Origin of the sequence: Duganella levis (assembly GCF_009857605.1) — a bacterium.
GTDB classification, from domain to species: Bacteria; Pseudomonadota; Gammaproteobacteria; order Burkholderiales; family Burkholderiaceae_D; genus Rugamonas; species Rugamonas levis.
This window is the reverse complement of the sequence record NZ_WWCT01000001.1, coordinates 458,376-514,114: the sequence shown is the minus strand read 5'-3', so window position 1 is coordinate 514,114 and position 55,739 is coordinate 458,376. Positions and strand designations below refer to the sequence as shown.

Genomic DNA, 55,739 nt, shown 5'->3' with positions numbered 1-55,739 from the left:
CGCCGAGAAGTTCGGCTTTGCCATGGGCCCGTTCCGCATGGGCGACCTGGCCGGCAACGATATCGGCTGGGCTATCCGCAAGCGCCGCTACGTCGAGAAGCCGGAAATCAGCTACTCCAAGACCGCCGACCTGCTATGCGAAATGGGCCGCTACGGCCAGAAAACCGGCGCCGGCTGGTACGACTACAAGGCCGGCGACCGCAAGGCCTATCCGAACGAGCAGGTCAACGCCATGATCGTCCAGCACTCGGCCGACCTCGGTATTACGCGCCGCAAGATCAGCGATCAGGAAATCGTTGAACGCCTGGTCTACGCGCTGGTCAACGAAGGCGCGCTGATCCTGGAAGAGGGCATTGCCTTGCGTGCGTCCGACATCGACATGGTCTACCTGACCGGCTACGGCTTCCCGCTGTACCGCGGCGGCCCGATGTTCTACGCCGACACGGTTGGCCTGCCGAATGTGCTGGCGGCGATCCGCAAATATGCCCAGGGTCATCAGGGCCAGGCATGGCAGCCGGCGCCGCTGTTGCAAAAACTGGCGGCGGAAGGAAATCACTTTAATAGCTAATTGCTATTGTATTTAGGATATTTTCATTGCAAATATGATCATGCAATACGGCCGGGATCGATATACTTGATCCCGGCCGTATTGTTTTCCGTTGCCGGAAAGCGGCCGCACTCAGTGGTATTCCAAACTTATACTAATAACGGGAGTTCACATGAAGCACGCGATCCTCGCAGCAGCGCTGGCAGTGGCTGGCATTACCTCCGCCTATGCCGACCCTATCAGCGGTCTCTACAATACAGGCCTGGGCGCCAGCGGCACCCAGGACTTCAACTACGCGCTGCTGGCCGCCAGCAGCGACACGGTCATCAGCAACACAGCGCCGTACATCACTACGGCCAGCAGTTGGCCGGTCGGCAGCGCCTGGCTGGAAAACACCTCGGTGTCCAAGTGGATCACGCCCACCCGGCTTCAGGACCAGACCTTCGACGCCAACGCCAACGGTACCTATACCTATACGCTGACGTTCGACCTGACCGGCTATAACGCCTCCACCGCAATGTTCAGCGGCCGGATGGCGGCCGACAACGGCGTCGCCATCATGCTGAATACCAGCAGTCTCGGTGGCCCGGGCGGCTATTCCAGCTGGACCAGCTTTGGCGCCAGCAGCGGTTTTGTCTCCGGCGTCAACACGCTGAAGTTTATTGTGACCAACGACGCCCAGGCTGGCGGCAATCCAACCGGGCTGCGGGTGGAGTTCCTCGAGTCGCAAGTGGCCGCCGTACCTGAGCCGGAAACCTATGCCATGTTGCTGGGCGGGCTGGCGATGCTGGCTGCGGTAGCGCGCCGGCGTAAAAACAAATAAAGTATGGTTTATGCTTACATGCCTTAAAGAAATTTAAGTAGCATGTGAGCATTTTCTGCAAAACTCGGCTATAATTTTTCACAACAGCAGTTCCTTCCTTCGACGCCCTAAAAAACGGTTCGATGATGAAAACCCGGCACCCCTATCGATGCTGGCAACTTCACCAACTTACTTTTTAGAGGCTCCCATGAAACGCATCGTCATCACCGCCGCCCTGGCCATCGCAGCATTCGCAGGCTCGGCGCAAGCCGCTACCACCACCATCACCGGCCTGAAAAACACCGGCGTTGGCACCAGCGGCAGCACCGACAACAATTACAAGCTGACCGCCGCCAGCAGCGACACCACGATCACCAACACCAAGCCGTTCATCACCTATGACACCCAGTGGCCGGTGAGCCCATGGCTGGCCAACAGCGGCGATTCGAAATGGATCACGCCGACCAGCACCCAGGGCCAGACCTTTGACGCCTGGAATGCCGGCACCTACACCTACACGCTGTCGTTCAACCTGACCGGCTACAACGCTACCACCGCCTCGTTCGCCGGCCGTCTGGCGGCTGACAACGCCGTCACCGTCAAGCTGAACAACCAGGTCATCGGCAGCGCCGCCGGCTTTACCGACTGGACCTCGTTCAACGCGACCAGCGGCTTTGTCTCCGGCGTCAACAAGCTGGACTTCGTGGTCACCAACTGGCAGCAGAACGGCGGCAATCCGACCGGCCTGCGCGTGGAATTCGGCACGTCGAGCATCGCTGCTGCGGTGCCGGAACCGGAAACCTACGCCATGATGCTGGGCGGCCTGGCGTTGATGGGCGTAGTTGCCCGTCGCCGCAAAAATAACGCTGTCTGAACCGAGTACGTTACCGCAAGTTCAACCGCCCTCCGGGGCGGTTTTTTTATTCGTGACCGGAAAACAGGGCTTGATGACATCCCCGAGCGGATTGGTCGCATATTGTTGCGCGCAACTTGCCGTTTGGCTAAGGTAGAGCTTCCTTCAATTCCGGAAAGCGCAACAGCATGAAGACCTTCCTCGGCGGCCTGTCCGCCATCGTGGCCATGGGCCTGGTTGTGCCGGCCAACGCGGAAGACGCGCAAGGACAGTGGAGCGGCGTGATCGCCGGCCAGTTGACCGTGGTGCTGGACGTCAGCAAGAGTGCCGACGGCCAATGGCAAGCCACGCTGGCCAGCCCGAGCCAGTCGTTCTCGTCCAAGGTCGAGCAGCTGAACACCGACGCCACGCATCTCAGCTTTGCGCTGCCCAAATTACAAGCCAGCTATCAGGCCGCGTGGGACGATCAGGCCAAGGCCTGGACCGGCACCTGGACCCAGGGCCAGAAAGCGCCGCTGACGCTCAAGCGCGTGCAACCCGGCGCGGCAGCTGTGACGGCGCCGTCACGGCCGCAGGAAAAAGCCATTGCCGCCGCTGCGGCGACCTACACCAGCGAGGAGGTCAAGTTCGCCAGCTCGGCCGCCGGCGTGCAACTGGCCGGCAGCCTGTCCTTGCCGAAAGGCGCCGGGCCATGGCCGGCCGTGGTGCTGGTGCACGGCTCCGGACCGAATACGCGTGACGAAGAAGTCTTTGGCCACAAGATTTTCCTGGTGCTGGCCGACCATCTGGTGCGCCAGGGCATTGCCGTGCTGCGTTACGACAAGCGCGGCATCGGCGCTTCCAGCGGCGACTACAAGATCGCGACTACACACGACTTTGCCGACGACGCGCAAGCGGCCGTCAACTTTCTGCGCACCCGGCCGGAAATCAACACCCGCCACCTCGGCATCATCGGCCACTCCGAAGGCGGCCTGATCGCGCCGATGGTCGCCGCGCGCGCCCCGCAACTGGGCTTCGTGGTGCTGATGGCCGGCCCCGGCGTGCGCGGCGAATTGTTGATGGTGGAACAGCTGGCGTACCACAGCGAGGGCGACAAAGCCGCCAGGCAGCGCGCCATGAATCAGGCCATGCTGGCCGCCATCGTCGCCGAGCGCGATCCGGAGCAGGCGCGTATCAAAGCCCAGGCCATCCTCGAACAGGGTGAACGTGACGATCTGGTGGTGCAGGGCGCGGCGGCGCTGGAGGCGAAAACCTTCACCACGCCGTGGTTCCGCACCTTCCTCAGCCTGGAGCCGGGGCCGGCCCTGCGCGCTATGCGCCAGCCTGTCCTGGCCTTGAATGGCGAGCTGGACCGTCAGGTGCCGGCCAAGCTCGACCTCGACGCGATGCGCATCGCACTGGCCAACAACCCGCGCGCCGTGGTAAAAGAGCTGCCCAAACTAAACCACCTGTTCCAGACCGCGACCACCGGCGCGCCTGCCGAATACGGGCAGATCGAGGAAACGCTGGCGCCATCGGCGCTGGCCGTAATGTCCGACTGGATTCGCAGTCAGGTGCAGTAACCGCTTTATTGAATGCATGTGATGAACCGACCCACCGTACCAGACGCCGCCAATGAACAGCCGATTCCCGCTCGCCTGGCCGGCCAACTGGCGGGCTGGTCGGCCAAGGCGCGCCAGTATCCGGTGTTCAGCCGCACCTGGTTTGCTTATCGCGCGCGCTCGTTCCTGTTGCCGGTGCTGAGTTTTACGCTGTTCCTGCTGGTGCTGGCCAGTCTGATGCCGTCATCGCTCTCCAAACCGGCCGAGTTGGTGACGCTGTTTGCCGTCTGGCCGCTGGTGGTGGTGGCGCTGTTTCTGGGGCGGTGGCTAGCAGTGCTGGTATGCCAGCGCGGTTGGCCGCCGCGCCGCGAACTGGCCGGCGTGCTGGCGGCGCTGCTGATCGGCGTGCTGGTGGCTGGCTATATCTCCCAGTTTACCCGCGTGCAGAACTCGCCGTCGGAGCGCCTGATCAATGGCATCGTCTGGGCCTTTGTGTTGCTGTGGCTGGGCGGCGTGGGCGACCTGATCGCCTACCTGCGGCAGCGCCGCCGCCTGCAAGATGCCCATCTGTTCGAGCAAATGGAGCGCTACAAGGACGAGCGTAATCAGGTGGCGATGCGGCTGTCGTTGCTGGCCAGCCAGGTTGAGCCGCATTTTTTGTTCAATACGCTGTCGGGCGTGCGGGCGGCGATCATCAGCGACCCGGCGCGTGGCGTCGCCATCATCGATCATCTGGTCGACTACCTGAGGGCGACGATTCCGCAGATCCGCGACGATGGCGCGCAACTGCTGGTGCCGCTGGCGTCGCAGCTGGACGCGGTCAGCGCCTATCTCGGCGTGATCCACACCCGCTTGCCACGGCTGGCCTTCCGCGTCGACTGCCCGGACGAACTGCGGCACTGCGCGGTGCCGCCGCTGATGCTGATCTCGCTGGTGGAAAACGCGGTCAAGCACGGCATCGAACCGAAGAAAGGGCCGGTGGAAATTGTCGTCAGGGTCAGCCGGCGCGACCAGCAACTGGTGTTGGCGGTGGCCGACGATGGCATCGGCTTCGGCGGCGGTGCCAGCGGTAGCGGGATCGGCCTCAGCAACATCCGCGAACGGCTACAACATCTGTACCAAGGCCAAGCGGCGTTGACGCTGACCGCGCGCGAGCAGGGCGGACTGCAAGCCAGCATCAACCTGCCTGTGCAAGCTTTGCCAACCAAGGAGTCCTGAATGCCGACCGCCCTGATCGCCGATGATGAAGACTTGCAACGCGGCGACTTGCGCCGGCTGCTGGCCCAAGTCTGGCCGGAACTGGACATCGTGGCCGAATGCGAAGACGGCGACGAAGCGCTGGCCGCCATCGCCGCGCACCGGCCCGACATCGCCTTCCTCGACATCCGCATGCCCGAGCTGAGCGGGCTGGACGTGGCGCGCGCCAGCGAAGGCCGCTGCCGCGTGGTGTTCACCACGGCCTATGACGCCCACGCCGTCGAAGCGTTTGGCGTCGGCGCGCAGGACTACCTGCTCAAGCCGATCGCGCTGGACCGCTTGACGCAGACAGTGGAGCGCTTGCGCAAGCAACTCGCCGCCGGCGCCGCCATGCCCGATCTGCTGCGCATGATGGGCGAGGTGGACCGGCAATTGCGCGTGAGTGCGCAGGCCGAGCGTATCCGCTGGATCAGCACGAATAGCGGCAACACCATCAAGATATTCCCGATCGAAGAAGTGCTATTTTTTGAATCGGACAGCCGCTACACGCGCGTGGTCAGCGCCACCGATGAGGGATTGGTGCGCACGCCGATCAAGCAGCTGCAACAAGGACTCGATCCTGGCCAGTTCTGGCAGATACACCGTGGCACGCTGGTCGCAGTCCGCGCCATCGCCCGCGCCCGCCGCGACGAAGCGGGCGCCATCACCGTCGAGCTACGCGACCATCCGGAACAACTCAAGGTCAGCCAGACCTACGCCTGGCGCTTCAAGAGCGACGTCTACGTCGGGTAGATCCTTTGGACGTTGAAGCCTTCGTCGTTCGTTGGCGGTGTAAAGAATTGAGTAATCTGGTCGAACTCCGCTTCGCTGGTACGGAATTGATGCGTCGCTTCTTCGTTGCGCCGATTCAATCTTCTTTTGCATTCCTCATCGCTCACATCCAGGAAATGCAGGCAATGTGAAGCGGACGTGTTCGTAATGATTGTTTTCATCCAGCTTCGACTGGCGAGCGTATTGGCCGGAAAATCCAGCACGACCGAACTGCCTGCGGCCAGGATATCTTCGACCAGTGGCTGGATAGCGCTTCTCAGTTTCGTTGTGCAGCGAACATAATCCGCCACTGATTGAATTTCGCCGGGGTAGACGGTCGCGAGCAATTTATCCTCGCTGATGAGTACCGTGTTTGGCGCTCGTGCCAACTGATTCGTCAGGGTAGATTTTCCGGCGGCGATTTTTCCGCATACAAGATGCAGCGTCGGACCACATGAGGGAGCAGCGGGGGTGGCGGCGTGAACTTCAGTTTTCATGGAACTCTCCTTTTTTTTAAAAATCCTAAAGGCGACGTCCCAAAAAAAGAAACCGCCTCCAGGGCGGGCTTCTTCGGTAGTAAAGAAAGCTAACCCGCCATAAAAATAATGGCGATAATAATCGACAGCTTGTGGAGGCGTTGGGTAGGCTGCATGCCCCGAGCATTGCATAGCTGAAGATATGTGTCAACAAAAGAGCGTTCGCCTACCTGTCGTTGGGGTCAGTTCTGCCAAATGCACACGACCTCAGCGCTACAGTCGTTGGGGTCAGTTCTGCCAAATGCACACGACCTCAGCGCGACATCGAGGAAATACGGTATCAACTGTGCTAGGTCATGGTGATAATTAATCGTCGGCGTAATTTGCGTTGATGAGCCGACCTCTAAGATTGGAATTTGCTGGCGCCCTTTATCATGTGTATTCACGGGGCGACCGACGACAAGCAATTTACCACGACGATAGTGATCGACTCGTGTGGTTATCAGTGCTTGAACGAATCTGTGCTCGGTTCAACTTTACTGTGCACAGCTTTTGCCAGATGACGAACCATTACCATTTGCTTGTCGAGACTGGGGAGGCAAATCTGTCTGCCGGAATGCGGCAACTTAATGGCAACTACTCCCAATACTTCAATCGCCGTCATGACTTCGTGGGGCATGTTTTCCAAGGCCGTTATCATGCAGTTTTAGTGCAAAAGGAAACCTATTTGCTTGAGTTGGCACGGTATATCGTGTTGAATCCGTTGAGAGCAGGGATTGTGGCGACTTTGGACGATTGGCAGTGGAGCAGTTATCCGCTAACGGTTCAGCATCAGCCTGCACCGCCCTGGTTGCAGGTCGACTGGTTACTAAGCCAGTTTGGCGCTACAAGGTTGGAAGCGATCCAGGAATATCGGCAGTTCCTGGCGGCTGGCGTAGGCAAGGCGAATCCGCTTAACAGCACGCGGCATCAGTTATTGTTGGGGGATGACAGCTTTCTCGCTCAGCACTATGCTGAACCATCCGAAAATCGATTGAGCGAGGTGGCCCGGGTCCATCGCCGAGCGTTAGCGCTGTCCCTCGCGGACTACCAGTCAAAATTTCCTGACCGCGAACAAGCAATATTGCACGCATATCTTTCTACTGCTTATACGATGAAACAGATCGGTGAGTATTTCAACGTGTCCAACCGTACCGTCAGCAGGATAGTGCGAAAGCTGGAATGCCTACCCTCCAGTCCGTGTGCATTTGGCAGAACTGACCCCGAATAAAAAGCCGCCCAAAGGCGGCTTTTTATTGCGGCGGCTCAGGCTCAGTCAGCCGCGTAGATGTTGTTGTCCTTGGTCTCTCCAACGAATACCGCGCCGATGACGACGGTGATCAGGGCGATGATGATCGGATACCACAGGCCGTAGTAGATGTCGCCCTTGAACGCCACCAGCGCGAACGAGATGGTCGGCAGCAGGCCGCCGAACCAGCCGTTACCGATGTGGTACGGCAGGGACATCGAGGTGTAGCGGATGCGGGTCGGGAACATCTCCACCAGCATGGCGGCGATTGGGCCGTACACCATGGTCACGTACAGCACCAGGATGAACAGGATCAGCACCACCATCGGCTTGTTCATTTGCGCGTCATCCGCCTTGGCTGGATAGCCGGCTGCCTTGATGGCGCCGCCGACTTCTTTCTTCAGCGCGGCTTCCGTATCCTTCGATGGTTTGTCGAAGTTCAGGCCATCCGGCGTCATGACGGCGTTGAACGACGAGATTTCCTTTTCGCCGACCTTGATCTTGGCCACGCTGCCAGCTGGCGCGTCTTGCGTGGTGTAGTTCACCGAGGCGTTGGACAACATGCCGGTGGCGATGTCGCACGACGATGGGAATTTCTTGGTGTTGGTCGGGTTGAACTGGAAGTGGCACGAAGCCGGATCGGCAATCACCACCACCGGCGAATTTTTCAGCGCGGTCTCCAGCTGCGGATTGCCGTAGTGGGTCAGGGCGCCGAACAGCGGGAAGTAGGTCGCTGCCGCCAGGATGCAGCCGCCCAGAATGATCCACTTGCGGCCAATCTTATCCGACAGCATGCCGAAGAAGATGAAGAACGGCGTGGCCAGGGCCAGCGACAGGGCGGTCATGATGTTGGCGCTGGCGCCGTCGATCTTCAGCACTTGCGTCATGAAGAACAGCGCATAGAACTGGCCGGTGTACCACACCACTGCCTGGCCCATGGTCAGGCCGATCAGCGCCAGGATCACCACTTTAAGGTTGCGCCATTGACCGAAGGCTTCGCTCAGCGGCGCTTTCGATGTCTTGCCCTCGGCTTTCATCTTGGCGAAGGCCGGCGACTCATTCATCGACATGCGGATCCACACCGACACGCCCAGCAGCAGTACCGACACCAGGAACGGCACGCGCCAGCCCCAGGCATTGAAGGCTTCTTCGCCGACGGCGGTACGGGTGCCCAGGATCACCAGCAGCGACAGGAACAGGCCCAGCGTCGCTGTGGTCTGAATCCAGGCGGTGAACGAGCCGCGCTTGCCAGCCGGCGCATGCTCGGCTACATAGGTCGCTGCGCCGCCGTATTCGCCGCCCAGCGCCAGCCCTTGCAGAATCCGCAGCCCGACCAGCACAATTGGCGCGGCGATGCCGATCGCCGCATAGCCCGGCAACAGGCCGACAATAAAGGTGGAAGCGCCCATGATCAGGATGGTGATCAGGAAGGTATATTTACGGCCGACCATGTCGCCCAGGCGGCCGAACACGATGGCGCCGAACGGACGGACAATGAAGCCGGCGGCAAACGCCAGCAGCGCGAAGATGAAGGTAGTGGTCGGTTCGCCGATGAAGAATTGCTTGGCGATGATAGGCGCCAGCGAGCCGTACAGATAAAAGTCGTACCACTCGAATACGGTGCCGAGCGAGGAGGCGAAAATCACCTTGCGCTCTTCGGCCGTCATCGGCGTGGCCTGCTTGGTTAGGTTGCGGGTATCCGCGGTACCGCTATTTGCCATGATGTGTCTCCTTTGATTTTATAGGATGTTTTGTCCCCAGCTGAGATAGTTAGCACTTCGTCAGCTTGATCCGAGTTTGGGCGCTGAACCTTACGCGATGCTTTCACGAGGCTTACGCGAAACTTACAATAAATTTTGCGAACGACCGTACTAAAACTATGCTATTCTGGATTGATAACACCTTCACTATAGGAGACTTCTCATGATCGATGCCGTCATTGTTTCTACCGCCCGCACGGGCCTGGCCAAATCCTGGAAAGGCGCGTTTAACATGACGCACGGCGCCACCTTGGGTGGCCATGTGTTGCAAGCTGCAATCCAGCGCGCCAACCTGGAAGCCGGCGAAGTGGAAGACGTATTGGCCGGCTGCGCCAATCCGGAAGGCGCCACCGGCGGCAATATCGCGCGCCAGATCGCCCTGCGCGGCGGCTGCCCGGTGACCACCGCCGGCATGACCATCAACCGTTTCTGCTCGTCCGGCCTGCAAACCATTGCCACTGCCGCCCAGCGCATCATCGCCGGCGAAGGCGAGATTTATGCGGCCGGCGGCGTCGAGTCGATTTCCTGCGTGCAGCAGGAGATGAATATGCATATGTACAAGGAAGTCTGGCTGTCGAAAAACAAGCCGGAAATCTATTGGCCGATGCTGCAAACCGCCGAAACCGTCGCCAAGCGCTACAACATCAGCCGCGAGCGTCAGGATGAGTACGGCGTGCAAAGCCAGCAGCGCGCCGCCGCCGCCCAGGCCGCCGGCCTGTTCAATGCCGAAATCGTGCCGATGACTACGGTAATGGGCGTGGCCGATAAAGCCACCGGCCAGCTGCTGTCGCGTGAAGTGACCATTTCGGCCGACGAAGGCATCCGCGCCGATACCACGTACGAAGCCGTATCCAAGATCCGCAGTGCGGTGCTGGGCGGCGTCATCAGCGCCGGCAACGCCAGCCAGTTTTCGGATGGCGCCTCGATGGCCATCGTGATGAACGCGCAGACCGCCGCCGCCAAGGGCTTACAGCCGCTGGGCGTGTTCCGCGGCTTCGCCGTGGCCGGCTGCGAACCGGATGAGATGGGCATCGGTCCTGTATTCGCCGTGCCCAAGCTGCTGAAGAAAGCCGGCCTGAAAGTCGAGGACATCGGCCTGTGGGAACTGAACGAGGCGTTTGCGGTGCAGGTGCTGTATTGCGCCGACACGCTGGGCATCCCGATGGACCGTCTCAACGTCAACGGCGGCGCGATTGCGGTCGGTCACCCGTATGGCGTGTCGGGCGCGCGCCTGGTCGGCCATGCGCTGATCGAAGGCAAGCGCCGCGGCGTGAAATATGTGGTGGTCACCATGTGTATCGGTGGCGGCCAGGGAGCGGCAGGCCTGTTCGAAGTGGTGTAAGCACCATGCGCTCGACCATTCTGTCGCGCCGCGACCTGTCCTTCATGTTGTACGAGTGGCTGGACGCGGAGGCGTTGACACGCCGCGCCCGGTTTGAGGACCATAACCGCGAGACCTTCGACGCCGCGCTCGATACGGCTGAGCGTCTCGCCACCGATCTGTTCGCCAACCACAACAAGAAGGCCGACGCCAACGAGCCGCATGTGGTGGACGGCAAGGTGCAGATCATCCCCGAGGTGAAGACGGCGCTGGAAGCGTTTTCGCTGGCCGGCCTGATGGCGGCCGGCCAGGACTACGAGCGCGGCGGCATGCAGCTGCCGGTGGTGGTCGAGAAGGCGCTGGCGGCGTATTTCACCGCCGCCAACGTCAGCACCTCGGCCTACACCTTCCTGACCATGAGCAACGCCAACACCTTGCTCAAATGCGCGACGCCGGCGCAGATTGAAACCTACGTCAATCCGATGCTGGCCGGCCGCTTCTTCGGCACCATGTGCTTGTCCGAGCCGCAAGCCGGCTCCAGCCTGTCGGACATCACCACCCGTGCCGTGCCCGACGGCGAGAGCCAGTACCGGATCACCGGCAACAAGATGTGGATCTCGGCCGGCGAACACGAGCTGGCGGAAAACATCGTCCACCTGGTGCTGGCCAAGATCCCCGGCGAAGACGGCAAGCTGATCCCCGGCGTCAAAGGCATCTCGCTGTTCATCGTGCCGAAGTACCTGGTCAACGACGACGGCAGCTTGGGCGCGCGCAACGATATCTCGCTGGCCGGCCTCAACCACAAGATGGGCAATCGCGGCACCACTAACTGCCTGCTCAACTTCGGTGAGAACGGCGGCGCCATCGGCTATCTGGTCGGCGAGCCGCACCACGGCCTGGCGAATATGTTCCACATGATGAACGAGGCGCGCATCGGCGTCGGCCTCGGCGCGGCTGTGCTGGGCTACACCGGCTACCTGCACGCGCTGGAATACGCGCGCAACCGGCCGCAAGGTCGCCACCCGGCGCAGAAAGACGCAGCGCAACCGCAGTTGCCGATCATTCAGCACACCGATGTGCGGCGCATGTTGCTGGCGCAGAAAGCCTACGTTGAAGGCGGCCTCAGCCTGGTGCTGTACAGCGCCCGCCTGGTCGACGAGCAGAACACGGCCGAAACGCCGGAAGCCCGCGAACATGCCGGACGCCTGCTGGATTTTCTGACGCCGATCACCAAGTCGTGGCCATCGCAATGGTGCGTCGAGGCCAACAGCCTGGCGATCCAGGTACACGGCGGTTATGGCTACACGCGCGAATACAACGTCGAACAGTTCTACCGTGACAACCGCCTGAACGCCATCCACGAAGGCACGCACGGCATCCACGGCCTGGACCTGCTGGGCCGCAAGGTGAGCTTGCAGGATGGCGCGCTGTTCCGTGCCTTTGGCGCCGAGCTGCGCAAGACGATACGCAAGGTGCGCGGCAGTGTTGGCGCGCCGGATGCGGTCGGTCCGGGGCTGGCCACCATCAGCGTCGAACTGCTGGCGCACGCCGACGCGCTGGAGCAGGCCTGGCAAGGCGTGGAAGAAGTCACTCAGAAGTTGTATGCTGTCGGCGATTTGAACAAGACGCTGGCCAACGCCAGCATTTATCTGGAAGCGGTCGGGCACGTGGTGGTGGCGTGGATCTGGTTGCAGCAGGCCTTGCTGGCGGCGGCGTCGCTGGCCAGCGGCGATACTGATTTCTATCGCGGCAAGCTGCAGGCGTGCCTGTATTTCTTCCAGTGGGAGCTGCCCAAGGTGGGGCCGCAGCTGGAACTGCTGGCCAGCATAGACACCACCACGCTCGATATGCAGGATGCCTGGTTCTAATCAGGAATAATCAAAAAAACCAACGAGGAGACACGATGCGTACTACCCAAGAACTGTTTTCACTGGCAGGCAAGACCGCGCTGATCACCGGCGGCTCGCGCGGCCTCGGCCTGCAAATGGCGCTGGCGCTGGGCGAGCAGGGCGCCAAGGTCGTCATCTCGGCGCGCAAGCAAGCCGAACTGGATGAAGCCGTCAGCTTCCTGACGCAGCGCGGCATCAGCGCGCACGCGGTCGCCGCCGACCTGGCGCAGGACGCCCAGGCCGAAGCATTGGTCGACGCCGCCATCGGCCACCTCGGCCATATCGATATCTTGATCAACAACGCCGGCGCCAGCTGGGGGGCGCCGGCCGAAGACCATCCGGTCGAAGCCTGGGACAAGGTGATGGACCTGAACATTCGCAGCATCTTCGTGGTGTCGCAGCTGGTCGGCAAGCGTTCGATGATTCCGCGCCAGTCCGGCCGCATCATCAACATTGCCTCGATTGCAGGTCTGGCCGGCAACCCGCCGGGCACCATGCAGACCATCGCCTACAACACCTCGAAAGGCGCGCTGGTCAACTTCACCCGCACGCTGGCTGGCGAATGGGGCCGCTACGGCATCACCGTCAACGCGCTGGCGCCGGGCTTCTTCCCATCCAAGATGACCAAGGGTTTGCTGACCGCCATGGGCGACCAGCTGATCGGCCATGCGCCGCTCAACCGTCTGGGCGATGACGAAGATTTGAAAGGCGCCGCCGTGCTGTTCGCGTCCGACGCGGGCAAGCACATCACCGGCCAGATCCTGGCGGTGGACGGAGGCGTGTCGGCGGTATGAGCATTCCCGAAACATACCAGCGCATCGTGCTGGCCGAACGTCCGCGCGGCCCGGTCAAACCGGAGAATTTCCGGCTGGAGACCGTGCCGGTGCCGTCGCTGGCCGCCGGTGAGCTGCTGATCCGCAATCACTACCTGTCGCTGGACCCGTATATGCGCGGCCGCATGAGCGCGGCCAAGAGCTACGCCAACTCGCAGCAGCTGGACGACACCATGATCGGCGGCACCGTCGGCCAGGTGATCGCCTCGCGCAACGACTTCTACCAGGTCGGCGACTACGTCAACGGCATGCTGGGCTGGGCCGAGATGGGCGTGTCGGACGGCCTGCTGCTGCGCAAGCTCGACACCACGCGCATTCCGCTGTCGGCGTTTCTTGGCGTGGTCGGTATGCCGGGCATGGCGGCGTGGTACGGCTTCAACCAGATCATGGAAGCGGCGGCTGGCGAAACCGTGGTGGTATCGGCCGCCAGCGGCGCGGTCGGTAGCGTCGTTGGCCAATTGGCGCGGCTGCGCGGCTGCCGCGTGGTCGGCATCGCCGGCGGCCCGGAGAAATGCGGCTACGTGGTGGACGAACTGGGCTTCGACGCCTGCGTCGACTACAAGGCCGGCAACCTGGAGGCCGACCTGGCCGCCGCCACGCCGGACGGCGTCGACGCCATCTTTGAAAACGTCGGCGGCGCCTGCCTCGACGTGGCGCTGGCCCGCACCAACGCCTTCGCCCGCATCGCGCTGTGCGGCCTGATCGCCGGCTACAACGGCGCCGACATGCCGATCAAGAATGCGCGTGTGCTGTTGATCAATCGCCTGACCGTGCGCGGTTTTATCGTGACCGAGCACATGGAGTTTTGGCAGCAGGGCTTGCAGGAACTGGCCGTGCTGGTTGCAAATCGTCAAATCAAATACCGCGAATCGGTGGCGGACGGCCTGGCTGCCGCGCCGGAAGCGTTCATGGGCCTGCTGCAAGGGCGTAATTTTGGCAAACAACTGGTGAAGCTCATTTAAAAATGAAAACATTCCGAGACAAAGTCGCCGTCATCACCGGCGGTGCAAGTGGTTTGGGCCGTCAATTCGCAAACATCGCCGCGCGCGAGGGCATGAAGCTGGTGCTGGCCGACGTGCAGGCCGATGCGCTGGAGCAGGCCACCGCCGAGCTGCGCGGGCAGGGCGCCAGCGTCATCTCCCAGCTGTGCGACGTGCGCAAGGGTGAGCAGGTGCAGGCGCTGGCCGACGCGGCGGTGGCCGAGTTTGGCGCTGTGCATCTGCTGTTCAACAACGCCGGTGTCGGCTCGGCCGGGCTGATCTGGGAAAACACCGAGGCGGACTGGGAATGGGTGATGGGCGTCAACGTCTGGGGCGTGATCCATGGCGTGCGCATCTTCACCAAGCTGATGCTGGAAGCGGCCGCGAAAGATGCTGCGTTTGAAGGGCATATCGTCAACACGGCGTCGATGGCCGGCCTGCTGAATGCGCCGGCGATGGGCGTCTACAACGTCTCCAAGCATGCGGTGGTGTCGCTGTCGGAAACGCTGTATCACGACTTGCAACTGGTCGGTGCACCGATCGGCACCTCGGTGCTGTGCCCGTATTTTGTGCCGACCGGCATCAGTCAGTCGCATCGCAACCGTCCCGAGGATGTGCGCATGACCGCCGGCCCGACCGCCAGCCAGATCGCCGCGCAGGTAATGACAGACAAGGCGGTTTCGTCGGGCAAGGTATCGGCCGAGGAAGTGGCGGAGATTACCTTCAAAGCGATTGCCGACGGCCAGTTCTACATTTACTCGCATCCGGATGCGCTGGCTGGCGTGCGGCTGAACCTGGAAAGCGTCGTGGCCGGCACCAATCCGCCGGACCCGTATGCTGCGACGCCGCAAATCCGTGAGCTGCTGAAGGCCAAAATTCAGGGTGCTTCCAAACCGCTGGGCTGACGTACTACAATCGTGCTTTTGCTGAACAGGATCACAACGATGAGCAAGCACGAAATCAAACTGGGCGACTGGGGCACGCTGAGCGCCGACGCCAAGGCCATCCGCACCGAAGTCTTCGTTGAGGAGCAGGGCGTTCCTGCCGAGCTGGAAATGGACAGCATGGACGCGCTGTGTCTGCACGCGGTGGCCTACGAGGCTGATGGCACGCCGGTTGGTACCGGTCGCCTGCTGCCGGACGGTCACATCGGTCGCATGGCGGTGCGCAAGTCGGCGCGCGGCAGCGGTGTCGGCGGCGAGTTGTTGCAAGCTTTGATGGTGCAGGCCAAGGCACGCGGCGACCTGCTGGTGGCGCTGAGTGCGCAAACGCACGCGGCGCCGTTCTACCAGCGTCACGGCTTCGCCATCGAAGGCGAGGAGTTCTACGAAGCGGGCATCGCCCACATCAACATGCAGCGCAGCTTCTAAGCAAGCATTTGGGCGATGCGGGCTAGCGGCGCGGCGACGTCGATGTCTGACGCCACGCCCTCGTGCAGGTCGGCGATCATGCGGGCGCTGAGACATAAGCGCAGCGCTCCGGCCGCCGCCGGCTGACCCAGCTGGTAACGGCGCGTGCCAATGGCCGGCAGTTGCAGTTGAAGATATACACGGCGCGCCTCGGCGGCATCCAGGAGGTGGCCGTCAGCGCCACGCAGCGTGAACGGGAAGATGGTTTGCACGCTGTCCCAGCCGGGCGACACGCCAAGCGCCGAACGGTCGATGGCGGCGACGGGCAGCGGTGTGAACGCCGCATTCTGCATCAATCCACGCGTCACCGCATCCTCAAAGTGCTTCACCCAGTGCAAGCGCACCGTCTGCGGCACAGCAGCAAAACGCTCCATTTCCGTCAGCGCCGCCTCCCAACGCAGCAGCATGCCGAAATTGCTGTGGCTGGTAACTGCCTCCACCGCATTGGCCGCCATCGCGCGTGGCAGCAGCAGGGCGCCGCTGAAAGTCGGCCCGGTCAGGAACTTGGAGCCAGTCAGCGCCAGCATGAAACCCTGCGCCAGATACGCCCGCACCGTCACCGGGTCCAGCCGGAACTGGCAAGCATCAACCAGTACGTCCAGATGATCCGGCCAGCGTGCCCGCAGCGCCTGCACCGAGGCGATCGACGGCGCAATCAGCCCAGTCTTGCTGACGTCGGTAAGCACTAGCAGTACCCGCTGCCCGCGCGAAGCCGCCTTATCAACGATGGCGGCGTACTCGGCATCGACCTCGCCGGCGTCGCGCAAACTGCCATCCGCATGCCGCACCGCCACCATATGCGGCGCACCTTGACGCGGCCCGAGCAAGGCCAGTGGCACGCCGCTGCCGGTCTCGGCGCCGTCGATCAGCACCGTGCACTGCGGCTGCCGCAAATTGGCTACCAGCATGAACAAATCGGTGCCGGACGGCGCCAGCAGCGTCATCGGGCTGTCTTCCGGCGCGCAGCCGCAGTAGGCCAGCAAGCGCTGCCGCACGGCGGCCAAGGCCCGCCGGTACACCACCAGTTCCGGCTCCCCCCGCATGGCTTGCACGCAGCGCTGCCGCAACGCATCGGCGGCCTGGTAAGCATAAGGGGAAATATGTGAGGCGGTGGACGAACCCAGCGACACCAGGTCGGTGTCCGGCGTCGGCCGGCAGCCATAGCGGGAGCGGCCTGTGCCGGCATCCAGTGTCAATCTGTCATCGCCGCCGGCAAGCAGCAGATCGTTCGTCGGGGGAAGTTGGTGCAGATCGGCGGCGTGCTTGATCAAGTTGGAGTACTATGCCTTGCTATTAATCAGCAGGCCTTTCATGCTATTGAGGTTCTTGGCAATTTCCAGCGATTCTACGGACGGAAGCTGACGCAAGACCTGCTTGGTTTCAGTATCGATCACCTTGACCACCGACAGGCCACTGTGGTCATCTATACTGAACTCTACCTCACTATTGTTTTCGAGGAAACGATTTATCGCGTCAACTGATTTTTTTAACTCAGATTTACTAGGAGTTTTCAACGCAGGATCGTCTTTACCGGCGACAATAGATTGTGCGGATGCTGTATCCGTATTTTTGTCCAGGGCAGGCAGGGGCAACACCGCCCACGTGGCGGTGGTGGTGGGTAGCGAATCTAATCGGTTGATGCTGCTCGTGTCCATGCTGGTTGGGTTCCTTCGTTCGCGCGGGAGATTTGCTTTGGATAAAATGCCCCGCTACTGGCATTAACGGCAGGTCTGAAGAAAAATTGAGTCACATGGCAAAAAAAACGCAAGAAAATTTCGCTGGCCCACTGGAGCCGGCAGATTGGCAGCAATTCCGCACGCAGGGCCACCGCATGCTGGACGATATGTTCGACTACTTGCAGGGCATCCGCCAGCGGCCGGTGTGGCAGCCGGTGCCGGACCAGGCCCGCGCCGCCTTCCGCAGCCCGCTGCCGGCGCAGGGAAGCGATCTGGCCGATGTCCACCAGCAATTCATGGACAACATCCTGCCGTATGCGGTCGGCAATACGCATCCCGGCTTCTTTGGCTGGGTGCACGGCGGCGGCACGGCGGCCGGCATGCTGGCCGAGATGCTGGCGGCCGGTCTCAACGCCAACTGCGGCGGCCGCGACCATATCCCGATAGAAGTCGAACGCCAGGTGGTGCGCTGGATGGCTGAGCTGTTCGGCTTCCCATCCTCGTCTTCGGGCCTGTTCGTCACCGGCAGTTCGATGGCCAATATGATTGCCGTGCTGGTGGCGCGTTACCGCGCGCTGGGCCGCGAGGTGCGAAGCCACGGCATTCCACCCAAGCGCCAGCTGGTGGCGTACGCCTCGGCCGGCGCCCATGGCTGCATCGCCCAAGCCATGGATTTGGCCGGCCTCGGCAGCGCCAACCTGCGCAAGATCCCGATGAATGCGCGTTTCCAGATGGATATCACGGCGTTGGAAACCGCGATTACCGCCGACCGCCAGGCCGGTTTGCAGCCGTTCTTTGTGGCGGGCACGGCGGGCACGGTCGATGTCGGCGCGATTGACGAGCTGCCGCTGTTGGCCGCTATCGCCGAGCGTAACGGCCTGTGGTTCCACGTCGATGGCGCGTATGGCGCGCTGGCGGCACTGTCGCCGGAATTGCGGCCGCTGCTGGACGGCATTGAACTGGCCGATTCCATCGCCTGCGACTTTCACAAGTGGGGCCAGGTGCCGTACGACGCCGGCTTTATCCTGGTGCGCGATGGCGAGATTCATCTGGATACCTTCGCCAGCCGCGACACCTATCTGCGCCGCGACGCGCGCGGCATGGCGGCCAACTCGCCGTGGCCGTGCGATTTCGGCCCCGACCTGTCGCGCGGCTTCCGCGCCTTGAAGACCTGGTTCACCTTCCAGGTTTTCGGCGCCCAGCGCATCGGCCAGGTGATTTACGAAACCTGCTTGCTGGCACGCTATCTGGAAGAACGCATCCAGGCGCAGCCGGAGCTGGAATTGCTGGCGCCGGTGGCGCTGAACATCGTCTGCTTCCGCCACCGAGCGGCTGGCCATGCCGATATCGACGCCTTCAACGCTGCGCTGATCGCCGACGTGCAGGAGTCCGGCATTGCGGCTCCCTCCGCTACGACGGTACGCGGCAATTTGGCGATCCGCGCCGCCATCGTCAACCACCGCACCGGCCAATCAGACATCGACGCGCTGCTGGATGCAGTGCTGCAATTGGGCGCCACGCGCCTGTCCCTTACCAACACGGAGTCCGCATGACATTTGACGCAAGCACTATCGGCCAGCACAACGCCCCGCTGATCGGCGTCGCCCCCCTGATGCGCCGCGCGTTTGCCGGCGAGGATCTGTCGCCCATCGGCCAGGTGTTGCTGGAGCGCGCCCAGACCTATCCCAACGATGCGCACGCCTACATGGATTTCTCGACCGTGCTGCAACTGACCGGCAATCGTGACGATGCGCTGGCAGTGCAGGCGGAAGCCATCATGCTGCAACCGCATTACACCATTCCCGCCGCATCGCCGGGCCTGACGCTGCTGGTGCTGATGGGGCCGGGCGATTTGATGGCCAACACGCCGGTCGAATTCCTGGTCGAAGACAGCGACGTCACGCTGGAGTTGCTGTATCTGCGCGCCGACGAAGACTTCCCGGAGCAGGTGCCGGACCACGACGTGATGCTGGTGGCTGTGGCCGAATCGGAAGCCAACCAGCCACTGCTGGAACGGCTGATCGACTACACCAGCGACTGGCCGCGGCCGGTCATCAATCGCCCAGCCCAGTTGCGAGCGACTTCACGTGACGGCCTGAGTGCGGCCCTGCGCGGCCTGCCGGGCGTGGAAATGCCGGTCGCCGTGCGTACCGGCCTGAGCACGCTGAATGCCATCGCGGCAGGCACCCAGACCATCGACAGCTTGCTGCCGGATGGCGGCTTCCCGATCATCGTTCGGCCGTTGGGATCGCATGCCGGTACCAACCTTCAGAAGATCGACACACCTGCCGCCCTGGGCCAGTATCTGCTGGAAGTGGAGGGGCCGCAGTTCTACGTGTCGCGCTTTGTCGACTATCGCGGTGCAGATGGCCTGTTCCGTAAATACCGTATTGTGCTGATCGAAGGCAAGCCGTACATCTGCCACTACGCGATTTCGCAGAACTGGATGATTCACTACCTGAACGCCGGCATGACCGAAAGTGCCGAAAAGCGCGCCGAGGAAGCGGCGGAAATGGCGCGCTTCGACCAGGGCTTCGCCTTGCGCCACCAGGCCGCGCTGCAAGCCATCGACCAGCGCATGGGCTTGCCTTACCTCGGCATCGACTGCGCCGAAATGCCGAACGGCGACCTGCTGATCTTCGAGGCCGATAACGCCATGATCGTCCACTCGATGGACCCGGAAGACATGTTCCCCTACAAAGCGCCGGCCATGCGCAAGGTGTTCAAAGCCTTCCGTGAACTGCTGGCCAAATCAGTGGGTTGATTTCGAAAAAACGTTCATGACGACCACGCCCGCCACAATCAGGGTCATCCCGATGAGGGCGGGCGTGTCGAGCTTTTGACCGAACAGAATCCAGCTAGCCAGCGAGACCAGCACAATCCCCACGCCTGACCAGATCGCGTAGGCAATCCCGACCGGGATCGATTTCAAGGTAATCGACAAGAAGTAAAACGCCACCATGTAGCCGACGATGACGATAATCGACGGCACCAGCCTGGTGAATCCCTCACTGGACTTCATGGCCGACGTTGCAATCGTCTCCGAGACAATGGCGATCCCCAGCGCTACCCATTTATTCATTGCTGCCTCCGTTTAATGAATCAGCACTTCATGCAGCGTGGCGGGGGCGTCGGTGTAGAGTTTGACGACGGTGGAGGTGCGGGTGCCGTAGCTCGGGCTTTCGATGCGGACGGCAGACAGAACGCGTTCCAGGTCCAGCGAGACGCCGGTTTCCGGCAGGCGCTGGTCAGACGCTGGCGTGGTGTCGGACAGCATCTCGAAGAAGGCTTCTTCCGGCGCGCCGAGGCACAGCAGGCTGGCGAACTGGGCTTTGGTCTTCAGCACCTTCGGCCACGGCGCATCCAGCAGGGCGTTGGACAGGCCGTAGATGCCGGCTTCCAGCGGCTGGCCGTTGCGCGGGTCGTGGTCGCCTTTGTTGGAGTACCAGATCAGCGTGTCGCGGTCGCCCAGCACCAGGTTGAAGCCGTTGTACTGGTCGGCCGTGGAGCGGATGGCGGCGACGTATTCCTGTGGCGTCATGCTGCCGGCCAGGTAGTCAGCCACCAGCCGGCCGCGCGACGGTGCATCATCCCTGTGCTCGGACGGCGCGCGGATGTTGGTGATGGCGGCAAAGCGCGATGGCCCGCCGTCCGCACCCGGCTGGGTGATGCCCATCCAGCTGCCGCCGGCCTGCAAGTCGCGGCCGGCGTAGATTTGCGGATGTTCGGGCCACGGACCGGCCGGTGCGGTGGCGCGCTGGTAGTATTCATCGCGGTTGGCGGCAGCGATCAGCGGCACCGCCGGCACCACCTGCCAGGCAAAGACAATCAGGCACATGGGGCGACATCCATAAAAACTTCCGTGTGGCGCAGGCCGGTGGTGAACTGGTCCACGCCCGCCTGGGCGACAGCTTCTTGCAGCGCCGCCGCGAAGCCTTCCGGCACGGATGGATAAACTTCCATCCACGTCTGCACGTCTTCCTTGGTGTTCGGACGGCGCTTGAGTTGCCCCGTCACGCCGTGGTACTGCGCCAGTCCAGCTTGCATCGGCACGACTGCCGCCAGCAAGGACGCCGCGTCGCTGTCCTTGACCTTGTAGTAGATGTAGAGATCCATGCTAGAGATCGAGTGGTTCCAGCACATACGGCATGGCCAGGAAACTCAAGGCCGTGCCTTGCGCCGAACCCAGTCGCACGGAAGCCGCCTCGATGGCTGCCAGCTTCATTTCCACCAGCGCATCGACGCCGCCCTGGCCGTTAGGCGCTGCGTTGACGATCATGCCGCATGGCTGCTCCGGATCGGCTGTGGCAAACACTTCCATGCCGGCGGCCGCCGTCGCGTCAGGAATGCTGACCAGCGTGGTGCGGCGCTTGAGCTTGCCCAGATACTGGCTGCGGGCGACGATTTCCTGGCCCGGATAGCAGCCTTTCTTAAAATTGACGCCGCCCAGCAGCTCGTAGTTGATCATCTGCGGCACGAACTGTTCCTGCGTCGCCTTGCTGATGTGCGCCACGCCGGAGTGGATTTCCGACAGGTGCCACGCATCATTGCTGCCGACGCTGAGCTTGTCCGCCAGTTCCGGTACCACGGTTTCGGCAGTCTCGGCCGACATCAGCCACTGGTAGCGCGGCGCGCCGAAAACGTCGGATACGCGGATCAGCGTGCCAAGCGGATGATCGAGCTTGGCGAACGGTTTGGCCGGCAGCGTGTCGAACCAGGTTTGCAGCGTGGTTTCGGCCAGTCCGCCGCCCAGGCCCAATACAACGTGATTGGCCGGCAGTTCGGACGCGTCGCTGAGCTTGGTCTTGGCGCGCAGCACGAACATCGACAACCGCTTCTGGATCGCCGGCTGGATGTCGCGCGCCAGTTGCAGGAAGATAGTCGTGTCGTTGCGCCACATCAGGAACGAGGCCAGCAAGCGGCCTTTCGGCGAACAGTAACCGGCCAGGCGCGCTTCGCCCTGGCCGAGGTGTTCGACGTCGTTGGTCAGTTGCGTGTGCAGGAAGTTGGCGGATTCCTCGCCATCCAGCGCGATCAGGCCGAGGTCGGTGATCGGGGCGACAAAACCGACTGCCAGCTGCGTTGTGGTCAGCGGGACGGCCTGCTGCGTTAAAAGTTCATTCCAGGAAGGCATAATTTTCAATCTTTTGACGGTGAAAGCATTATCATTACGGGCTCATTATAGTGATGTCGCGCCGATCGCGTCGGACGCGGCACAAAACATCGCACTGGCGCACTGGGTCAGGAACTGGCAAGCTGTGCGACTTGATCCAATCAGATGGCTTTAATAATGGCTTTTATCAAAAAAATAATTAGTCTGTGTGTTGTGCTGGCCATCGTTGGCGGCGGGTATTTCATGTACTGGTCGCAGAATCCGATTATTCCGGCCGACGCCGAAGCGATTGACTTCACCATTACTCCCGGCAGCGGCGCGCATGCGGCCGGCCAGCAGATCGCCGAAGCGGGCGTGCCGATCCAGCCCTTGCTGTTCAACCTGCTGGCGCGCGCCACTGGCAAGAGCAGCAAGCTGAAAGCCGGTTCCTACGAACTCAAGCCCGGCTCGACGCCGCTGCGCCTGATCGACCAGCTGGCGCGCGGCGAGTTCGCGCAGGAACAGCTGACCATCATCGAAGGCTGGAACTTCCGCCAGATGCGGGCTGCCATCGCCGCCCACAAGGGGCTCAAGCATGACACCGTGGCGCTGTCTGACACCGAGCTGATGACCGCGATCGACGCAGACTACAAGCAGGCCGAAGGGCTGTTCTTCCCGGATACCTATCTGTTCGCCAAGGGTTCCAGCGACCTGCAAATCTACAAGCAGGCGCACGCCATCATGCTGACCCGCCTGGCCGACGCCTGGGCCAAGCGCGATCCGGCGCTGCCGTACAAGAATCCGTATGAGGCGCTGACCATGGCCTCCATCGTCGAAAAGGAAACCGGCCAGAAGTCGGAGCGCGCCATGATTGCCGGCGTATTCGTCAACCGCCTCAAGCTGGGCATGCTGCTGCAGACCGATCCGACCGTGATCTACGGCATGGGCCTGAAATACGATGGCAAGATCCGCAAAAAGGATCTGGAGACCGACACCCCGTACAATACCTACACGCGCGCCGGCTTGCCGCCGACCCCGATCGCGCTGCCGGGCGTGCAGTCGCTGATGGCGGCGCTGTCGCCGGCCAAGACCGCCGCACTGTATTTCGTCTCCAAGGGCAACGGCACCAGCCAGTTCTCGGACAACCTGAACGACCACAATCGGGCAGTCAACCAGTATCAACGATAAGAGTAAATGGGTAAATTCATCACCTTCGAAGGCATCGATGGCGCCGGCAAGTCCACGCACATTGCCTTCGTCAGCGATTACATCAAGCAGCGCGGCATCGAGCTGGTCAGCTCCCGCGAACCGGGCGGCACGCCGCTGGGCGAAAAACTGCGCGAGATCGTGCTGCACGAAAAAATGCATCTGGAAACCGAAGCGCTGCTGGTGTTTGCCAGCCGCCGCGAACACCTGGCGCAAGTCATCGAACCGGCCTTGGCGCGTGGCGCCTGGGTCATTTCCGACCGTTTCACCGATTCCACCTTCGCCTACCAAGGCGGTGGCCGCGGCATGAGCCTGGCCAAGCTGGACGCGCTGGAGCAGTGGGTGCATCCTGAATTGCAGCCGGACCTGACGCTGTTGTTCGACGTGCCGCTGGACGTGGCGCGTGCGCGCCTGGACGCTACCCGCGAGCTGGACAAGTTCGAGCAGGAACAGAGCGACTTCTTCGCCGCCACCCGTACTGAGTACCTGCGCCGCGCGGCCGAGTTTCCGCAGCGCTTCCGCGTGATCGACTCGACCCAGAGCATCGCCGAGATCCAGCAGCAAATTGCCGCCATCCTCGACGCGTTCTTTTGAAATAGAATACTGAATAATGAGTCATTCCATCTACCCGTGGCAGGAATCGTCGTGGCAGCAGCTGCAAACGCTGCGCCCGCGCATGCCGCACGCCATCCTGTTCCATGGCGCCGCCGGGATAGGCAAAGCCGATTTCATCGAGCAATTCGCGCAAGGTCTGCTGTGCGAGAACGTGCAGCCGGACGGCCACGCCTGCGGTACGTGCGCATCGTGCGGCTGGTTCTCGCAGCACAACCATCCGGATTACCGCCGCGTGCGGCCCGAGTCCATGGAGGACGAGCCGGCCGCCGACGAGGAGGGCGAGGGCGAGAGCAAGAAGGCCGCCAAGTCGAAGACGCCGTCCAAGGAAATCAAGATTGAGCAGATCCGCGCACTGGCGGATTTCATGAATATTTCCACTCACCGCCAGGGTTTGCGGGTGGTGGTGCTGTATCCGGCCGAAGCGTTGAACACGCCAGCCTCCAATGCCTTGCTGAAAACGCTGGAAGAACCGCCGCCGGGCACCGTGTTCCTGCTGGCGTCCAACAGCCTGGACCGGTTGCTGCCGACCATTTTGTCGCGCTGCCGCAAGTTTGCCTTGCCGATGCCGAACCATGCCGAGGCGCTGGCCTGGCTCAAGGAACAAGGCGTCCCGGACGCCGATAGCTGGCTGCGCGAGCAGGGCGGCGCACCGCTGGCCGCCATGGCGCAAGCTGAAGCCGGCAGCCGCGAGGATCTGGAAACGCTGCTGCAATTGCTGGCCCATCCGAGTGTGGAAGGCGCCTTGAAAGTCGCCGACAAGTTGCAGAAAGTGCCACTGAGCGGCCCTGCGTCCTGGTTGCAGCGCTGGCTTTACGATGTGTTTTCGTACAAACTGGCAGGTAACATCCGGTATTATCCGCGCTACCAGAAAGAGCTGGCCAGCCTGGCCGACAAGATCCACGTCAGCCGCCTGCTGGCCGCGATCAAGAGTGCGAACGAACGCCGCGCGACGGCCGATCACCCGCTGTCGCCCAAGCTGTTTTTGGAAGAGATGCTGCTGGATTACGCCAGCTGCTGCGCCTGAAAGGTAAGGAATGTCCGCTGCCAGCCCACTCGACCCGAACACCGTGCCAATGACGCCACGGCCGACGGTGCTATCGCTGGCAATCAAGGAAAAGGCCGCGTTGTACGCGGCCTATATGCCGTTCCTTAAAAACGGCGGCATGTTCGTGCCGACCCAGAAGCCGTACAAGCTGGGCGACGAGATCTATCTGATCCTGGCGCTGATGGACGATCCCAACAAATACCCGATTGCCGGCAAGGTCGCCTGGATCACGCCGCCCGGCGCGCACAACAACAAGGCGCAGGGCATCGGCGTGCATTTCCCGGACGACGAGAGCGGCCAGCGCGCCAGGCTGAGAATTGAAGAAATCCTCGGCGCCGCGCTGCGCTCGTCACGCGCCACTCACACCTTGTAGTGGATCGGCCGGCTGTCGACGTCAAACACCGACGCGCGGCCGCCCGACAGCACCATGCTGAACGCAGTGCTGTCGTTCAAGCCGCCACGCGAACTGGCGTACAGGTGGCTGAAGTCGCCGAAGCCGTGGTCGTGCGGCTGGCTGGCGTAGGCGTCGATTTCCAGCTCGTCCACGCGTAATTTCAGCCGCTCCACCGTTTCACGCAGCGCGGCCAGCTCCTGCTCTTTGTCTTCCATGGCCTGCTGGTGCTCGGCGTACAGCGCGCGGTAGCGGCGTTCGGCGTCGTCGTGCAGCTGGCCAGCCAATTGTTCCACCATCACTTGCAGGCTGCGCGCCGTGTCATCCCGTTTGATGCCGGGCTGGCCGTCTTCGTCGCTCAGTTCCTTCAGGTGGCGGTGGATGGTCGACTTGGAGCCGGTGCCCAGCGCGGCCCGCACCGCATCGACGGACGGGTAGCGTCCCTCGGCCAGCAGCTGGTCGCGGCTGGCCTTGACTTCCGATTTGCTTAATCCTATGCGTGCCATGTTCTTGTCTCCTAACTTGCCTGGCCCACCAGCCCGCGATTCTGTGCGCGGTGCAGCTTGGGGTGGACCAGCGGGATGGTCAGCATGGTGCTGCCGACCGCCATCAACAGCAGCGCGGTGAACGTCTCGCTGGTGATGATCTGTTTGTCCAACAGGATATTGGCGAACACGATTTCGATCAAGCCCTTCGATTGCAGCAGCCAGCCGATGATTGAGGCTTCGCCTTCTTTCCATTTAAGGATTTTGCCGGCCATGTGCGCCGCCGCCAGCTTGCCCCCCACCGAGGCCAGCAACAGCAGGCCAGCGACGAAGAACACCGAGTAGCCGCCCATGTCCCATTTGGTGCGCAGCCCGGTGCTGAGGAAGAATACCGGCATCAGGATCAGCAACACGTTCTTGAACATGGCGTCCAGCGCTTCCTGGCCGAACCAGTCCGCATCCATCACCACGCCGGCCAGGAAGGCGCCAACCATGAAGTGCAGGCCGGCCCAGTCGGCGCCGAACGAGCAGGCGATCAGCCAGATCAGGGCCACGGCCCAGCGGTCGTTTTTGTTCAGGCGAACCATCAGGCGACGGTAAGCGAATGTCAGGATGGCAAACGCGGCCAGGAAGCCGGCTTGACGGCCGACGCGTTCCCAATCCAGCATCAGCAGCGCCAGCACGCCCCAGATGGCGACGTCGTCCAGGCTGGCGTAGCGCAGCAGGCGCTGGCCCATCGGCTGGCGCAGGATTTCCAGTTTTTCCAGCAGCATGACCAAGACCGGCAGCGCGGTCACGGCGCAGGCCATGCCGGTGCCGATCAGGAATTGCCAGGGGGCGGCTTTGGCGCCGATCCAGCCTTGGTAGTTCAGCAGCAGCAGGGCGGCGCCGCAGCCGAACAGCAGCGGCATGCCCAGCGACAGGCCGGCGGTGGTCATGCTTTCGCGGCGATATTGCCAGGTTTTCTTCAGGTCCAGCTCGACGCCGGCCAGCATCACAAACAGGATTACGCCCCACATCGAGACGCCGTTGAGGGTTTTGACGACGTCCGGATTGAAGACGAATTTATGGTAATCGGGGAACAGGTTGCCCATCACGCCAGGACCAAGGATCACGCCCATGATGATCTGGACCACCACCAACGGCGCAAAATAGTCGGTTTTGAGCAGTCGCCAGAACAGATAAGGCACGGCGAAGATGAGCAGCATCGCCAGCAGGAAGATTTCGCTAGTGTTCATAAAGTCTCCGTATTTTTTATTTTGTGTAACGTAATTACATACCGCTGAGCGATACTAACTTGCCAATATTAAAAATGAAAGCGTTTTCTTGAGACGCAGTGGTATCGATTCCACAAAAGGAGTGGCGGACGCTATCGGTTACAATCGCAGCATGTATATCGACTCCCATTGCCACATCAACTTCCCTGAGCTGGCCGCTCGCATGCCTGAGATTCTTGCCAAGATGGCGGAGAACCAGGTGACCCACGCGCTGTGCGTGTCGGTCGACCTGCCGGATTTCCCGCAGGTGCTGGCGCTGGCCCATCAGCATCCGCATATCTACGCCTCGGTCGGCGTGCATCCGGACTATGAAGACACGCCGGAACCGTCCGTCGAACAGCTGGTGCAACTGGCGGACGATCCGAAAATTATCGCCATCGGCGAGACCGGGCTGGATTACTTCCGTCTGGAGGGTGATCTGGAATGGCAGCGCGAGCGCTTCCGCACGCATATCAAGGCGTCGCGGATTACCCGCAAGCCGCTGATCATTCACACCCGCAGCGCTAGCGAGGACACCATCCGCATCATGCGCGAAGAGGGCGCCGGCACGGAGGCGGGCGGCGTGGCGGGTGTGATGCACTGCTTTACCGAGTCGCTGGAAGTGGCGCGCGCGGCCATCGAGATGGGCTTTTATATTTCGTTCTCGGGCATCGTGACGTTCAAGAGCGCCAAGGATTTGCAGGCGGTGGCGCTGGAGTTGCCGCTGGAGCGCATTCTGATCGAGACCGATTCGCCGTATCTGGCGCCGGTGCCGTTCCGTGGCCGCATGAATGAGCCGGGCTTTGTGGCGCATGTGGGCGAGTACATCGCCAAGCTGAAGGGCGTGTCGGTGGAGCAGGTGGCCGAGCAGACGACGGCCAATTTCCGCACGCTGTTTAACGTGCCGGCATGATGCGCCGCAGGTTCGCGTTGCTGGCTGTGGCCGCGTTGGCGGTCAGTCCAGTGTTTGCCGTCGAGCAGAGCGACGATGAGGTCGAGTTCTTCCGCGCGGCGCAGCTGGATGGCGCGGAGCGGGTGAAGAAGATGCTGGCGCGTGGCGTCAATCCGAACGCGCGCGATTCCAATGGCGAGACTGGCCTGATTGTGGCTATGCGTTATGAATCGCTGGAGGTGGCGCGGGTGCTGATGGCCCAGAAAGGCATCGACCTAGAAGCCAAGGCGCCTAACGGCAACACGGCGCTGATGATGGCTGCCTTCCGCAAGAATAAGACGGCGCTGCTGGAGCTGCTTCAGCGCGGCGCGCAGGTGAACCAGAAGGGCTGGACGGCGCTGCATTACGCGGCAGCGTCCGGCAGCGTGGAGATCACTACCATCCTGCTCGACAAGTACGCCTACATTGACGCCGAAACGCCGTCAGGCATGACGCCGCTGATGATTGCCGCCCGCGAGGGGCAGGAAGAGGTCGTTGAGCTGCTGCTAAATCAAGGCGCCGACGCGACGCTGAAGGATGGCGGCTTCCACCTGACCGCCGCCGGATTTGCCGACAAGGCCGATAAGCCTTGGATCGCCAAGACCATCAACACCTTCCTGGCTAACAAGAAGCCGCGCTAGCCTCACCACGCCAGCAGCCAGCAGCCCGCGCTAGCTGCTGGTCGTGTTCGCTAGCCGTGATGCTCGCGCTTGTCATGCTGCTCGTGATGGGCGGCTTGCTCGTGATGCTCCTCGCGCCGCGGTTCGGCGTGGGGCTGCTGGGCGCGAGGCTGCGCCGCAGGACGCTGAGCCATCGCTGCCATTTCCGGACGAGCACGCGCCGCCATTTCCTGATGCCTTGCCTGCGCTTGAGCCTGCGCCTGCGCGCGTTCAGGCGCGTTGAACTCGCGGCGTGGCTCCGGCGCGCGTGGCATGCCAGCGTCCGCCCGCATGCGATTGTCCGCACGCACACCAGCGTCCTCATGCTGAACCGGCGCCTGATGTTGCTGAGCCGGCTGCTGGTGCTGCGCCATCTGTGGCTCGCGCTGCTGGGCCAACGCTTGATGCTCTTGCGTTGGGGGCTGCTGCTGCTGTCCAGGCTGGCGCTGTTGTTGCGCCGGCTGGTGCTGGCCCGGCTGCTGTTGCGCCATCGGCAGATGCTGTTGTCCCGCCTGCATGTGCATCGCCGGCGCGCCATGTTCCTGCATCTGCTGCGCCATATGCGGCTGCTGGCCCGGCTGCTGGCGGAAATCATGCGGCGCTGTGCCTTGCGGCAGCGGACCATGTGACCCCGCCATCATCGGCGGACGCGAACCCGGCACTGCGTCATGCGCGGTAAAGTGCGGCATGGTCATCGGCCCGGTGGGCCGCATCGGCTGCATGTGCTGCATCTGCTGGGTTGGCGGCATCGGCCGCATTGGCTGCGGGTTGCCGGCCAGGGCCGGGCCACGCGGCGCGCCGTGGTAATTGTTGATCACGGTAACCGATTTGGTCACGTAGGTATTATTGTTGTACACCACCGCAGGACGATGCCAGCCACCGCCTCCATATCCCGGCCCGCCCCAGTTGACGCCCCAGGCATTCCAGCCCCAGTCATGATAATGATGGCTGACCGCCGCGCCGACCAGAATGCCAATCCCGAAGGTAATCGCACCGGTAGTCACCAGATCATTGCTGGCGTACACCGGCTCACGATAGGTCCAGCCGGGATACACGTCCACCGGCGCACCATAGACGATGGTCGGGTTGTAGCGCGGCACATAGACTACATCCGGCTCGGCCGGCTCAATGATGATGGTTTGCGGTGGCGGCGGAATCACCTCCGGCCCGGCGTATACCACCTGGTCCGGCGACGGCTGATCGATGTAGTTCGGCGGCGGCGCGGCCCGCACCGTGGTCGATACCCGCAAATGCGGCGAACTCTTCAGATTGCCGGCCTGCTGCGCGCGCAGACGCATCACCTGAATGGCATTCATCACGTCGTTCGGATCGTTGGCGTAAGCCTGGCCGAGCGAGGTGGTCCACTGGATATTGCCGGCCATCTGATCCAGCACGCTAGGGAAGGCGGTCAGCGATTTGACGCTGACGTCCCACGGCTGGGCGGCCTCGGCCGATTGCAGCGCGTCGCCCTTCAGGGAGGGATTCTGGGCCAGCCACTGGTCGGCGGCGGTCACTTGCGCAGGATAGGTGGCGCCCGCCAGTACCTCGCCTACCAGCTTATCCGGGAACAAGGCAATCGGCGCGACCATCTGAGACAGCTGCTCCGCAGTAGGCGGCGTGTACGGTGGCGCCGCTTGCGCCGGGGCGACGGCAGCGCCGACTTTGGGCTGCTGCGGCTCAACCGGCTTGTTGCAACCAGCCAGCGTCAACAAGCTCAGCAACAGCGTTGACGACATCACATATTTTGCTTGAGCGGCCATGATGACTTCCTTCCTCACTAATAGTTGAGGCTAGGTTATCAGGCGTCCGCTGGCGAAGCTGTTACCTGTTGTAACGTGCGTGCCTCATCGCACTAAACTCCAAGATGCAGCAGGTAATCCTCGATGATGTCCGAACTGGCCGATGGCGAACTCATATGCGGGCAATGGCCGATATTGTCGATCACCGCCAACTGGCTGTTGGCCAGGTGCTGGTGCAGATAATCGCCCACCTCGCGCGGCGCGATCATGTCGTCGCTGCATTGCAGGATCAGCGCCGGCACGGTTGACTTTGCCACTTCCGCGCGATGGTCGGCGGTAAAGGTCACGCGGGCGAAGTGGCGGGTGATCTCCGGATCGTTCTTGGCAAAACGGGTCAGCAGCTCTTCTTGCAGGATAGGCTGGCGCGGCGCCCCCATGATTACCGGCGCCATGCGCTTGATCCAGCTGTCGTAATCGATTTCCATCAGTTTCAGCAGGCCGTCGATGTCTTCCGCATTGAAACCGCCCACATAGTCACCGTCATTGATGAAGCAGGGCGACGGTCCCACCATGATCTGCGCGGTAAATTTTTCCGGCGACATAATGGACGCCAGCATGCCGATCATGGCGCTGACCGAATGGCCGATAAACACCACCGGCGCCTTGGCGTACAGGTCGATCACGTCCAGGATGTCTTCCGCATGGCCATACAGCGTGCTGTACTTGTTGCGGTCGTAGGCGCTCAGGTCCGAACCTCCGCTGCCGGTCAGGTCCATCAGCACTACCCGGTAACGCCCCACGAAGGATGGATAGATGAAGCGCCACATCTGCTGGTCGCAGCCATAGCCATGGACGAACATCAGGGTAATCGGGCCGTCGCCGTGACAGTGGACATTATTGCGAAACTGGATAGACATGGTATCTCCGAAGCGAATCGCCGCTAGTATAAGCGCAATAATGCTTATTGGTTAACCGCTGAGCGTCGCAAGCCGATTGAATTGGCGGGTATTTGCCTTGCAGTTCCCGGCATAGGACATCAACAATCTTAACGATAATGTCCTCAGCGCATCTACCAAGGACCACCATGCTCAACGAACGCGAAATCGAAAGCTGCTATCTGGGGCAGTTCATTCCTCTCCACTACCATCACAATATGCTGATGGACCAGAACCGCATGCATCCCTTCAAGTCGGCGATCGCGTATGCGGTCAAACCCGGCGCCAAGGTGCTGGAGCTGGGTGGCGGCACCGGTGTGCTGTCGTGGTTCGCGGCGTCGCAGGCGTCCAAGGTGTATTGCGTCGAGTTCAATCCTGACATGGTGAAGGAAGCGCGCAAGTTCCTGGCGCTGAATCCGAACGGCGACAAGGTTGAGGTGATCCACGCCGACGCCTTCGAATACCTGCCGCCGGAGCCGGTCGATGTGGTCATCTGCGAAATGCTGCATGTCGGCATGCTGCGCGAAAAGCAGGTCGAGGTGATCGAATCGTTCAAGCGCCGCTATCTGGAGCGTTTTGGCGGCCCGCTGCCGATCTTCCTGCCGGAAGCGGTTATCATGGCGGTGCAGCCTCTGCAGCAGGAGTACGACTTCGAAGGCTTCTACGCGCCGATCGTGCAATTCCAGGAAACCACGGTGATTTATCCGGGCACGGTGGAAATGGCGCCGCCGGCCGTCTACAGCATCATCGATTTCAACCAGCCGAACGAACTGGTCTATTCGTGGCAGGGCAAGTTTGTGGTTGAGCGTAATGGCGAGATCAACGCCATGCGCTTTGTCACCAAGAACATCCTGCAGGTGGTGCAGGAGCGTTCCAGCACCATCGACTGGCTGATGGGCTACATGACGCTGCCGCTGGCGACGCCGATCAAGGCGCGTGAAGGCGACGTGCTGCAAGTCAGCTTCCAGTACCGTGCCGGCGGCGCCATTCCTTCGCTGCAAGCGTCACTGCAAGCGGAAGTGCTGTACGAAGCCGCGCTGCAACCGCAGCGTGTCGCCGCCTACGCCTGATCAGCGCCTGCCGCCAAACGTTGGCTGCAAGGCGTTGTCCGGATTGGCCGGATTGACGCCTTGCTGGTTGATATGGATGCGGGCCTTCTGCAAGCCCGCGTTACGCTCGATATCCTGCATCACCGTCGCCGTGGCGATGGTCCACTCCCTGAACGCCGTGCCGGCCGCTGGCTGCACGCGCATCTCGGCCAGCAGCTCGTCCTTGCCGACGCCGGCTGCCAGCTTGCCCAGCCAGACCTTCGCCCACGCCGACAGTTCCGGCTCCCGGATGTTATGCGCCATCAGCTTGAGGGCGTTGCGGGCGCGCGCCTTGTCGCCCGCATAGGCATAAGCCAGTGCGGCCGAACGGGCCAGCGTGTTGACTTCATGGCCGTTGTTGAAGGCGACGATGGCGGCGGCCAACGTGTCGTCGTCCGGCGGCTGGCCCGATTGCAGGCCGGCCTGATAAAGCGCGTAGGCGGCTTCAGCCGATTTCGGGTCCAGATTCAGCGACTGCCCCAGACTGTTGCGGGCGGCGTCGAGTTGCGACAAACGCAGTTGGGCCTGGCCGAGCAGATATAACACTTCGGCGCTGACGCCCGGCTTTTTGGCTGCCGCGCTCAGATAAGGCAGCGCGTCCTGCGGATTACCCCAGTCGATCTGCGCTCGGCTCAGCACCAGCTGGGCATAATCGTTGGATGGATAATTGGCGGCCGCGCGCGCGGTCTGGCGCAGCAGCGCTTCGCCCGCCTGGCGGGTAGGGCAGGACTTGAGCGCCGACTCGGCTAGCACGAATTCGCCCGACGATTGCGGCAGAGTTTTGAAATCCATGACGGCGGCCGGCAGGTCCGGCACATCCACCTGCAACACCTTGATCGAGGTATTCCGGTAGCGCCACATCTCCTTGCCGAGATCCCCGGTCTTGATGCCATAGGCTTGCTCGAACGCCTGCGGAATCGGCGTGTCGCGGTACACGGCCGCCAGATAGTTGACCAGCTTGTTGCGGTTGTCGTCGGACGACAGCATGTAATGCGTCAGCAGCCACGAGCGGGCGGCGAACTCCAGCTTGATGCCGGCTTTCGAGATATTGCCGATGGCGCGTGTGTCGTTCTGCTCAAGGATGTCCTTGTAGTCGAGGAAGTAGGTATTGCCGTCGTCGAGGAAGGACAGGTAGCGGTTGACATTGAGCGGCGCGCGGCCGACCAGCATTTGCGTGTCCGAGAAGCGCGCGCTGGCGAAATACTGCGCGAGGCCGTCGATGAACGAGGTCGGCGCGCGCACATCGGTGTAGCGGTAGATAAAGTGGCGGGTGTAGGCCTCGAACAGATAGGACAGGCTCTCGCTCTGGTCGACCTTGGGCAGGTGTAACTGCTCCGGCCGCTCCAGCTTGCTCAGTTGAACGCCGAAACCTTGCACGCCCGCAGTGCAACTGCTGTACAGGCCGATGGCCTCGGCTGGCTGGTCGTTGGCCAGGCCGTCGAGGTCGTTGGCGCTGTCGTGGTAATAGAAAGTCAGCTTGGGCTCGTTGCCGGTGGCTTTCAGGAAGGGCTTGGTGTAGACCCGCAGCATCTGGTGCAGCTTTTCCAGCTGGTTGAGCAGCAGGGCGACTTCGTCGTTGCTGGTGTCGGAATACACGATGACATGCTGGCTTTCGACCCGGAACCAGTCCGACGCATGACGCTGGCCGGCGACCGTGACGCTCGGTGCGGCCGGGGCCGGGGCCGGTTGCTGGGCGTGCACGTCCAACAGGCTGGCGCTGGTAAGCAGCGCCGCCAGATACCACGATGTATGCATGAGCTACTCCGTTTGTCCCCTGAAACCGACGATTGATCGGCGTTTTATGCAGTTGGTCGCACGATGATTGCGTGTGCGGCACTGCTCTATTAGAGTGACATTATAGACAATAAACTAACCGTATCGGGAGCTTCTCATGCTGAGTTTTTTACTGTGGCTGGCGTTGCTGTTCTTTTGCTGGCCGCTGGCGTTGCTGGCGCTGGTGTTATATCCGGTGCTGTGGTTGATCACCTTGCCGTTCCGGCTGGTGGGCATCGGCGTCGAGGGCGTGTTTGAGCTGCTGCGCGCCGTCGTCATGCTGCCGGCGCGCATCCTGGGTGGCAATCCCCGTTAAAACTTGACCAGGAAGCCGGCGCCGACCGACTTCTGCGAATAGTTGTAGTCGATCAGGCTCTGGCCGTAGCCGCTGAACACCTGCACGTAACCGTTCAGGTTGGCCACCACTGGGAAGGCCCAGCCGGCTTGCAGCGCGCCGTGGCCGGTCGAGATATTGCGCCGCGCCAGCAGCGACAGCTCGTGGCCGTCGAAGCGGTAGGTGGCGCGCACGTCGCCATGGCCCATGTAATCGGTGATGTCGATGTTGTCGTTGTCCGAACGGGCGTTATCCAGCCGCTTCCACAGGCGGAACGAGACGCCGAACTTGCCTTTCTCCGCACCCACCTCCGCATAAATCCGGTTCCAGCTGCGCGACAGCGTCGAGGTCTGGCCGTTCGACTGGTGGTTCAGCGCCAGCGTCAGGTAACGGACATCCAGAATGCCCAGGTCCAGCGCCAGCGGCGTGGTCAGCATCAGTTCAGGCTGGTAGTTGGTTTCGCGGAACGGGCTGGAAGCGGCGCGGTTGTAGGCTTGCCAGAAGCTGTTCTGGGTGTAGCCGAACCACAGGTCGACTGGCGTGCTCAGCAGCTGCTCGATCATCTTCATCTTGAAACTGATCTGGTAAGTCAGCTCCACGTGCTTGGATTTGATGCCGCCCGGCGTAAACTCCTCAAAAGGCGTATCGTTGGAGCTGGTGCTGTAATTGGCGAGTAACAAATAGCTGGGACGATGAGGGCGGAAATTGAACACGCCGCGTTTGGCCGAACGGTCCAGTTCCCATTCCTGCACCATGCGCGACACCGTGTCTTCCGGCGCAATGGTGGTCAGCGCGGCCACCTTGGGCGACACGTTCGGCTCCGGCGGCGGCGCGGCCGGCTGCGTGCGGGCCGGCGCATCGGCCGAGGCGACGGTGCCATTGTTGGCGTCGGCGGCCGGCGCGACGATGGCGTTCTCGCCGGCTTTCTGCACCACCGGCGCGTTCTTGGCCAGGCCGTCGTAACAGGCCAGGCGCGCGCTGGCGTCACCCAGCACCGAGCAGCGTTCGAGGCGCAGCTCAACGTCGGAGGCCTGGGCGAAAGCCAGAGCCGGGGCCATGCCTAAGGTTAGGAAAAGAGTCGTTTTGGTCGGAGCGCGCATGCAGTGAGTCCAGGTGAGAGTTAAGCTGTTAAATAATGTCAGAGATTACATTAATTGCTATTGATCATGTCGCACAGTAACGGGCTCTTGAATTTGGCAACAAGCGCCGCACTTGAGACTTCCGAAGCTGTCCCCTTAAGGAGATTGTAATGACCCGCAAGACCCCCATCGAGCGTTACCGCAACATCGGCATCAGCGCGCACATCGACGCTGGCAAAACGACGACGACGGAGCGCATCCTGTTTTATACCGGAGTCAACCATAAAATTGGTGAGGTACATAACGGTGCCGCCACGATGGACTGGATGGAGCAGGAACAGGAACGCGGGATCACCATCACCTCGGCCGCCACCACCGCCTTCTGGAAAGGCATGGCCGGCAATTTCCCCGAGCACCGCATCAACATCATCGACACACCGGGCCACGTTGACTTCACCATCGAGGTTGAACGTTCCATGCGCGTGCTGGACGGCGCGGTGATGGTGTATGACGCTGTCGGTGGCGTGCAGCCGCAGTCGGAAACCGTGTGGCGCCAGGCAAATAAATACAAGGTGCCACGGATTGCCTTCGTCAACAAGATGGACCGCGTTGGCGCCGACTTCTTCCGCGTCCGTGAACAGGTCGCCAACCGCCTGAAAGGCGTGGCTGTGCCGATCCAGGTACCGCTGGGCGCTGAGGATAACTTCCATGGCGTAATCGACCTGGTCAAGATGCGTGCAATTAACTGGGACGACGAGACGCTGGGCGTCAAGTTCACCTATGAAGACATCCCGGCCGAGTTGCAGGCGGTGGCGCAGGAGTGGCGCGACAAGATGGTCGAAGCCGCTGCCGAAGGCACGCCTGAACTGCTGGAGAAATACCTGGACGGCGGCGTGCTGACCGAAGAAGAAATCAAGACCGGCCTGCGCCTGCGCACCATCCGCAACGAAATCGTGCCGATGCTGGCCGGTAGCGCCTTCAAGAACCGGGGCGTGCAGGCGATGCTGGATGCTGTGATCGAATATCTGCCGTCGCCGGTGGATGTGCCGGCGATCGCCGGTACCGATGAAGAAGACAATCCGATCGAGCGTCATCCGACCGACGAAGATCCGTTCGCGGCGCTGGCGTTCAAGATCATGACCGACCCGTTTGTCGGCCAGCTGACCTTCTTCCGCGTGTATTCGGGCGTGGTGAATTCCGGTGACACGGTCTACAACCCGACCAAGTCGCAGAAGGAACGCCTGGGCCGCATCCTGCAGATGCACGCCAACGAGCGCAAGGAGATCAAGGAAGTCTACGCGGGCGACATCGCCGCTGCGGTCGGCCTGAAAGGCGTGACCACCGGCGATACGCTGAGTTCGCCGGATCACGTGATCGTGCTGGAAAAAATGATCTTCCCCGAGCCGGTGATTTCGCAGGCGGTGGAACCGAAGACCAAGGTCGACCAGGAGAAAATGGGCATCGCCCTGAATCGCCTGGCGCAGGAAGACCCGTCGTTCCGCGTGCATACCGACGAGGAATCGGGCCAGACCATCATGTCCGGCATGGGCGAGCTGCACCTGGAGATTCTGGTGGACCGCATGAAGCGCGAATTCGGCGTCGAAGCGACCGTGGGCAAGCCGCAAGTGGCGTACCGCGAGACCATCACCAAGATCGCCACCGATGTCGAAGGCAAGTTCGTCAAGCAGTCGGGCGGCCGTGGCCAGTATGGTCACGTGGTGCTGACGTTGGAGCCGTTGCCTGCTGGCGGCAAGGGCTACGAGTTTGTCGACGCCATCAAAGGTGGCGTGGTGCCGCGCGAGTTCATTCCGGCGGTCGACAAGGGTATTCAGGAGACGCTGCGTTCCGGCGTGCTGGCCGGTTATCCGGTGGTCGATGTGCGGGCCACGCTGACCTTCGGTTCGTACCACGATGTCGACTCGAACGAGAATGCGTTCCGCATGGCCGGTTCGATGGCGTTCAAGGAAGGCATGCGGCGCGCCGGTCCGGTGCTGCTGGAGCCGGTGATGCAGGTCGAGGTGGAGACGCCGGAAGAGTTCATGGGCAACGCCATGGGCGATCTGACGGCGCGGCGCGGCATGGTGCAGGGCATGGATGAGATTCCGGGCGGCGGCGGCAAGATCATCCGCGCCTCGGTGCCGCTGGCCGAGATGTTCGGCTACTCGACCACGCTGCGTTCGCTGACCCAGGGCCGGGCGACCTACACGATGGAGTTCAAGCACTACGCTGAAGTGCCGAAACACATCCTGGACCAGATCGCCGTGTCCAAGGCGCGCGCTTAAAGCACCTCCGGGACTTCGGTCTCGGGTGCGGCCACTGCGCTGCGCGCGCTGGCCATGACGACGTCGAACTCGCCGACGAAGTCGCGTAGCAAATCGGCCAGCGCCTGCGGTTCCGCCCGCAGGCGCTCCTCCAGCGCACCGGAGGTGGCGAACAGTTCATTGGCCGACAGGTTGCCGGCCGCGCCGCGGATCTTGTGTACCAGGTCCGCGGCGCGCGCCAGTTCGCCGGCGTGGATGGCATCATGAATCTGTTGCAAAGTTGATTCAAAATCGTGGGCAAACAGGCCCAGTAGCTGCACCAGCAGTGCGCCATGGCCGCCCAGGCGCTCCATGGCCGCCTGCATATCGATGCCGGCACGCGGCGTCACCGGCATGCCGGCGCTGGCGGACACCGCGCCCACTGCCGGCACATCCGCCCCTGCGGCGCGACTCAAATCCGGCTGCACCCACGTCGCCAGCACCGCATACAAGGTATCCGGGTCGATCGGCTTGGTGACGTAATCGTTCATGCCGCGTTCCAGGCAGCGCTCGCGGTAACCGGCCACCGCATGCGCGGTCATGGCGATGATCGGCAGCGCCGCATGCCGCTCGTTCTTGCGGATCAGCGCCGTCGACTGGTAGCCGTCCATGTCCGGCATCTGGATATCCATCAGCACCGCATCGTAATTGCCGGCGTCGATCATGCGCGCCGATTCCTCGCCGCTGGCGGCCAGGTCGACCTTCACGCCGGCCCGTTGCAGGATCTCGCTGGCTACCTGCTGGTTGATCGAGTTGTCGTCCACCACCAGCACGCGGGCGTTGCGGATGCGCTGGATCGCCAGCGACGGCGGCGCGCTGCTGGCCGCCATCTGCTGGCTGGCCTCCAGTCCCAGCGCCGACAGCACGGCGTTGCGCAGCTGCTGCGGATTGGCCGGCTTGTCGAGGAAGGGCATGTTGCGGGTGTGCTCGATGACGTCCTTGTCATGCTCGCGTGAGTAGGCCGTCACCATCAGTACCGCCGGCACCGCCGCCAGTTCGGCATCTTCGGCGATGCGGTGCAGCGTGTCGATGCCGTCCAGGTCCGGCATGTCGGCGTCGATCAGCAGCACATCGTAGGGATCGAGCTGCATGGCCGCCACCGCCGCCGTGCCCGAGCCCACCGCGCGCGCCTTCAGTCCCAGCATGCCCAGCTGGATCTTCAGCATATGGCGGCTGGATTCGCTGTCGTCCACCACCAGCACCCGCTTGCCCTGCGCGGCAGGCGGCACCGGCTGCACGCGTGGCGACAGGTCCGACGCCGCCTGCAAATGCACGGTGAAACTGAAGCTGCTGCCGACACCAGGTTCGCTGTCGACCCGGAATTCGCCGCCCATCTTGCGCACCAGCTGCTGCGAAATGGCCAGACCCAGGCCGGTGCCGCCGTACAGCCGCGTGGTGCTGGCGTCGGCCTGGGCGAAGGCCTGGAACAGGCGCGCCTGCTGCTCGTCGCTGATGCCGAGGCCCGAATCTTCCACCGTAAAGCGCAGCACCAGCGGCGCGCCGGCCATCACGGTCGGGCTGCTGGCGTCAACTTCCACCCGCAGTTCGATGTGCCCGCGCGCCGTGAACTTGAGCGCATTGCCGACCAGGTTGACCAGGATTTGTCCCAGCCGCAGCGGGTCGCCCAGCAGGTTGGATGGCACGTCCGGTGCGGCGCCGATGACCAGTTCCAGTCCGCGTTCGGCGGCGCGCCACGCAAACAGGTCGGCGATCTGGTTTAGCGTATCGGGCAGGTCGAACGGTAGGGCTTCCAGTTCCAGCTTGCCGGATTCGATCTTGGAGAAGTCCAGCACGTCGTTAATAATTTGCAGCAGGCTTTGGCCGGCGCGGCTGATCTTGCGGAAGTAGTCCAGCGGCTGCGCCGGCAGGTCGAGGTGGGTGCCGAGTCCCGCGAAGCCGAGGATGGCGTTCATTGGCGTGCGGATCTCGTGACTGATATTGGCCAGGAATTCGCTCTTGGCGCGGGTGGCCGCTTCGGCGTTGGCGCGGGCCTTTTCGATCACGCGCATGGCGCGTGCTTTCAGGTAGGCGGAGGTGAACGGTTCTTTCAGCGCCTTCAGCAGATCAAGGTCGCTCTCGGCAAACGTGGCCTGGTACTGGTAGTTTTCAAAAATCAGATAGCCCTCGACCTGGCCATCAATCACCACCCGCACCGACAGCAGCGCGCAGACATCGCCCGGCAGCGAATTCGAATGGTGTACCTCGAAGATATCAGGCGCGATCATGCAGTCGGCCGGCGCGTAGCGCAGTTCCGCCTGGCGCAGGTCGATGCGATAGGCGTCGGCGGCGGCATCGATGCGGCCCCAGGCCGCGCGCAGGCTGAGGGTGTCGGTGCCCTGTTCGCGCACCAGGGCCAGCGCCGAGTCGATACCCTTGATGATGGTCGATTCGTGCAGGATAGTGTGCAGCAGCGCGTCGAAGTCCATCTGTTCATTGATGGATTTGACGATGGCGTTCAGCTTCTCCAGGTGCTGGGTGCGCGAGTAGACCAGCGCCTGCAAGGTTTCCTGCTTGCGCTGCAGGTGCCGCACGCGCCAGCGCACCAGCGTCCACGCCAGCGCGCAGATGATCAGGAAGTAACCCAGCCGCGCCCACCAGGTCTGGTGCCAGGCCGGCAGCACGATCACGCGCAGCGTCAGCTCTTCGGCATTCCACAGGCCTTCGCGGTTACTGCCGCGCATGCGCAAGATGTAGGACCCGGGCGGCAGATGGTTGTAGGAGGCGATGCGCCGGCTGGCGTCGACTTCCAGCCAGCGCTGGTCGAAGCCTTCCAGCAGGTAGGAATAGCGGTTGCGCTGTGGCGCCGAATAGTCCAGCGCCGCCAGCTCCACTTCAAAGCTCTGGTTATCCGGCTGCAGCACTAGTGTCGGGCCGTCCTTGGCTGCCAGTTCGGACGGCGGCACCGAGCGCTGGTCCAGCCGCACGGCGCTGATCACCAGCGGTGGCCGATACGACCAGTCGTTCAGGCGGCCCGGATAGACCACCGCCAAGCCGGCGGTGGCGCCGAACAGCAAATCGCGTTCCGCCGTGACGGTGCTGGAGCCGATAAAGAAGGTGCGGAACGGCAGGCCGTCGGCGCGGGTCAGCGCGCGCGCCTTCAAAGTGCCGGAATCGATCACCGCGATGCTGTCCGAGGTGGCGGCCCACATGCGGCCGGAAGGATCGGATTGCAGGCCCATGATGGTGCCGGTGGTCAGTCCGGTGTTGGTGCCGAGCCGCTCGAACACCGGTTCGCCCAGCGCATCGCGCCCGGTCATGATGCAGATGCCGCCGCCGTAGGTGCCGACCCACAGCCGTCCGCGCCGGTCGATCACCAGGGAGCTGATGACAGCCTCCGACAGCGCATCCGGCTTGCTGGCATTGGCCTTGATCTGCTCAACCTTGCCGCTGTCCGGGTCGAGGCGGTTCAGGCCATTGCGGGTGGCCACCCACAGCGCGCCGTCGGCATCGCCCAGTACCGCGTGAATGCGGTTGTCGGTCAGGCCGCCGGCTTCCTGCGCGCCCTGCACGTAATTCTGGAGCGCGCCGGTGGCAGGGTTGTAGCGCAGCAGGCCTTCGAAAGTCCCCAGCCACAGTTCGCCCTTGCGGACCAGGATGGTGCCGATGCGCGGATAGGGATTGGCCTGCGGCAGCGGCACGCGCCGCACGGCAGCGCCGTTTTTGCTGGTGCGGTACAGTCCTAGCTGGGTGCCGACCCAGGCTTCGCCGGGTTCCGCCTCGGTCATCGCCAGCACCATGCGGTTGGGCAGCGCGGTCTCCGGCTTGTGCGAATCAGGCCTCAGCGCGGCGCGGCGCGCACCGCTGGCCGGCACAATGTCGATGCCCTGATCGGCCAGGCCGATCCAGACGTCGCCGTGGCTGTCGCTCATCAGCGCCGAGATGCTGGCTTCCTGCGCGCCTTCGGCGCCGAACACCGCATCGATTGCCTCGCTGTGCGGATCGTAGATGTCGACACCGCGTTCAGTGGTCACCCAGATCATGCCGCTGCGGTCGCGCAGCAGGGCGGCGGCGCGGTCGTTACTGAGGCTGAAGGTCACCGCCGGCTGGTGCAGGATGCGGGTGCCACGGCCGGCATCCGTGCGGTATTCGATCACGCCGCCGCCGTAGGTGCTGGCCCACCAGATGCCGGGCACCGTCTCCACCACCGCCAGCACCATATTGGCCTGGGCGTCCTTGACGCCGGGCAGCGCGACAATGCGGCCGGCGCTGGCGCCCGGATCGACCACGCCGATGCCGCTCTTCAGCGTGCCGAAGGCGATCTGGCCGCGCTGGTTCTCGCCCAGCGCCAGCACGGCGTCGCTCCAGGCGCCGGGTTTCTCGCCGCTGATCGTGATGGTGGTGATGGCGCCGCCGGGCTTCATGCGCGACAGGCCACTGGCGCTGCCGATCCACAGCGTGCCGGCGCGGTCCATCAGCAGGGCGCGGATCTGGTTGTCCGGCAGGCCGGGCATGTCTTCATGGCTGTAGCGGCGGATGGTGCGATTGACAGTGTCGTAGTATTTCAGGCCATCGGCGGTGCCGATCCACAGATTGCCCTTGCTGTCGCTGGTGATGGCGCTGACCGCGCCGCGGCTCAATTCATCGAGGGGGCGGATGAAGCTTTCGGTATGCTTGTCGTACATGGCCAGACCGGCGGCGGCCATGCCGACCCATAGGCGGCCGGTAACGTCAGCGTGCAGCACCTGGATAAAGTCGCCGGGCAGGCTGGATGGCAGGGTGGCGTCGTGGTGGAAACTGCGCACGCGATAACCGTCCCAGCGTGCCAGGCCGCTCTGGGTGCCGATCCAGATATAGCCGTCGCCGTCCTGCGCCATGGTCATGCCCACCGCGTGCGGCAAGCCCTGATCCAGTCCGAGATGCTCGAACAATGGCGTGGAAAGCTCGTCCCAACGCTGCGGGCTGGCGCCGGCGGCGCCGCACACGGCCAGCCAGGCCGCCAGTGCGAGCATGGTCGCGCGCAGCCAGCGCGCGTATGCTGCCGGAGCGGGAGAGATGGGTGCGTGATCGTTCAAAATCAGGGCGCGCTCCTCTGGTTGGTGAAACAAGCATACGGAAATGCTGACCGAAAGTCTATGACTGGCAACGCGAATTCGTCTGCGCTTGTACAATCGCCACATGCTAACCCGAGTAGGTATCGATATGAAACCAGATGTATTAGTCCTGGCAGCCAGTCCGTCGGCCGATGTGATGGCGCAGTTGGAGCAGCATTTTCATTGCCACCATCTGTGGCAGCAGCCGCGCGAACAGCAGGCCGAATGGCTGGCCGGCGTGGCGCCGCAAGTGCGTGGCGTATTGACCACCGGCGCGATCGGCATCAAGGCCGATCTGCTGGCGCAGTTGCCAAAAATAGAAATCGTCGCCGTCAATGGCATCGGCACCGATGCGGTAGACCTGGCAGCCACGCGTGTGCGCGGTGTCGCCGTCACCAACACCCCGGGCGTGCTGACCGACGACGTGGCCGACCTGGCGCTGACGCTGCTGCTGGCCGCCGCGCGCCGCCTGCCGGCGCTGGATACTTTCGTGCGCGATGGCTCGTGGGAAGCCGGCAAACCAATCAAGCCGACGCGCGCCTTGCGAGGCAAAGTATGTGGCATTTATGGTTTCGGCCGCATTGGCCAGGCCATCGGCGACCGCGCGCAGGCGTTTGGCATGGAGCTGCAATACTTCCAGCCGCGCGCCATCGAAGGCACGCCGGTGCCGCGCGCCGATTCGCTGCTGGCACTGGCCGAGGCCAGCGACTATCTGGTGGTGGCTGCGCCGGGCAGCGCGGCAACGCATCACACGGTGAATGCGGCGGCGCTGGCGGCGCTTGGCCCGCAAGGCACGCTGGTCAACATCGCGCGCGGCTCGCTGGTGGATGAAGATGCGTTGATCGCCGCGCTGGGCGACGGTAAGCTGGGCATGGCGGCGCTGGACGTCTTCGCCGATGAGCCAAACGTGCCTGCCGCGCTGCGTGAACTGGACAACGTGGTGCTGACGCCGCACATCGGCAGCCTGACTGTGGAAACCCGTCACGCCATGGGCGAACTGGTGGTCGACAACCTGCGCGCGCATTTTGACGGCAGGCCTTTGCTCACTCCAGTCAAATAATCGTTTCACAGTTACGGTAAAAATGCGTGTAAGTCGTTGAATATGCTATATTTGGTTCATTAGAATCGTTTCATAAAACGTTTCATATGGCCGATATACTACAAATTCTCCGACTTGCGCGCGTGCTGTCCGGCGCCGATCTGCTGCTGCGCCTGCAGAAAAGCCGTCCCACGCTTAGCCGCGCCACCATGATGCGCATGGTGCGTGAACTGGGCGACCAGATCGTGGTGCGCGGCGCCGCCCGCCGTACCAGTTACGCCGCCCGCCGTCCGCTGCGCGGCAGCACCGAATCGATTCCTGTCTACCGCATTGACCGCAAAGGACGCGGTGAGCAGATCGCCATGCTTGATCCGATCTATCCGGCCGGCTGCGCGTTGCGCTACGAACAAGCGCTTGAATGGCCGCTGGCGGCGGAAATGCGCGATGGCTGGTTCCCCGGACTGCCATATCCGCTGGACGATATGCGGCCGCAGGGTTTTTTAGGCCGCAACTTCGCCCGCAACTATGCCGGCTTGCTGCAAGTCGGTCCTGATCCGCAGAAATGGCCGGAGGACGACATCCTCTACATGCTGGCGCAACTGGGCCACGACACCGCCGGCAACTACATCATCGGCGAGGCCGCATACCGGCGCCACCTGGAGAGCATGCAGCAAGGGCAGGCGCTGCTGGCCGAACGCGCCTATCCCGAACTGGCCGCAGCGGCGATGCAGGCTGGCGACGCAGGCTCCTCGGCCGGCGGCGAATTCCCGAAATTTACCGCCTTCCGCGAGCATGGCGGCGACAGCGCCCACGTCATCGTCAAATTCTCCGGCAATGACCAGACGCCGGGCGTGCAGCGCTGGTCCGACCTGCTGGTGTGCGAACACCTGGCGCTGGATACCATCGCGGCCGAACTGAGATTGCCGGCCGCGCGCAGCCGCATCCATCGCGCCGCCCATCGTACTTTTCTGGAAGTCGAGCGCTTCGACCGCCATGGTGAATTCGGCCGCTCGGCAGTCTGCACCTGGGCCGCGCTGGACGCCGCCTTATTCGGCATGGCCGGCGAAAACTGGAGCCGTGCCGCCGCCCGCCTGTTGGCCGAACGTTATATCAGCGCCGACACGCATGCGGCCATCAACCGCCTGTATCACTTCGGCCGGCTGATCGCCAACAGCGATATGCATGAGGGGAACCTGGCTTTCGTGCCGGGGGAGAGCGGCAAGCCGCCACTGGCATTGGCGCCAGCCTACGACATGCTGCCGATGCTGTATGCACCGGCGCGCGGCGTGGAGTTGCCGCAGCGTGACTATGCGCCATCGCTGCCCCTGCCTGCGGAGCGCGACGACTGGCTGGCGGCAGCCGATGCGGCCATCGTGTTCTGGCGCGCGGCCGGCGCCGATGAACGCATCAGCGCTGGTTTCCGCGCCGTCTGCAAGGCTAATGGCAAGGAGTTGAAGCGTCTTCGGACGTTGGTGGCTGGGTGACCGGCAGCGGCAGCTGCGAATACAGCTTGACGCAATTGCGGCCGGCGCGCTTGGCGGCGTACAGCGCCTCGTCAGCGCGGCTGTAGGCCAGCTCGAAGCTGGTGTTCATGCTGTTCCAGCTGACGCCCACGCTGGCCGTGACCTGGCGGTTGATCGGCGCGCCGAAGACCTGGTCGGCGATGGCGTCGCAGATGCGCATCCCCACTTCCTTGGCTTCTTCGGGCGAGGAGGTGGGCCACACCACCGAGAATTCTTCGCCGCCGACGCGGCCGATGGCGATGCCGGGGCCGAACAGCGCCTTCAGGCAGTCCACCACAGTTTTGATGACGGTGTCACCGGCCGGGTGGCCGAAGTCGTCGTTGATCCACTTGAAATGATCGATATCCAGCACGATCAGCGCCATGTCGCCGTGTTCCAGGCAATCCGATGCCTGCTCGATGACGGCGGCGCGATTCAGCGCGCCGCTCAGCGGATCGTGGGTGGCGCGGTATTCCAGCTGCTGCGCCAGTTCGTGCAGCTGGCGGTTCATCTGGTTCATGTCCAGTTCTGCGCGGTCGCTGCGGCGGATCAGGCGGCGGCTCTCGCGCATCAGGCGCTCGTAATGAACGATCATTTCGGCCAGCGCCGCGCGTGGGTCGGCGCTGGAATCGGCGTGTGCCGCCTTGGCGTTCGCCAGCGCGGCGCTTTCCAGCGCAAACAGGTCGGCGTCGGCCGTGGGTTTCATCAGTTGCTCACTGCGTGATCGTGGAAGTCCAGCGCGCCGAAATCGTCCTGCAGTTCCTGGCCGAATTCGAGAATGGTGTCGTCATCTTCGTCGTGATACCAGTTCAGGCGCACCTGATTGCCAGCCATGGCGGCTTCGTTCAGCGCCTCGAAGAAACTGAACAGCATCTTGGTGCTGGAGCTGTTGAAGTAGGCCAGCGATACGTGCACGGTGATCTCGGCATCGCTGCACTGGTCGAGGTAAGCCTTTACGCGCGCGATCACAGGACCGTAGAAGGCGGCGGCGTTTTCTGGATAGGATTCGCCCTTGATCGACAGCGTGTGCTGGTCGAAGCGGAAATCGACTTCCGGCGAAGTGGGCGAAGCGGCGATGAAGAGTGGTTCCATTTTATATTTCTCAGTATGTTCAGATAATCGCTTTGATGCAGAAGACCGTGGTGTCCGGATTGTGCTCATCCTGCACGAATTCGAATTCCAGCGGTTCGCTGGCGTCGCGCGCCATGGTCAGGAAGCCCAGACCTGCGCCTTTGCTGTCAGTTGGCGTTTCGTCGCGCAGCGCCTTCTTGTAAGCGAGCTTGATCTCTTCCATGCTCATGGAATGCAGCGGTTCCAGGCGGCTGCGGATGTTTTCCGCGTTGGCGCTGTCGACCGGATTGGCGCACAGCAGGAAGAAACTGTCGTCCTTCATGCCGATGCAGAACGAGCCGCGCCGCATCTGGTTCTCGGTGGCGTCGCCCGGCGTCAGCGTGTCGGACGAGTAGTGCATGATGTTCTGCGACATTTCGACAAACGACGAGAAAATGCGGCGGCGCGTCGGTCCGGCCGCGCCGGCCGTATCCAGCCGCGCCTTGATGGTCTCCGAAATGGCCGCTACCACGTGCTGCGAGAAGTAGCCCACGTAGAAGAAGATGATGTGGCGCTTGCGGGCCACTTCATAAAAATCGCTGAATTCTTTGTACAACAAGTGAAGCTCCTATTACGGACGTAAGCAGAAAAAGGTCAGGTCGTCGCGGCGCGGCTGTTCGCCTTGCCACGCCTGGTAATCGTCCAGCATCGCCTGCGCCACATGGCGCGCGCATTCGGTGCGCTGGGCCAGCAGCACATCGCGCATGCGGCGCTTGCCGTAGGCAATGTCCTTGGCGCCGCCAATTTGGTCGATCAGGCCATCGGTGGTCAGGAACAGCAGGCTGCCTTCCGGGATGGTGATGATCTTGTTGGTCCAGCTGTAGTCCAGCGGCGAGTCGGTATAGCCGACGCCCATGCGTTCACCGTCGACGGTCTGCACCGATTGCTGGTCGGGGTCGAGCTGGAACAGCGACAGCTTGGCGCCGGAAAAGCGCAACTGGCGGGTGGCGTTGTCGAACCACATAAAGGCGGCGTCCATGCCGTCGTTGGATTCGGTGTGGCCGTGGCCTTCGACCTGGCCCAGCATGCCCTTGACGCCGCGATTGACTTCGGCAATCAGCTTGGCCGGATCACGCGGGCCCAGTTGCTGCAGGGCCTGCGTCAACGTCGACGAAGAAATCAGCGTCATGAAAGCGCCCGGCACGCCGTGGCCGGTGCAGTCGGCGATGGCGGCGAACCAGCCGTCTTCATATTTTGCGAAGTGATAGAAGTCGCCGCCGACCACGTCGCGCGGCTGCCATTCGAGGTGGGCGTCATCCAGCGCATCGGACAGCGCCAGGTTGGATGGGCGCAGCAGCGAGCGCTGGATTACGCTGGCGTAGTCGATGCTGTGCATGATCTGGCGGTTTTTCTCGGCCTGCATATTGGCCACCACGTTCATCAGCTGCAAACCGAAGCCGACACCGGCCAGTGCGCCGTCACGGGTGACGATGAAGCCGTCGGCCAGTGCTTTTTCGCCTGATTCCACGGCGCGGAAGGTCAGCGCTTCGATGGTCATATTGGCGTCGACGATCAGCGGTTCCTTGTCCATGAAGGCGATGCAGCTCTTCTTGCCGTACAGCTCATGGTAGAAGGGCTTGGACATTTGCGACATGAAGATGTTGCGGCTGATCAGGCCGATCGGGCGGCCGCTCTCGATGACGGGCAGGCTCATCAGGTCGCGGCGCTCGGTGAACAGCTCCAGGACGGCGAAATTGGTCGTGTCGGACAGGACCGAAATGGTCTCCACGCACAGGTCGGCGGCAACGGAGAGACGAAAACGGGGCAGGTGCAAACGAGAGGCATTGAACTCCACGGCCGGGAACCCTTTATCAACACTGAGCCTTCCATGCTAGCGGGCAATTATTACAAGCTCATTACATATTAACTAAAAGAAAACTCTGTTGCACATATTGCCGCACGGTAATGCTGGCGTCACATTGGGTGTGTAGATTGGGGAGAATTCGCGCAGAAGGCGCATTTTCCCTCATGAGTAGCTATGAAATTTCCCCAATTGAATACCGGCATGCGTGTAGTGGCATCGTTTGCCGTGTTGTTGCTGGTGATGGCCTGCATGTCCGTGCTGTCGCTGTGGCGGCTGCAAACGGCCAACGATACCGCCTCCAACCTCGTGCATGAAAAACTGGCACGGCAGCAATTGACGTCCGAGCTGCTGGGCATGACCGAATTGAACGGGCTGCGGGCGATGTCGATTGCCCGCAGCGACAGCCTGGAGGTGGCTGATATCTTCCAGGCCCAGCTGACCGCCGGCGACAAGCGCGCGGCTGATATGGAACGGCAACTGGCAGCCATGCCGGCCGGCGGCGAGGAAGCCAAGCTGCTGGGCGCGGTGGCAAGCAAGAAGGCGGCCTTCATGACGCTGCGCGGCGAACTGTTCAAATTCAAGGATAGTGGTCGCACCCAGGAAGTCGGCGATCTGCTGGATAACCAGTGGCCGGCCGTGTTCAAGGCTTACGCCGGCGCGCTGGAGCAATTGCTGGCGTATCAGGCCGCGCAGGCCAAGGCGCTGGCGGAACAGTCGGCGTCCCAATATCAGAGCAGCCGCGCCTTGTTGACGGGCTTCGGTCTGGCGACGCTGGCGCTGGGCGCGGTGCTGGCCTGGCTGCTGACGCGCAGCATCGTGCGGCCGCTGACGCAGGCGGTGTCGCTGGCCGAGCAGGTGGCCGGCGGGGAATTGCGCGGCGCGCTGGCGCATGACCGCAGCGACGAGATCGGCAAGCTGTTCGATGCGCTCAGCCACATGACCGGTCGCCTGGCCGATACCGTCGGCCGCGTGCGTGACGGCGCGGTGGCCATCGATTCGGCCTCGCGCGAAATCGCCAACGGCAATCTGGATCTGTCGCGCCGCACCGAGCATCAGGCTGGCGCGCTGGAGGAAACGGCGTCGGCGATGGAGGAGCTGACGTCGGCGGTCAAGCAGAACAGCAGCAATGCGCGCCAGGCCAATCAGCTGGCGTTGTCGGCATCGGAAGTGGCGGGCAAGGGCGGGGCGGTGGTGTCGGAAGTGGTGCGCACCATGGCCAGCATCAACGAGTACGCGCACAAGATCAGCGACATCACCAGCGTGATTGACAGCATCGCCTTCCAGACCAATATCCTGGCCCTGAATGCGGCGGTGGAGGCGGCCCGCGCCGGTGAGCAGGGGCGCGGCTTCGCCGTGGTGGCGAGCGAGGTACGCAGCCTGGCCCATCGTTCGGCCGAGGCGGCCAAGGAGATCAAGAAGCTGATCCAGGATTCCGCCGAGCGCGTGGCCAATGGCAGCGCCCTGGCCGAAACGGCCGGCGCGACGATGACCGATATCGTCGCCAGCGTGCACAAGGTGACGGCGATTATCGGCGACATCAGCGCCGCCAGCGCCGAGCAGGAGCACGGCATCTTGCAGGTCAACACGGCCATCAGCGATATGGACGACGTGACCCAGCAGAATGCCGCGCTGGTGGAGGAAGCGGCGGCCGCCGCCGAGGCGATGCAGGCGCAGGCGCGCGAACTGGCCGAGCTGGTCGGCTCGTTCAAGCTGGATGCGCAGCAGGCCGTCGTCCAGCCTTTGCCGCAGCGTCTGGCGTTGCCTGCGCCCGACGATAACCAACTGCGCCGTGCCGCCTGAGCCACAGTTACAAAATTTGACTATTGCGGATCTGCAAATGTTGTATAGTTGATTGTATGAAAAACACTAGCCTGCTTCTCTGCTCCTTGCTGCTCGGCCTTTCCGCCGCTCACGCGGAACGTGCCGACAGCTTCCAAAAAACGGTAGTCCGCGCACGGGACGCTGCCGGTGAGTTGTCGCGCAAGGTTACTACGCTGACCGGCAACATCGAAATCCAGCGTGGCACGCTGCTGATTCGCGCCGAGCACGGCGTGATGACGGAGGATGCGCAGGGCTACCAGCACATCGTACTCAGCACCAAGCCGGGCGAGGCGCCGGTGTTTTTCCGCCAGCGGCGTGACGGCGGCCAGAACGTGTGGATGGAGGGCGAGGCGCTGGAAGTCGTCTATGACGAAAAGGCCGAGCTGGTGGATTTGATGGACCACGCCAAGGTGCGCGGTACTACCGATGGCGCGGTGACCGACGACGTGTTTGGCGAGCACATCATCTACAACTCGCGCGAGGAGCAGTACCAGGTCACGCAACTGGCGAACCGGGTGACTACCGGCGACCGTCGCGGCACCATGGTGTTGCAGCCGACGCGCAAAGACCCGCTGATCTCGCCGGCCTCGGCTACCGCTTCCACGCACTAGACATGCGACGCTATCTCGCCCTGTTCATTCTCGTGCTGCTCAGTGGCTGCGGGATAAATTATGTAAAGCAGGTATCGCCTGGCGACGTGGTTGCCAACGACCGTGCGGTGATCGTCTATGGCGTCAAGGTCGAAGGGCAGTGGGGCTATCCAAAATTCTCCATTCTGCTGGATGAGTACGATGCCCAGACCGGCAAGATCACCGGCAATTGCCTGGTCCATACCAAAACCCAGGCCACGGTTGACGGCGCTCCCGGCGGTGTCCAGTATTTTGCTTTTGACGTTCCGCCGGGACAGTATGTTTACAGTCCTTTTAACGCCAACCTTCTTTACGGCGGCAATGTCGCGTTCGAAGCGGCGGCGGGCAAGCGTACTTATGTGGGCGAATTTGTCTACGAGAAAAACCGGGCGGTGACATTGCGCCAGAATCTGGGTGAGGCAAAAGCGTCAATCGACAGGCTATTTCCTGGGTTGAAAGGCAGTCTGTCTCCGGCAGACACCAGAACTGTCAAAAGTCCCTATATCTTTATTTGCACGCCTTAGATTGCATGACCAAATCCCTGCCTGACGAAATCCGCACGTCGCGACTGACGCTGCGCGCGCCGCGTGCGTCCGATGCCGCGCATCTGTTTGCGGCCTACACGCAAGATCTGGAGGTGGCGCGCTTCATGACGTGGCGGCCGCAAACGCGGCTGACTGAAACCGAGGGCTTTATGGCGTACTGCATGAAGGCCTGGGCGGAGAACCGCAGCCGCGCCTATCTGCTGGTGCCGCACGACAATGACGACGTGCCGATCGGCATGCTGGATGCGCGCTTGCAGCCGCGCACGATCGACATCGGCTACGTGCTGCAACGGAAATCCTGGGGCGAGGGATTGATGCCGGAAGCCATCGACGCATTCACTCAATTGGCGCTGTCGCTGCCGGACTATTTCCGCATCCAGGCCACTTGCGACGTAGAAAACGCCGCCTCCGCGCGCACGCTGGAAAAGTCCGGTTTCTTGCTGGAAGGGCGGCTGGAGCGGCATACCGTCGTCCCCAACCTGAGCGAGGAGCCGCGCGCCTGCTTCATGTACGCCCGCTGCAAATGAACATTGCCGTCGCAAGTCCATCCGACCTTGCCGATATCACCGCCCAGCGCCTACCAGCGACAAGGCATCGGCGCCCAATTGCTGGCCGCGTGCCGGCCATATCTCGACCAGCACCCCTCATACTGCCTGCCGTATGCACACCTGCAGCCTTTTTACGACGCAGCCGGATTCACCTTAGCAGGCAACGCCGAGTTGCCGGATTTTCTCGCTCAGCGCCTGGCATTCTATCTGGCGAAGGGCCAGGCGGTCATCGCGATGCAGCGGCCTCCTGGGGCTAAAATGCGCTCTTGATCACGCCGCCGTCGACCCGCAGCGCTGCGCCGGTGGTTGCCGATGCCAATGGGCTGGCGATGTAAGCCACCATCGACGCCACTTCCTGCGGCGTGCCGAAGCGTTTGATCAGCGAAGTTGGGCGTACATGAACGAAAAACTCCGACTCAACTTGCTCGAAACTCTTGTCGGCCGCACGCGCCATGTCTTCGACGAAATCGCCCACGCCGCGTGATTTGGTCGGTCCCGGCAGCACGCTGTTGACAGTGATGCCGGTGCCGGCAACCGATTCCGCCAGCCCGCGCGACACCGCCAGTTGCGCCGTCTTGGTCATGCCGTAGTGGATCATCTCGGTCGGGATCTGCACCGCGCTCTCGCTGGAGATGAAGATGATGCGGCCCCAATTGGCCTGTTTCATCTCCGGCAGCACCAGCCGCGCCAGGCGCACGCCGCTCAGCACATTGACGTCAAAGACGCGCAGCCAGTCTTCGTCGGGAATATCTTCAAACGCCTTGGGCTCGAAAATCCCCAGGTTGTTGACCAGAATGCTGATGCCCGGATAGCGGCGGACTACTTCCTGCGCCGCGTCGGCCTTGCTCAAGTCGCCGGCATAGCCGTGCACCGTGCCATGCGTTTCCGCGCGGATACGTTCGACCGCCTCATCTACGCCTTCCTGCGTCCGGCCATTGACGATCACGCTGGCGCCTTCCAGGGCCAGCGTGGATGCGATCGCGTAACCAATGCCTGCTGTACTGCCACTCACCAATGCCAGCTTGCCATTGAGTTGTAAGTTCATATCGACTCTCCTTGGTTGATTGACTCCTGATAATAGCCACCCGGCGCGACAGGTCATACACACGATCGGGCGCAAATCCACACTTACCAAAGGCGGAGCGACTGGCGCGCCACCCCCTGCCTATACTGATCTTTTACCATCAAATGAAGGAAGACGTGATGAACACCCGCTTCAAGTTGTTGCTGCCTCTACTCCTTGCAGTAAAGCTCGCCTATGCGGCGCCAGCGCCGGCGATCCAGTCGGCCAGCAAGCTCAGCTTCGGCGATGCCGGTACCTTATTCGTCGCCGACTGGAAAGGCGCGCGCATTTTTGCACTGCCGCTGCCAGCCGCCGCCAGCCCGGCGGGCAAACCATTCAACCTGCTGGATGTGCAGGCGCCGATCGCCAAAGCACTCGGCGTAGCGCCGACGGCCTTGCGTTTTGAAGATCTGGCCGTCCAGCCCGGCAGCGAACTGGCTTACGTGGCACTGACCGTGCGCGGCGCCAAGGGCCAGAGCAAACCCGCCATCGTCAGCATCGACGCAGCGGGCAAAGTGAAACGGCTGGACCTGAGCAAGGCGTCGGGCTCGGCAGCGATCAGCGATGCGCCGAAGGGCGACGTGACCTTCTGGCGCGACCTGCCGGAACAGACGCTCACCGTGACCGACATGCGCTATTACGATAACAAGCTGTACGTCGCCGGTCTGTCGGACCGCAGCTTCGCGTCCACCTTGCGCGTGTACGACTATCCATTCAACGGCAAGGCCACCGCCACCACCATCGAAATGTACCATCCGGTGCACAATCAGGTGGAAACCCGCGCGCCGATCCGCAGCATGACCGTGATGACCATCGGCGGTGAGCCGACGCTGGTAGCGGCCTATACCTGCACGCCGCTGGTCACCATTCCGCTCAAGGATTTGAAGGACGGTGCGCACATCGCCGCCCGGACCGTGGGCGAGCTGGGGTGGGGCAGTGCGCCTAACGGACTGGTGAGCTTCAAGGTGGGCGATGCGGAATATGCCTTGCTGGTCAATTCCAGCCGTTCGGCCGACCTGCTGAGCGCCACCGATCTGACCAGCGCCGTCGCCGCGCCGGGCCTGAACACGCCAATCGAATGGCCGGCCAAACCGTATCTGGGCGTGAAGGCGACCATGACGCCGATGTCGGCGGTGATGCGAATCGATAACCTGAATCCACAACTGTTGCTGGCACTGCGCCGCTCGGATGCCGGCGGCGAGATGCAGCTGGTGTCGATCCCGAAAGGCGGCTATCTGCGCCTGAGTGACTTCGTCAACGAATATGATTTCCCCGACTACCGCTATCCGGACGGCGACAAATTCCGCGACTTCCACAAATATGCGCGCACCCTCGAAGGCTATGGCGAACTGGCGCGCTAACGCGGTATTGCTGGCGCTCGTCATGGCTGCCGGAACGGCGTCAGGCGCCAGCGTTACGCCGTCCGGGCCGGAGGTGGCGGAAAATCTGCTGCGCATCGAGCTGCATCTTGACCGGCCCTTAACGGCGGCGCTCGATATTTCCCGCGTCACGCTGCTGGACAGTGCCGGCATGCCGATCCCTGACGCGTTTCTCGACCTGCCGCTGCTCGACCGCAGCGGCAAGAACGTGACGCTGTTGCTGCATCCGGGCCGCATCAAAACCGGCGTCGGGCCGAATGTTGCGCTGGGACCGGCGCTGCGCAGCGGCCAGTCTGTCACGCTGCGCATCGACGATCCGCAGCTGGGCCGTCCATTTGAACAGCGCTGGCAGGTAACGCCGCCGCTGCGCCAGCCTGTCGATCCTCAACAGTGGATGGTGCAAACGGCGCGGCACGGCAGCCGCCAGCCGTTGCGCGTCTCCGCTCCCGCCGCGCTGGATGGCGACGCTGTTGAGGCGATTGCCGTGCAGGGGCCGGACGGCCGGCGCGTGGCTGGTGTCGCCATGCTGACGGGCGGCGAGCGGGAATGGCGGTTCACGCCGGCGCAAAACTGGCGGCCGGGCACGCATCTGTTGCGCATCCACCCTCGATTGGAAGATCCGCAAGGCAACCGTCTGTGTTCGGCCTTTGAGCAAGCGGGGCAAAGCGCAAAACGCTGCGAGGACGAGGGTAAGCTCGCCTTTATTATTGAATAACAGTGACAATAGGTGAGTATTGCATGTCTATAAAGGTTGTATAGTTTCCTCGTAAAATCAAACTTACTTGCGAGGGCTGAATGATAGTTTGGCGCGGATATGGCATTCTGGTGTTGGTGTTCACTGTGCTGGGTTACGCGCTGGGCAGGGTGGGCGCCGAGCAGATCTGGGGTGCGCCGCTGCCGGCGGCCTATCGGCCAAGCTCCGAGTTGGCGGGCATGCTGCTGGCAGCCGCCATCGTCTA

General features: G+C 62.5%; 53 protein-coding genes (2 of these 53 cut by a window edge). 33 read left to right on the top strand and 20 right to left on the bottom strand.

The window, feature by feature from the left end; translation table 11 throughout:
- From GTP69_RS02295 to GTP69_RS02270, 6 genes are all read left to right on the top strand, one after another.
- Positions 1 to 568, top strand: partial view of a 3-hydroxyacyl-CoA dehydrogenase NAD-binding domain-containing protein gene (locus GTP69_RS02295; protein WP_161053343.1) — the final stretch only. Its footprint begins 1,514 nt before the window's first position; 568 of the gene's 2,082 nt are visible here — the last part of the coding sequence; its start codon lies beyond the left edge, outside the window; the stop codon is at positions 566 to 568.
- Between the two features lie 151 nt (positions 569 to 719).
- A complete protein-coding gene (locus GTP69_RS02290; protein ID WP_161053342.1) occupies positions 720 to 1,370 on the top strand; it encodes a PEP-CTERM sorting domain-containing protein in 651 nt (216 codons plus the stop codon).
- 187 nt (positions 1,371 to 1,557) lie between these two features.
- Positions 1,558 to 2,223 (top strand): PEP-CTERM sorting domain-containing protein, encoded by a 666-nt coding sequence (locus tag GTP69_RS02285; protein WP_161053341.1) that lies wholly within the window; start codon positions 1,558 to 1,560, stop codon positions 2,221 to 2,223.
- Positions 2,224 to 2,390: 167 nt separating this feature from the next.
- Positions 2,391 to 3,764 carry an alpha/beta hydrolase family protein gene (locus GTP69_RS02280; RefSeq protein WP_161053340.1) on the top strand — a complete coding sequence of 458 codons (1,374 nt, stop codon included), beginning with the start codon at positions 2,391 to 2,393 and terminating at the stop codon, positions 3,762 to 3,764.
- A 21-nt stretch (positions 3,765 to 3,785) separates the two neighbouring features.
- A complete protein-coding gene (locus GTP69_RS02275) occupies positions 3,786 to 4,961 on the top strand; it encodes a sensor histidine kinase (RefSeq protein ID WP_161053339.1) in 1,176 nt (391 codons plus the stop codon).
- Positions 4,962 to 5,732: a LytR/AlgR family response regulator transcription factor gene (locus GTP69_RS02270; protein ID WP_161053338.1), complete on the top strand. Its 771-nt coding sequence runs from the start codon at positions 4,962 to 4,964 to the stop codon at positions 5,730 to 5,732.
- On the opposite strand, the gene GTP69_RS02265 is transcribed toward GTP69_RS02270, so the two are convergent.
- Complete coding sequence (locus tag GTP69_RS02265) at positions 5,720 to 6,247, bottom strand: P-loop nucleotide/nucleoside kinase family protein (protein WP_161053337.1); 528 nt, start codon at positions 6,245 to 6,247, stop codon at positions 5,720 to 5,722. The two genes, GTP69_RS02270 and GTP69_RS02265, sit on opposite strands and share 13 nt — an antisense overlap.
- Positions 6,248 to 6,617: 370 nt before the next feature.
- Here GTP69_RS02265 and GTP69_RS02260 point away from each other — a divergent pair, with 370 nt between their 5' ends.
- Positions 6,618 to 7,496, top strand: coding sequence for a transposase (locus tag GTP69_RS02260; RefSeq protein WP_161053336.1), 879 nt, complete (start codon positions 6,618 to 6,620; stop codon positions 7,494 to 7,496).
- 41 nt (positions 7,497 to 7,537) lie between these two features.
- Here GTP69_RS02260 and GTP69_RS02255 read toward each other — a convergent pair whose 3' ends face one another.
- Positions 7,538 to 9,235, bottom strand: a complete 1,698-nt coding sequence (locus GTP69_RS02255; RefSeq protein WP_229260764.1) for an MFS transporter — start codon at positions 9,233 to 9,235, stop codon at positions 7,538 to 7,540.
- 202 nt (positions 9,236 to 9,437) lie between these two features.
- Here GTP69_RS02255 and GTP69_RS02250 point away from each other — a divergent pair, with 202 nt between their 5' ends.
- Genes GTP69_RS02250 through GTP69_RS02225 form a run of 6 tightly spaced genes read left to right on the top strand, consistent with a single transcriptional unit; the run spans position 9,438 to position 15,667 of the window.
- Entirely contained in the window at positions 9,438 to 10,616 is a 1,179-nt protein-coding gene (locus GTP69_RS02250) for an acetyl-CoA C-acyltransferase (RefSeq protein ID WP_161053335.1), read from the top strand.
- 5 nt (positions 10,617 to 10,621) lie between these two features.
- Positions 10,622 to 12,463 (top strand): acyl-CoA dehydrogenase, encoded by a 1,842-nt coding sequence (locus tag GTP69_RS02245; protein ID WP_161053334.1) that lies wholly within the window; start codon positions 10,622 to 10,624, stop codon positions 12,461 to 12,463.
- A gap of 35 nt (positions 12,464 to 12,498) precedes the next feature.
- A complete protein-coding gene (locus GTP69_RS02240) occupies positions 12,499 to 13,278 on the top strand; it encodes an SDR family oxidoreductase (protein ID WP_161053333.1) in 780 nt (259 codons plus the stop codon).
- Positions 13,275 to 14,279, top strand: coding sequence for an NADP-dependent oxidoreductase (locus tag GTP69_RS02235; protein ID WP_161053332.1), 1,005 nt, complete (start codon positions 13,275 to 13,277; stop codon positions 14,277 to 14,279). The genes GTP69_RS02240 and GTP69_RS02235 overlap by 4 nt, the downstream gene beginning before the upstream one ends.
- 2 nt (positions 14,280 to 14,281) lie before the next feature.
- Positions 14,282 to 15,202 (top strand): SDR family oxidoreductase, encoded by a 921-nt coding sequence (locus tag GTP69_RS02230; RefSeq protein WP_161053331.1) that lies wholly within the window; start codon positions 14,282 to 14,284, stop codon positions 15,200 to 15,202.
- A gap of 39 nt (positions 15,203 to 15,241) precedes the next feature.
- Positions 15,242 to 15,667, top strand: coding sequence for a GNAT family N-acetyltransferase (locus GTP69_RS02225; protein ID WP_110847854.1), 426 nt, complete (start codon positions 15,242 to 15,244; stop codon positions 15,665 to 15,667).
- Here GTP69_RS02225 and GTP69_RS02220 read toward each other — a convergent pair.
- The gene (locus GTP69_RS02220; protein ID WP_161053330.1) at positions 15,664 to 16,977 is read right to left on the bottom strand and encodes a hypothetical protein; all 1,314 of its coding nucleotides are present in this window, start codon (positions 16,975 to 16,977) and stop codon (positions 15,664 to 15,666) included. The two genes, GTP69_RS02225 and GTP69_RS02220, sit on opposite strands and share 4 nt — an antisense overlap.
- 9 nt (positions 16,978 to 16,986) lie before the next feature.
- Positions 16,987 to 17,361: a flagellar protein FlaG gene (locus tag GTP69_RS02215; protein ID WP_161053329.1), complete on the bottom strand. Its 375-nt coding sequence runs from the start codon at positions 17,359 to 17,361 to the stop codon at positions 16,987 to 16,989.
- A gap of 95 nt (positions 17,362 to 17,456) precedes the next feature.
- On the opposite strand from GTP69_RS02215, the gene GTP69_RS02210 reads away from it, so the two are divergent.
- Entirely contained in the window at positions 17,457 to 18,935 is a 1,479-nt protein-coding gene (locus GTP69_RS02210; protein ID WP_229260763.1) for a pyridoxal phosphate-dependent decarboxylase family protein, read from the top strand.
- Positions 18,932 to 20,146, top strand: coding sequence for an ATP-grasp domain-containing protein (locus tag GTP69_RS02205; RefSeq protein WP_161053328.1), 1,215 nt, complete (start codon positions 18,932 to 18,934; stop codon positions 20,144 to 20,146). The genes GTP69_RS02210 and GTP69_RS02205 overlap by 4 nt, the downstream gene beginning before the upstream one ends.
- Here GTP69_RS02205 and GTP69_RS02200 read toward each other — a convergent pair.
- Genes GTP69_RS02200 through ygfZ form a run of 4 tightly spaced genes read right to left on the bottom strand, consistent with a single transcriptional unit; the run spans position 20,135 to position 22,516 of the window.
- Positions 20,135 to 20,464: an SMR family transporter gene (locus GTP69_RS02200; RefSeq protein ID WP_161053327.1), complete on the bottom strand. Its 330-nt coding sequence runs from the start codon at positions 20,462 to 20,464 to the stop codon at positions 20,135 to 20,137. The genes GTP69_RS02205 and GTP69_RS02200 overlap by 12 nt on opposite strands.
- A gap of 12 nt (positions 20,465 to 20,476) precedes the next feature.
- Complete coding sequence (locus GTP69_RS02195) at positions 20,477 to 21,220, bottom strand: NRDE family protein (protein WP_161053326.1); 744 nt, start codon at positions 21,218 to 21,220, stop codon at positions 20,477 to 20,479.
- Entirely contained in the window at positions 21,211 to 21,498 is a 288-nt protein-coding gene (locus GTP69_RS02190; protein WP_161053325.1) for a DUF4936 family protein, read from the bottom strand. Before GTP69_RS02190 ends, GTP69_RS02195 begins: the two co-directional genes overlap by 10 nt.
- 1 nt (position 21,499) lies before the next feature.
- Positions 21,500 to 22,516, bottom strand: a complete 1,017-nt coding sequence (ygfZ, locus tag GTP69_RS02185) for a CAF17-like 4Fe-4S cluster assembly/insertion protein YgfZ (RefSeq protein WP_161053324.1) — start codon at positions 22,514 to 22,516, stop codon at positions 21,500 to 21,502.
- 156 nt (positions 22,517 to 22,672) lie between these two features.
- On the opposite strand from ygfZ, the gene mltG reads away from it, so the two are divergent.
- From mltG to GTP69_RS02165, 4 genes are read left to right on the top strand one after another with little or no spacing between them, the layout of a single operon-like run.
- A complete protein-coding gene (mltG, locus tag GTP69_RS02180) occupies positions 22,673 to 23,662 on the top strand; it encodes an endolytic transglycosylase MltG (RefSeq protein WP_202424263.1) in 990 nt (329 codons plus the stop codon).
- Positions 23,663 to 23,668: 6 nt separating this feature from the next.
- A complete protein-coding gene (tmk, locus tag GTP69_RS02175; RefSeq protein ID WP_161053323.1) occupies positions 23,669 to 24,274 on the top strand; it encodes a dTMP kinase in 606 nt (201 codons plus the stop codon).
- 16 nt (positions 24,275 to 24,290) lie between these two features.
- Positions 24,291 to 25,319: a DNA polymerase III subunit delta' gene (locus GTP69_RS02170; RefSeq protein ID WP_161053322.1), complete on the top strand. Its 1,029-nt coding sequence runs from the start codon at positions 24,291 to 24,293 to the stop codon at positions 25,317 to 25,319.
- Positions 25,320 to 25,329: 10 nt separating this feature from the next.
- Entirely contained in the window at positions 25,330 to 25,713 is a 384-nt protein-coding gene (locus tag GTP69_RS02165; RefSeq protein WP_174821652.1) for a PilZ domain-containing protein, read from the top strand.
- Here GTP69_RS02165 and GTP69_RS02160 read toward each other — a convergent pair.
- Together GTP69_RS02160 and GTP69_RS02155 are read right to left on the bottom strand one after the other, a co-directional pair.
- Complete coding sequence (locus GTP69_RS02160) at positions 25,701 to 26,237, bottom strand: DNA-binding protein (RefSeq protein WP_161053321.1); 537 nt, start codon at positions 26,235 to 26,237, stop codon at positions 25,701 to 25,703. The two genes, GTP69_RS02165 and GTP69_RS02160, sit on opposite strands and share 13 nt — an antisense overlap.
- Before the next feature lie 11 nt (positions 26,238 to 26,248).
- A complete protein-coding gene (locus GTP69_RS02155; RefSeq protein ID WP_161053320.1) occupies positions 26,249 to 27,454 on the bottom strand; it encodes a cation:proton antiporter in 1,206 nt (401 codons plus the stop codon).
- Positions 27,455 to 27,605: 151 nt separating this feature from the next.
- On the opposite strand from GTP69_RS02155, the gene GTP69_RS02150 reads away from it, so the two are divergent.
- Positions 27,606 to 28,385, top strand: coding sequence for a TatD family hydrolase (locus tag GTP69_RS02150; RefSeq protein ID WP_161053319.1), 780 nt, complete (start codon positions 27,606 to 27,608; stop codon positions 28,383 to 28,385).
- Entirely contained in the window at positions 28,382 to 29,044 is a 663-nt protein-coding gene (locus tag GTP69_RS02145) for an ankyrin repeat domain-containing protein (protein ID WP_161053318.1), read from the top strand. Before GTP69_RS02150 ends, GTP69_RS02145 begins: the two co-directional genes overlap by 4 nt.
- A gap of 50 nt (positions 29,045 to 29,094) precedes the next feature.
- Here the strand turns inward: GTP69_RS02145 and GTP69_RS02140 are convergent, their stop codons facing one another.
- Positions 29,095 to 30,822, bottom strand: a complete 1,728-nt coding sequence (locus tag GTP69_RS02140) for a DUF3300 domain-containing protein (RefSeq protein WP_161053317.1) — start codon at positions 30,820 to 30,822, stop codon at positions 29,095 to 29,097.
- A 92-nt stretch (positions 30,823 to 30,914) separates the two neighbouring features.
- Positions 30,915 to 31,718: an alpha/beta fold hydrolase gene (locus GTP69_RS02135; RefSeq protein ID WP_161053316.1), complete on the bottom strand. Its 804-nt coding sequence runs from the start codon at positions 31,716 to 31,718 to the stop codon at positions 30,915 to 30,917.
- A gap of 167 nt (positions 31,719 to 31,885) precedes the next feature.
- On the opposite strand from GTP69_RS02135, the gene GTP69_RS02130 reads away from it, so the two are divergent.
- On the top strand, positions 31,886 to 32,806 hold the full coding sequence (locus GTP69_RS02130; protein WP_161053315.1) for a class I SAM-dependent methyltransferase: 921 nt from the start codon (positions 31,886 to 31,888) through the stop codon (positions 32,804 to 32,806).
- Here GTP69_RS02130 and GTP69_RS02125 read toward each other — a convergent pair whose 3' ends face one another.
- On the bottom strand, positions 32,807 to 34,579 hold the full coding sequence (locus tag GTP69_RS02125; protein ID WP_161053314.1) for a tetratricopeptide repeat protein: 1,773 nt from the start codon (positions 34,577 to 34,579) through the stop codon (positions 32,807 to 32,809). It abuts the gene before it with no gap.
- 136 nt (positions 34,580 to 34,715) lie between these two features.
- Between GTP69_RS02125 and GTP69_RS02120 the strand changes: the two genes are divergently transcribed.
- The gene (locus GTP69_RS02120) at positions 34,716 to 34,913 is read left to right on the top strand and encodes a hypothetical protein (protein WP_161046000.1); all 198 of its coding nucleotides are present in this window, start codon (positions 34,716 to 34,718) and stop codon (positions 34,911 to 34,913) included.
- Here GTP69_RS02120 and GTP69_RS02115 read toward each other — a convergent pair.
- Positions 34,910 to 35,989: a phospholipase A gene (locus tag GTP69_RS02115; protein ID WP_161053313.1), complete on the bottom strand. Its 1,080-nt coding sequence runs from the start codon at positions 35,987 to 35,989 to the stop codon at positions 34,910 to 34,912. The two genes, GTP69_RS02120 and GTP69_RS02115, sit on opposite strands and share 4 nt — an antisense overlap.
- Positions 35,990 to 36,180: 191 nt before the next feature.
- On the opposite strand from GTP69_RS02115, the gene fusA reads away from it, so the two are divergent.
- Complete coding sequence (fusA, locus tag GTP69_RS02110) at positions 36,181 to 38,292, top strand: elongation factor G (RefSeq protein ID WP_161053312.1); 2,112 nt, start codon at positions 36,181 to 36,183, stop codon at positions 38,290 to 38,292.
- On the opposite strand, the gene GTP69_RS02105 is transcribed toward fusA, so the two are convergent.
- Complete coding sequence (locus GTP69_RS02105; RefSeq protein ID WP_229260762.1) at positions 38,289 to 43,322, bottom strand: hybrid sensor histidine kinase/response regulator; 5,034 nt, start codon at positions 43,320 to 43,322, stop codon at positions 38,289 to 38,291. The two genes, fusA and GTP69_RS02105, sit on opposite strands and share 4 nt — an antisense overlap.
- A gap of 127 nt (positions 43,323 to 43,449) precedes the next feature.
- Here GTP69_RS02105 and GTP69_RS02100 point away from each other — a divergent pair, with 127 nt between their 5' ends.
- Complete coding sequence (locus GTP69_RS02100; RefSeq protein ID WP_161053311.1) at positions 43,450 to 44,400, top strand: 2-hydroxyacid dehydrogenase; 951 nt, start codon at positions 43,450 to 43,452, stop codon at positions 44,398 to 44,400.
- Positions 44,401 to 44,486: 86 nt separating this feature from the next.
- Positions 44,487 to 45,863, top strand: a complete 1,377-nt coding sequence (gene yjjJ, locus GTP69_RS02095; RefSeq protein ID WP_161053310.1) for a type II toxin-antitoxin system HipA family toxin YjjJ — start codon at positions 44,487 to 44,489, stop codon at positions 45,861 to 45,863.
- On the opposite strand, the gene GTP69_RS02090 is transcribed toward yjjJ, so the two are convergent.
- Genes GTP69_RS02090 through GTP69_RS02075 form a run of 4 tightly spaced genes read right to left on the bottom strand, consistent with a single transcriptional unit; the run spans position 45,817 to position 48,765 of the window.
- Positions 45,817 to 46,587 (bottom strand): GGDEF domain-containing protein, encoded by a 771-nt coding sequence (locus GTP69_RS02090; protein WP_110847875.1) that lies wholly within the window; start codon positions 46,585 to 46,587, stop codon positions 45,817 to 45,819. The genes yjjJ and GTP69_RS02090 overlap by 47 nt on opposite strands.
- On the bottom strand, positions 46,587 to 46,973 hold the full coding sequence (locus GTP69_RS02085; protein ID WP_110847876.1) for a DUF1987 domain-containing protein: 387 nt from the start codon (positions 46,971 to 46,973) through the stop codon (positions 46,587 to 46,589). The genes GTP69_RS02090 and GTP69_RS02085 overlap by 1 nt, the downstream gene beginning before the upstream one ends.
- A gap of 19 nt (positions 46,974 to 46,992) precedes the next feature.
- Positions 46,993 to 47,550: a SiaB family protein kinase gene (locus GTP69_RS02080; RefSeq protein WP_110847877.1), complete on the bottom strand. Its 558-nt coding sequence runs from the start codon at positions 47,548 to 47,550 to the stop codon at positions 46,993 to 46,995.
- A gap of 12 nt (positions 47,551 to 47,562) precedes the next feature.
- Complete coding sequence (locus GTP69_RS02075) at positions 47,563 to 48,765, bottom strand: SpoIIE family protein phosphatase (protein WP_202424262.1); 1,203 nt, start codon at positions 48,763 to 48,765, stop codon at positions 47,563 to 47,565.
- Between the two features lie 204 nt (positions 48,766 to 48,969).
- Here GTP69_RS02075 and GTP69_RS02070 point away from each other — a divergent pair, with 204 nt between their 5' ends.
- Genes GTP69_RS02070 through GTP69_RS02055 form a run of 4 tightly spaced genes read left to right on the top strand, consistent with a single transcriptional unit; the run spans position 48,970 to position 52,317 of the window.
- Positions 48,970 to 50,595 (top strand): methyl-accepting chemotaxis protein, encoded by a 1,626-nt coding sequence (locus GTP69_RS02070; protein WP_161053308.1) that lies wholly within the window; start codon positions 48,970 to 48,972, stop codon positions 50,593 to 50,595.
- A 56-nt stretch (positions 50,596 to 50,651) separates the two neighbouring features.
- Entirely contained in the window at positions 50,652 to 51,227 is a 576-nt protein-coding gene (gene lptA / locus GTP69_RS02065) for a lipopolysaccharide transport periplasmic protein LptA (RefSeq protein ID WP_161053307.1), read from the top strand.
- Positions 51,228 to 51,229: 2 nt separating this feature from the next.
- Positions 51,230 to 51,769: a hypothetical protein gene (locus GTP69_RS02060; protein ID WP_161053306.1), complete on the top strand. Its 540-nt coding sequence runs from the start codon at positions 51,230 to 51,232 to the stop codon at positions 51,767 to 51,769.
- A 5-nt stretch (positions 51,770 to 51,774) separates the two neighbouring features.
- Entirely contained in the window at positions 51,775 to 52,317 is a 543-nt protein-coding gene (locus tag GTP69_RS02055; RefSeq protein ID WP_161053305.1) for a GNAT family N-acetyltransferase, read from the top strand.
- 274 nt (positions 52,318 to 52,591) lie between these two features.
- Here GTP69_RS02055 and GTP69_RS02050 read toward each other — a convergent pair whose 3' ends face one another.
- Positions 52,592 to 53,383 (bottom strand): SDR family NAD(P)-dependent oxidoreductase, encoded by a 792-nt coding sequence (locus GTP69_RS02050; protein ID WP_161053304.1) that lies wholly within the window; start codon positions 53,381 to 53,383, stop codon positions 52,592 to 52,594.
- 158 nt (positions 53,384 to 53,541) lie between these two features.
- Here GTP69_RS02050 and GTP69_RS02045 point away from each other — a divergent pair, with 158 nt between their 5' ends.
- The 3 genes from GTP69_RS02045 to GTP69_RS02035 all read left to right on the top strand — a co-directional run.
- Positions 53,542 to 54,762 (top strand): hypothetical protein, encoded by a 1,221-nt coding sequence (locus GTP69_RS02045; protein WP_229260761.1) that lies wholly within the window; start codon positions 53,542 to 53,544, stop codon positions 54,760 to 54,762.
- Positions 54,763 to 54,784: 22 nt separating this feature from the next.
- Positions 54,785 to 55,495 (top strand): hypothetical protein, encoded by a 711-nt coding sequence (locus GTP69_RS02040; RefSeq protein WP_161053303.1) that lies wholly within the window; start codon positions 54,785 to 54,787, stop codon positions 55,493 to 55,495.
- A gap of 80 nt (positions 55,496 to 55,575) precedes the next feature.
- Positions 55,576 to 55,739, top strand: partial view of a hypothetical protein gene (locus GTP69_RS02035; protein ID WP_161053302.1) — the 5' end (the start) only. Its footprint extends 169 nt past the window's final position; 164 of the gene's 333 nt are visible here — the first part of the coding sequence; its start codon is at positions 55,576 to 55,578; its stop codon lies beyond the right edge, outside the window.

What these genes read in the sequence shown, in the direction of transcription:
- GTP69_RS02290 (WP_161053342.1), top strand. Translation starts at nt 720, where the DNA reads ATGAAGCACGCGATCCTCGCAGCAGCGCTGGCAGTGGCTGGCATTACC.
- GTP69_RS02285 (WP_161053341.1), top strand. Translation starts at nt 1,558, where the DNA reads ATGAAACGCATCGTCATCACCGCCGCCCTGGCCATCGCAGCATTCGCA.
- GTP69_RS02280 (WP_161053340.1), top strand. Translation starts at nt 2,391, where the DNA reads ATGAAGACCTTCCTCGGCGGCCTGTCCGCCATCGTGGCCATGGGCCTG.
- GTP69_RS02275 (WP_161053339.1), top strand. Translation starts at nt 3,786, where the DNA reads ATGAACCGACCCACCGTACCAGACGCCGCCAATGAACAGCCGATTCCC.
- GTP69_RS02270 (WP_161053338.1), top strand. Translation starts at nt 4,962, where the DNA reads ATGCCGACCGCCCTGATCGCCGATGATGAAGACTTGCAACGCGGCGAC.
- GTP69_RS02265 (WP_161053337.1), bottom strand. Translation starts at nt 6,247, where the DNA reads ATGAAAACTGAAGTTCACGCCGCCACCCCCGCTGCTCCCTCATGTGGT.
- GTP69_RS02260 (WP_161053336.1), top strand. Translation starts at nt 6,618, where the DNA reads ATGAGCCGACCTCTAAGATTGGAATTTGCTGGCGCCCTTTATCATGTG.
- GTP69_RS02255 (WP_229260764.1), bottom strand. Translation starts at nt 9,235, where the DNA reads ATGGCAAATAGCGGTACCGCGGATACCCGCAACCTAACCAAGCAGGCC.
- GTP69_RS02250 (WP_161053335.1), top strand. Translation starts at nt 9,438, where the DNA reads ATGATCGATGCCGTCATTGTTTCTACCGCCCGCACGGGCCTGGCCAAA.
- GTP69_RS02245 (WP_161053334.1), top strand. Translation starts at nt 10,622, where the DNA reads ATGCGCTCGACCATTCTGTCGCGCCGCGACCTGTCCTTCATGTTGTAC.
- GTP69_RS02240 (WP_161053333.1), top strand. Translation starts at nt 12,499, where the DNA reads ATGCGTACTACCCAAGAACTGTTTTCACTGGCAGGCAAGACCGCGCTG.
- GTP69_RS02235 (WP_161053332.1), top strand. Translation starts at nt 13,275, where the DNA reads ATGAGCATTCCCGAAACATACCAGCGCATCGTGCTGGCCGAACGTCCG.
- GTP69_RS02230 (WP_161053331.1), top strand. Translation starts at nt 14,282, where the DNA reads ATGAAAACATTCCGAGACAAAGTCGCCGTCATCACCGGCGGTGCAAGT.
- GTP69_RS02225 (WP_110847854.1), top strand. Translation starts at nt 15,242, where the DNA reads ATGAGCAAGCACGAAATCAAACTGGGCGACTGGGGCACGCTGAGCGCC.
- GTP69_RS02215 (WP_161053329.1), bottom strand. Translation starts at nt 17,361, where the DNA reads ATGGACACGAGCAGCATCAACCGATTAGATTCGCTACCCACCACCACC.
- GTP69_RS02210 (WP_229260763.1), top strand. Translation starts at nt 17,457, where the DNA reads ATGGCAAAAAAAACGCAAGAAAATTTCGCTGGCCCACTGGAGCCGGCA.
- GTP69_RS02205 (WP_161053328.1), top strand. Translation starts at nt 18,932, where the DNA reads ATGACATTTGACGCAAGCACTATCGGCCAGCACAACGCCCCGCTGATC.
- GTP69_RS02200 (WP_161053327.1), bottom strand. Translation starts at nt 20,464, where the DNA reads ATGAATAAATGGGTAGCGCTGGGGATCGCCATTGTCTCGGAGACGATT.
- GTP69_RS02195 (WP_161053326.1), bottom strand. Translation starts at nt 21,220, where the DNA reads ATGTGCCTGATTGTCTTTGCCTGGCAGGTGGTGCCGGCGGTGCCGCTG.
- GTP69_RS02190 (WP_161053325.1), bottom strand. Translation starts at nt 21,498, where the DNA reads ATGGATCTCTACATCTACTACAAGGTCAAGGACAGCGACGCGGCGTCC.
- ygfZ (WP_161053324.1), bottom strand. Translation starts at nt 22,516, where the DNA reads ATGCCTTCCTGGAATGAACTTTTAACGCAGCAGGCCGTCCCGCTGACC.
- mltG (WP_202424263.1), top strand. Translation starts at nt 22,673, where the DNA reads ATGGCTTTTATCAAAAAAATAATTAGTCTGTGTGTTGTGCTGGCCATC.
- tmk (WP_161053323.1), top strand. Translation starts at nt 23,669, where the DNA reads ATGGGTAAATTCATCACCTTCGAAGGCATCGATGGCGCCGGCAAGTCC.
- GTP69_RS02170 (WP_161053322.1), top strand. Translation starts at nt 24,291, where the DNA reads ATGAGTCATTCCATCTACCCGTGGCAGGAATCGTCGTGGCAGCAGCTG.
- GTP69_RS02165 (WP_174821652.1), top strand. Translation starts at nt 25,330, where the DNA reads ATGTCCGCTGCCAGCCCACTCGACCCGAACACCGTGCCAATGACGCCA.
- GTP69_RS02160 (WP_161053321.1), bottom strand. Translation starts at nt 26,237, where the DNA reads ATGGCACGCATAGGATTAAGCAAATCGGAAGTCAAGGCCAGCCGCGAC.
- GTP69_RS02155 (WP_161053320.1), bottom strand. Translation starts at nt 27,454, where the DNA reads ATGAACACTAGCGAAATCTTCCTGCTGGCGATGCTGCTCATCTTCGCC.
- GTP69_RS02150 (WP_161053319.1), top strand. Translation starts at nt 27,606, where the DNA reads ATGTATATCGACTCCCATTGCCACATCAACTTCCCTGAGCTGGCCGCT.
- GTP69_RS02145 (WP_161053318.1), top strand. Translation starts at nt 28,382, where the DNA reads ATGATGCGCCGCAGGTTCGCGTTGCTGGCTGTGGCCGCGTTGGCGGTC.
- GTP69_RS02140 (WP_161053317.1), bottom strand. Translation starts at nt 30,822, where the DNA reads ATGGCCGCTCAAGCAAAATATGTGATGTCGTCAACGCTGTTGCTGAGC.
- GTP69_RS02135 (WP_161053316.1), bottom strand. Translation starts at nt 31,718, where the DNA reads ATGTCTATCCAGTTTCGCAATAATGTCCACTGTCACGGCGACGGCCCG.
- GTP69_RS02130 (WP_161053315.1), top strand. Translation starts at nt 31,886, where the DNA reads ATGCTCAACGAACGCGAAATCGAAAGCTGCTATCTGGGGCAGTTCATT.
- GTP69_RS02125 (WP_161053314.1), bottom strand. Translation starts at nt 34,579, where the DNA reads ATGCATACATCGTGGTATCTGGCGGCGCTGCTTACCAGCGCCAGCCTG.
- GTP69_RS02120 (WP_161046000.1), top strand. Translation starts at nt 34,716, where the DNA reads ATGCTGAGTTTTTTACTGTGGCTGGCGTTGCTGTTCTTTTGCTGGCCG.
- GTP69_RS02115 (WP_161053313.1), bottom strand. Translation starts at nt 35,989, where the DNA reads ATGGCCCCGGCTCTGGCTTTCGCCCAGGCCTCCGACGTTGAGCTGCGC.
- fusA (WP_161053312.1), top strand. Translation starts at nt 36,181, where the DNA reads ATGACCCGCAAGACCCCCATCGAGCGTTACCGCAACATCGGCATCAGC.
- GTP69_RS02100 (WP_161053311.1), top strand. Translation starts at nt 43,450, where the DNA reads ATGAAACCAGATGTATTAGTCCTGGCAGCCAGTCCGTCGGCCGATGTG.
- yjjJ (WP_161053310.1), top strand. Translation starts at nt 44,487, where the DNA reads ATGGCCGATATACTACAAATTCTCCGACTTGCGCGCGTGCTGTCCGGC.
- GTP69_RS02090 (WP_110847875.1), bottom strand. Translation starts at nt 46,587, where the DNA reads ATGAAACCCACGGCCGACGCCGACCTGTTTGCGCTGGAAAGCGCCGCG.
- GTP69_RS02085 (WP_110847876.1), bottom strand. Translation starts at nt 46,973, where the DNA reads ATGGAACCACTCTTCATCGCCGCTTCGCCCACTTCGCCGGAAGTCGAT.
- GTP69_RS02070 (WP_161053308.1), top strand. Translation starts at nt 48,970, where the DNA reads ATGAAATTTCCCCAATTGAATACCGGCATGCGTGTAGTGGCATCGTTT.
- lptA (WP_161053307.1), top strand. Translation starts at nt 50,652, where the DNA reads ATGAAAAACACTAGCCTGCTTCTCTGCTCCTTGCTGCTCGGCCTTTCC.
- GTP69_RS02060 (WP_161053306.1), top strand. Translation starts at nt 51,230, where the DNA reads ATGCGACGCTATCTCGCCCTGTTCATTCTCGTGCTGCTCAGTGGCTGC.
- GTP69_RS02055 (WP_161053305.1), top strand. Translation starts at nt 51,775, where the DNA reads ATGACCAAATCCCTGCCTGACGAAATCCGCACGTCGCGACTGACGCTG.
- GTP69_RS02050 (WP_161053304.1), bottom strand. Translation starts at nt 53,383, where the DNA reads ATGAACTTACAACTCAATGGCAAGCTGGCATTGGTGAGTGGCAGTACA.
- GTP69_RS02045 (WP_229260761.1), top strand. Translation starts at nt 53,542, where the DNA reads ATGAACACCCGCTTCAAGTTGTTGCTGCCTCTACTCCTTGCAGTAAAG.
- GTP69_RS02040 (WP_161053303.1), top strand. Translation starts at nt 54,785, where the DNA reads ATGGCTGCCGGAACGGCGTCAGGCGCCAGCGTTACGCCGTCCGGGCCG.